The following is a 57005-nucleotide window of genomic DNA, read 5'->3' as shown; positions in this document are numbered from 1 at the left end:
CCCGTACTCCTGGCGGATTCTGGCCTGCGACGGGAGGCGGGTGTGCGGAGGGAGCTGACCGTCGACGATCTTCTTGCGGAGATCACCCGCGACGCGCAGGTACGCCGGCTGCTCACCGAATGTCACTGGCCGCTCCCATCAGGTTGTACAGACAGCAACAGCGTGGCAACCGTAGGTTGTGCGGTGCAAGCAAAGGCCAGAGAATCACTCGATGTGATGACATAGTGGCCCCGAGGGCTTTACGCAGGCACTTTCTCCCCGCTATAGCCGCCGTCACACCTGGACGTCGGAGTCCCCGCCCTCGGTCTCGCCCGGGGAGGGCGGCGCCGTCGCGAGCCCGAGGGCCTTGCGGGCGGTGACGGTCGCCGGGCCGTCGACGTACGCGTAGGCCTTGTCGTGGTGCGCGGAGTACGAGTCCGCGTCGTCCGCCTCGCTCGCCCTCACCCACTCCTCCCGGGCGTCCTCCAGGTCCTTCACCAGGCCGGCGACGGGCCGGCGGGCGGTGGACGGCCAGGAGTGGCCGCGCAGCGCCTCGATCTGCTCGCCGAGCACGTCATGCACCCGGGTGGCCCAGGCCCGGTGGCCGGCGAGGTCCTCCTCGGGGGTGTCCTCGGGCTCCTCGTACAGCGCCGCGTCGACGGCGTTGGCCGCCGACAGGAAGACGACCTGGTCGGTGTCGAGCGTGGTGGGGTCGCCGCGCAGGGAGCCGGTCAGCTCGGCCTTCGCGTCGCTGTTGCCGAAGACGCAGCTGATCGTACGGTCTCCGTACCGCCAGCTGTCCCGGGACGGCATGAGGTAGTAGACGTCGACGTCGGCCGGCATCGCCCAGGCGTCCATGGCGTACTGGTCCTGGAGCGCGTAGCACTTCTCGTCGGCGATGCCGGTGATCTCGGCGTCGCCCGGGAAGGCGCCGCCCGGCAGTGTCACGACCGCGAACACCTCGCCGCCGTGCCCGCCCGCGCAGGGCACCCGGTCGACGTCGTAGGTGTCGCCCTCCAGTCCGCCGGGCGCGTCGAAGCAGTCGCCCTTCTCCAGCGAGAGGCTCTCGTTGCCCCGCGCGCCGTCCTTGAATCCCTCCCAGGCGTCGGACAGCACACCCGTCGACAGCGTCACCGCCCACAGCGCGATCCCGACGGACGACAGCACGGCCCCGGCGACCGCCAGCCCCCGGCCGCTCTGGCCGCTCCGCCTGATCTGCCGCAGCGCGACCAGCCCCAGCACGAGCCCCGCGGCGGGCAGGAAGCAGAGCACACCGAGCACGAGCGCGGCGACGGCGAGCGCGTTGACGGAGACCGGGGCCCCGTACGGGCGCCCGGTGGGGCCATAAGGGGCATGGGGGCCGTAACCCTGCTCCCCCTGGGGCCGGTTCGCAGGCGGCGGGCCGTACGGGTCCCAGGGCTGCTGGTTCCCGGGAGGCGGGGGCATCGACACGGCTACGGTGCTCCTGGCTGAGGCGGTGGGAGACAGCGGCCGTAGGAACGGACGTACGGCTGCGCCGCATCTTGACGCGCTTCCCGGCCCGGAGTCCAGGGATTCCGGCCTGGGCCGCTGTCCTGCCGGGGGCTTCCTGCTTCCGCGTTGGGCTCCATCTGCTGCTCCTGCCGTCGTGCTCCGGGGGCGTACGCGCACCAGTTGACGCTCGGCGGGGTGACAACTCCCACCCAGCTCGGAACAGTTCGGAATCCGACTGCGTAAGACGATCAGCGACTGGGTTCAACCACAAGCACGCGCCGCGCAACCTCGACTACCTGCCCGCGGTGTCCCGGATCCTGGCCCGCTGGGCCGAGCTGCCTCCCCCCGCAGGTCGACGAGGCGCTCGCCTGGTGCCGGCGGGCCGGCGAGTCGCGCAGCCCTGGGAGGCGCGGCCGCCGGGGTGGCCGCACCGCCTCCCACCGGGAGCACGCGACGGTCAGTCGTCGAACCCGGTGGCCCGGGACCGCTTCTCCCATGTCAGGACCTCGTCGCGTACCTGGTCGAGGTGGCCGAGGACCGCGCTGACGCCGTCGTCGCCGAGGGGCAGGCGCAGCGGCGTCGAGTCGGCGTCGAGCGCGGCCAGGACGAGGGCGGCGGCCTTGGCCGGGTCGCCGGGCTGGGTCCCGTCGCCGCCGGAGACAAAGCCGCGGGTCTCGCTCACCTTGCCGTAGACACCGCTGTCCGCACTGACGCCGGCCCGCCCGGTCCCGAACAGGCCCGTGCGGAAGGCGCCCGGCTCGACGATCAGCACCTTGACGCCGAACTCCGCGACCTCGTCCGCGAGTCCCTCGGACATGCCCTCCAGGGCGAACTTCGTGGCGCTGTACGCCGAGAAGCCCGCGAAGGACATCTGCCCGCCCATGCTGCTCATCTGCACGATCGCGCCCGACCGCCGCTCGCGCATGGACGGCAGCACGGCCCGGGTGAGGGCGGCCGGGCCGAAGACGTGCACCTCGAACAGCGCCCGCAGCTCCTCCTCGGTGGTCTCCTCGAAGGCACCGACATGGGTCCGGCCCGCGTTGTTGACCAGGACGTCGATCCGCCCGTGCCGCGCCACGACGTCCCGTACGGCGGCCTCGGCGGCGCCCGTGTCGGCGACGTCCAGGCGCAGCGCCTCCACCCGGTCGGGGTGGGCGGCGACCAGGTCGTCCAGCGCCTCGGGGCGCCGGACGGCGCCGACCACCACGTCGCCGGCGGCGAGGGCCGCCTCGGCGATCGCGCGCCCGAAACCACTGCTCGCTCCCGTGATCAGCCACACCTTGTTCATGACAGCTCCCCGTCTCGTATAGTCACGGCCTCGTGTCGTCACGGCCTCGTGTCGTCACGACCTCGTGTCGTTACGCCGACCACCCTCTCGCCCGGCCCGCTGCCCGGTCCAAGACCTTTGGTGATAACCAATGGCTATGACCCTGGACGTTCATGTGCGCGACCTGCGCTACTTCGTGGCGGTGGCCGAGGAACTGCACTTCACCCGCGCCGCCGAGCGCCTGTACGTGTCACAGCCCGCGCTGAGCAAGCAGGTCCGGGCGCTGGAGCGGCAGTTGGGCATCGAACTGTTCCGGCGCGACCGGCGCGGCGTGGCCCTCACCGACGCCGGTACGGCACTGCTGCCGCACGCGCGCCGGGTGCTGGACGCGTGGCAGGAGGGCGCGGCCGCGATCGACACCGCCCGGTCGGCGCAGCGCGGCACGCTGGTCGTGGGCATGAGCACCAGCCCGGTCCGCGGCGGCCTGCTGCCCGCGATCCGCTCCCGCTTCACGGCGGCGCACCCGGAGACCCGCATCCGGCTGCGGCAGGTCAACTGGGAGGACCCGACCGCGGGCCTCGCCGACGGCGCCGCGGACGTGGCCTTCGTCTGGCTGCCCCTGCCCGGCCAGGAGCGCTACGACTGGACGGTCGTCGCCGAGGAACCGCTCATGGTCGCCCTCCCGGACACACACCCTCTCGCCGGCCGCGCCGAGGTCGACTTCAGCGAGCTGCTCGACGAGCCGTTCCTCGCGCTGCCCGAGAGCACGGGCCCGCTGCGCGACTTCTGGCTGGCCCTGGACGCCCGCGGGGGCCGCCCTCCCCGGATCGGCGCCGAGATCGCGAGCACGGAGGAGACGTACGAGGCCCTGACCGCCGGTCTCGGAGTGTGTCTCGTGGCCGCGGGCAACGTGCCCCTGCTCACCCTGGGCGGCGTGACGGCCCGCCCGGTGCGCGGGGTCACGCCCAGCCGCTACGTCCTGGCCTGGCGCCGCGAGGACGGGCGACGTCCCCTGGTCCGGGCGTACGCGCAGGCCTGCCGGCGGGTCACGGGCCGCTCGTGAACATCTCGTTGCACGCCACCCCCGTAGCCTTCCGGGCCGCTGATACCGACCGGACGTTCGAAGGGCCAGGGGAGGCGGGCCGAGGGTGGACCGGACCGTGTGGGGAGGGCTGGCCGCCGGGCTGGTGATCGCGACCGTGACCGCCCCGGTCGGCGTGTCCGGCGCGGTGTTCCCGCTCCCGGCTCATGACGGCGCCCTGCGCGGCGACCTCGCCCGGCGCCTGGTGCTGGGCACCCTGCCCGGCGTCGTCCTCGGCGCCACCGTGGGGGCCTTCGCCCTCCCCGGCCCGGACCTCTTCCGGCTCCTGGCAGCCGCCCTGCTGCTGCCGCTCGGCCTGTGGTTGTGCCTGCGCGCCCTCGCCCCGGCACGCCCCGGGGCGAGCCGGCCCCGCGCACGCTGACCGGCCTCGCGCCGGCGGTCGGCGTGGTCGGCGGCATCCACGGCATCGGCGGCGGCTCCTGCGGCACCGGCGGCCTGACCGGCGGCTACCTCGGCGCCCGACTCCAGTCCCGCCTTCCCGACCGGGCCCTGCGCCTCCTCCTCCGCGCCCTCGCCGCGGCCGTCGGCATGCTGTACGCCGTCCAGAGCCCGGCCTGACAGCGTTCAGGGGAATGCGCGTCATGAAATTGCCCGCCGCTATCCGGTCCGCATGGCGGCGGCGATCCGCTCGACGATCTCCTCGATCTGAACCAGACACTCGTGCACTTGGGGTGGTGGTGCGCCAAGAGGGTCGTTCACGTCCACGTCCCCCGTGCGTGTCGACACGGCACCACGACGAGCGGCCGCGCCCCGGACGAGGCTCACGAACCGTGCGGCCGGATCCACCACGCCTGCGGCGTCCTCCGAACGCACCAGCCGCGCGAACTCACGGAAGGTGAATGCACGGGACAACGCACGCACCGGGGACATCCGCACAGCGGCCTCACGATGCTCCGTCGCAGCGCCCAGCACCAGGTCCGCGTTTTCGACCATCTCCTTGGTCAGCCGGCAGGAGCCCATCCCGCGGGGCTGGACGCCACGTCCGAGGAGGAAGGAGGCGACGACACCCGCCATGGGCGTACCCGCGACGGCCCGGGTGCCGGCACTGCTCAGACGGATCACTTGCCGATGCTCGAGCATCTGGTGCCTGAGCAGGCACTCGGCAAGCGGAGAGCGGTAGACGTTGCCGGTGCACACCACAAGTACGCGGAACGGGGGCACACACCCTCCAGGCGGGGAAGAAGAGGAGACCAGGACGTGCGGCGCGGGGTGCCGGGTGTCGCCGCGGTTCGTGCTCGCGTCTGAATGACACACATCGGACGCCTTCGCTCCTCGCACCAGGGGACTGGCGACCAATCCAGTGAGCTGAGTACTCCATACAGCGCTTTGTCTCCTGAAAACGCTTAACAGGCACTACAAGACGCTATCTATACACATACCGTACTCGCGGGTCGGACCCTGCCGTCGCCCGATTCCATTTGAGGAGCGTGAATGCGATGACGGCCTCATCGAAGTGTCGTGCCGCCTTCGCGGCCACGGCAGCATCCGCTGTCCTGGTCGCAGTCCCAGTCGTAGGGACCCAAACTGCCCACTCCCAGCCCTACCCACCCGAGGCCCCGAGCCTGACCCTCACCGCCACCACCGTGGACGCAGGGGACGATCTCGGCTTCACAGGTACCGGATTCGACAGCAACGAGGGGGTGGACGCATTTCTCTTCTCGAAGCCGGTCAAGCTGGGCCACTTCACCGCCGACGCGAACGGCACAGTGGAGGGTACCGTCACCATCCCCAAGTGGACCGATCCGGGCAAACACATCTTCCGTCTCAAGGGACGGGAATCGAAATTGAAGCTCTCGGCCAAGATCTTCGTAAAACCACACAAGCCTCACCTCGCCGACACCGGTGAGGACCACACGCCCGTTCTGTTGGGCGGAGCCGCAGCGATGCTGGCGCTCGGGGCCGGCACGATGATGGCCGTCCGGCGGCGGAAGCAGAACTGACCACCTCAGTCCGTCAGGCAGCTGCGAAGCCCGTAGCACTACCAGCGGCCGGCAGCGGAACTTCCCACGCATGACCTCATGTCGTCGTCGGAGTATCCGCTGCCGGCCGCTGCCGCTTCGACCTCCCGAGCAAGCCCCTCCGGGAAGGCGGCGGAAGCCGAGGCGGCCGCCCCCCGGCCGCCGTGGAGTCCGTCAGTGCCGCACCGTGCCGGACTCGAGATTTTCCACGTACCAGGCGTACGTGCGGGCGATTCCTTCTCGCAGGCCGATACGAGGAGTCCAGCCGAGCGCGGTGAGCCGGGATACGTCGAGGAGCTTGCGCGGGGTGCCGTCGGGCTGTTTCGTGTCCCACTCGACGCTCCCCCGGTACCCGACGGCGTCCGCGACGAGCTCCGCCAATTCCCGGATGGTGAGGTCAGTACCGGTGCCGACGTTGACCGGACCGTCCGCGTCGTAGTGCTCGATCAGGTGCAGGCACGCCCGTGCCAGATCGTCCACATGGAGGAACTCCCGACGAGGCGTGCCGCTGCCCCAGTTCACAACCCGTCGCGCACCCGACTCCTGCGCCTCGTGGAAGCGCCGCATCAGGGACGCCAGCACGTGAGAGTGCTCGGCGTGGAAGTTGTCGCCCGGCCCGTACAGATTGGTCGGCATGGCGGAGATCCAGGGCAGACCGTACTGGCGTCGCACCGCCTGCACCTGCAGAATGCCGGCGATCTTGGCGATGGCGTAGGCGTCGTTGGTCGGCTCCAGAGGACCCGTCAGCAGCGCCACCTCGCGGATGGGCTGCTCGGCGAACTTCGGGTAGATGCAACTGGAACCCAGGAACAGCAGCCGCTCCACTCCGTGCTCCCGGGCCGCGTCCAGCACGTTCACCTGGATGCGCAGGTTGTCGGAGAGGAACTGGGCGGGCCGGGCGGCATTCGCCTTGATCCCGCCCACGCGCGCCGCGGCCAGTACCACCACGTCCGGGCGCATGACCGCGAACCAGTCGAACACCGCCTGGCGCTCACCGAGGTCCAGCTCCGCCGAGCCGGGCGCGACCACATCGGTGAACCCTTCACGCCGAAGTTCCCTGCGCACTGCCGAACCGACCAGCCCCGAACCCCCGGCCACGAACACGCGCGCCGAGCGGTCGAGGGGGCGGTGCACCCTGTCGTCCCGCACCGCGGCACGGGCGTTCACCGGCGAGGTGAACGGGACCGTGGCACCGGAATCAGTACAAGCGGCCATGGGCCTCGATGCCCTCCTTCACAGACGGCGCATCGAGAGCCACCGCCTCCGCGCAGCCCTGGGAACCGAGCGTCTGTGAGCCGAATGGAATCAGCATGTAGCCTCTGAAAACGCGACACAACGTCATGAAGCAGAGGATAGCGCCGATTTCCGTATTCTTTCCGGGGTGCCGGAAGTGCCGGAGGCGCCTGAGTTCGCGTCCCATCCTGTCCGTCCTGACGGCTCTGCCGAAAGACAAGGCGCGTGGCCGTCGAGACGGGCATCGCCGCACGACACGTGGCCAAGAGGAAGCAGCATGCTGAAGACGAAGATCGCCGATCCCACGAGGCCCGGGTCCCTTGCCCACTCGGCCCGCGCCAAGCGCTGGGACGAACTGCTGCGATGCTTTCCCGACCTGGCCGACATGCACGTTCTCGACCTCGGCGGCACCCCGAGCGCCTGGCGTGGCGCGCCTGTCCGGCCGGCGCACGTGGTGACCGTCAATCTCGACCCGGGTACCGCCCGGCACGCCGAGTCCGGGATCACGCCGGTCGTCGCGGACGCGTGCAGCCTCGCGCTGCCGGCGCACATGGTCACCCGGCGATTCGACCTCGTGTACTCGAACTCCGTCCTGGAGCACGTGGGAGGGCACTACCGGCGGCAGCAGTTCGCCGACACGGTGCACAACCACGCCGACCGCCACTGGGTACAGACTCCCTACCGCTACTTCCCCGTCGAACCCCACTGGCTGTTCCCAGGGCTGCAGTGGCTCCCGTTCCCGGCTCGCGTCGCCGTCTCCCGGCACTGGCCGCACGGACACGTCCCACGCGCGGGTCGTACGCAGGCCACCCACGATGTCCAGGGGGTCGAGCTCCTGTCCGCGGCCGAGATGCGGTCCTACTTCCCCGCTTCCACCATCTGGTTCGAACGCTTCGCCGGACTTCCCAAATCACTGGTCGCGAGGAAGTGAGCCGTGTCCGCCGCCCTCCACGCTCAGGTGCGTTGTCAGCACCACGGCCCAGCAAAAGGAGTCCGCATGACGGACAAGACCGCGCTCATCACTGGCATCACCGGCCAGGACGGCTCCTACCTCGCAGAACTGCTGCTGCAGAAGGGGTACGTGGTGCACGGAATCGTCCGCCGCGCCTCGACCTTCAACACGCAGCGCATCGACCATCTCTACCAGGATCCGCACGACCCCGAGGCGCGCCTCTTCCTGCACTACGGCGACCTGACCGACGGAACCCGGATCGCGGGACTGCTCGAACGCCTGCGGCCCGACGAGGTCTACCACCTGGCTGCCCAGTCCCATGTACGGGTGTCCTTCGACGAGCCGGAGTTCACCGGGGACACCACCGGACTGGGCACCACGCGGTTGCTCGAGGCCATCAGGACGACAGGCCTGCCCTGCCGGTTCTACCAGGCGTCCAGCTCCGAGATGTTCGGCGCCTCCCCGCCGCCTCAGCACGAGGGCACTGCGTTCCACCCGCGCTCCCCGTACGGAGTCGCCAAGGTGTACGCGTACTGGGCGACGCGCAACTACCGGGAGGCGTACGGGATGTACGCGGTCAACGGCATCCTGTTCAACCACGAGTCTCCTCGCCGCGGGCCGACCTTCGTCACCCGCAAGGTGGCAACGGCCGCCGCACGCATCAAGGCCGGCCTGGAGGACGTCGTCTACCTCGGCAATCTCGACGCCCGGCGGGACTGGGGATACGCCCCGGAATACGTCGAGGCGATGTGGCGGATGCTGCAACAGGACGAACCGGACGACTACGTGGTCGCCACCGGCGTCAGCTACAGCGTGCGCGACTTCGTCGAGCAGTGTTTCGCCCATGTCGGCCTCGACTGGCGCGACCATGTGCGGTTCGACGAGCGATACCTGAGGCCGACCGAGGTGGACGACCTCGTCGGAGACGCCTCCAAGGCCGAGCGGGTCCTGGGCTGGCGCCCGACGGTGCGCGCCCCGGAACTGGCCCGCGTCATGGTGGACGCCGAGATCGCGGCCCTGTCCCCGGCGCCGGCCGCTCCCGTCGGTGCGTCCGCCGATCCGACGGCGATGGAGCTGGTCGGGCCGTGACGCGTGCAGGGAGCCCGGCTTCCCAGAAGGCGGCTGTCCTGATGACCTGTCACAACTGCCGGGACAGCACTCTGGCAGCCCTGGCGTCATGGGACAGGCGGTTCGGACTGCTGCCCTTGATAGCCCTGACCGTGCACCTCGTCGACGCCGGAAGCACCGACGCAACCGGCGCCGCCGTGCGCGCCGACTTTCCGGGCACCGATGTGGTCAGGGCGGTTGGGCCACCGGGATCACGGTACGCACGGCCATGCGCCGGGCGACGTCGGTGCCGGTGACGAACCATCGCCTGCCCCTCTGAAGCACCCCTTCACCGCCACGGCGTGCTGTCGCAAGCCTCCGCCTCCGGCTCACCACCCCCCAGGACGGACCAACGGTGCACGACCCAGCCGTCGCCTCGGACATCGCTCAGACCCTTTTCGTGGGGCTGGCGCTCTTCGGCATCCTGTTGTGGATCTTCACACAGCACTGCAACACCGCCATCGGTCTGCTCCTGGGCGTACAGGTGTGGTCGATCGCCGCGGATGGTGAGATGCCGCTCTTCGATGTCGGCGTCAGCATCCACCCAAGTGACCTGCTGGCCGCCTGCGCCATGCTGGTGGCCGGCGCCCGGCTGCTTCGGCGGGGGGTGTCGCCCCGGGCAGAGTTGGTGCTCGTCCTGGCGGTGATGCTCCTGATCGCGTGGTCGATCCAGCGGGGAGTCGGTGCCTGGGGCCTGCCCGCCGCCGCCAATGACGCCCGCGTCTACTTCTGGCAGGTCTTCGCCTCGGCCCTGTACGTCGCGACCGCGCCCCTGCGCCCCGGCAGGGCCCGGGCCGTCGTGCGGCTGTGGCTGGCCTCGGCCGCCGCGTACGCCGCACTGAGCCTGGCCGGATGGCTGAACACCGGACTGCATTCGGTCGTCGACGTGGCCACCGTGGGAGGACAGCTGTACGACCCCAGGCCGGTGCCGGCCAGGTCGGCTCTGGTCCTCGCGCAGAGTGCGGTGCTCCTGCTGTGCCCCTGGGGCGGGGACTCGTCCGCCCCGGCCACGACCGCGGAGAACACCCCGGGAAGAAACCGGCGGGAGCGGAAGGGCCGGCCCGAGGGCGGCCGCGGCAAGATCCTGCCGGCGCTGCTCTGTCTGGTCTTGGTGGTGCTGCTGCAACACCGGACCATCTGGGCGGCCACGATCGTGATGGCGGTCGTCTGGTGGGCGCTGATTCCTGCCCGTGCAGGTCAACGCCTGGCCACCTCTGCGGCAGCCATGGCGTCGTTGTGCGTGGGCGCCCTGGCGTTCGCAGCCGGAGTGTTCGGCGGGGTCGGCGGCGTCCTCGCCGACTCCTTCGCGGAGACTCAGGACGCGAACAGCACCTTCTCATGGCGGGTTCTCGGCTGGCAGGAGCTGATGGACGGGCCCAAGACCCTGACCGAATGGCTGCTGGGCAGTCCGTTCGGCTCCGGCTACGACCGGTGGGTCGAAGGCGTGGTGATCTCCGTCTCCCCGCACGACTACTACCTGCACGTCCTCATTCGCCTGGGCGCGATCGGACTGCTCACGCTGCTGGCCTTGTACGTTCTCGTATGGCGGCGGCTCGGTCGCTGCGGGAACGGCATGCCCGCCCTGCGTCTGGTGATCGTCTCCCAGCTCGTGCTCTTCGTCTCGTACTCTCCGTTCCCCGAGCAAGGGATCCTCCTCGGGCTGTGTCTGTGGCAGCTGCGCGCCGACGCGGCAGGCCGGTTCACCGATCCGCGGAGAAAACCGCTCGTCGCCCGGCAGAGGAGTACCACAGCCAGGAAAGGGGCCACTCAGAAGCACGGTGAATACCGGTAATCGACGGAATGAACCCCGAAAATGGGACAATGACTCTCCTTCATCGCATCCGTCTCGCCGCACAGCGCATCGGCCTCGACGTGAACCGGTATCCGCAGAGTTCACTCGACTACCGCGTCGTGCAGTTGATTCACCGCAGCCGCATCGATGTGGTGCTCGACGTGGGGGCGAACCGTGGTCAGTACGGAGCGATGCTGCGGCGGTTCGGGTACCGGGGAAGGATCGTCTCCTTCGAGCCGCTCCACGAGCCCTTGCGGACGCTGAACCGCCGCGCCGCGGCGGACCCGCTGTGGAAAGTGTTTCCGTATGCCCTCGGCGACAGCGATCGCACCGTGAACGTCAACGTAGCCGGTAATGGATGTGCCAGCAGTTCCGTGCTGCCCATGCTGTCCAGGCACGCGGATGCCTGCCCGGAATCCCGCTACGTGGACGTCCAGGAAGCCGAGCAGTTTCGCCTCGACGCCGTCTGGCCGCACGTGGCCGGGCCCGAGGAGCGCGTGTTCCTGAAGCTGGACGTCCAGGGATATGAAGGAGCCGTCCTGGAAGGAGCAGCCGACCGCGTCGGTCAGTGCACCGGACTGCAGATGGAAGTCTCGTGTGTCCCGCTGTACGAGGGCGGTCTGCTCCTGGAAGACGCGCTGGGAATCGCGCAGCGCCGGTACGGGATGACCCTGGCGGCACTCGTGCCCGGCTTCAGCGACAACCGGACCGGACAGATGTTGCAGTGCGACGCGGTGTTCCTTCGTGAAGGCGCTCGGGCGGGACGACGCGGCAGCACGGATGCCGGGGCATTCGGCTGCCCCTGATCAACACGCCGGGTCGGTCGGATCCGCGGCCGCGGACGACCGGAGAGGGGAAGTGAGCGATCTCCGGCTCCGCAGCATGCCCGCGGCGACAGCAACCGTGAACACGGGAATCCAGCGGCGCAGAAGCACGCACACGAGCACGACCGGCAGTATCGCGAGCAGGCCATACCCCAGGGCCGCTGCCGCGGAACGCTCCGCGGAGCCGAGCGCGGCAGCACCGCCCAATGCCGCCCCGACGGCGAGGTGCACCCCATGCATACGCAGGGCGGCGCCGGCACGCATCAGGCCGGACCGGTGCCAGGCCGCCAACTGCGCGAGATGGCCCACCCCTTGTCCGGCGGTGGCCGCGACCGCGGCCAGCAGAAGGGCATGCGCGAACGCGGCAGCGGCAACCCCCGCCACGGTCGCCACCGCCGTGACCGTCAGGGTGCCGAGCAGGGCCCGTGGCGCGTTCCGCACCTGGTCGATCAACCCTCCGCAGTAGCACAGCAAGGTCATGGCCGCCGCCGCGGACAGAACAGGGACCAGTGCCACGGCCGGCTCCCAGCCCGGCCCCAGCAGCAGGCGGAGGACCGCCGGTCCGATGCCTGCCGTGATGCCGAAGCCGGTGAACGCCACGGCCGACGCCGCACACAGCGTTCGCTGCACGTCCTGGTCGAAACGGAGCCCTTCGGCGCGCCGCTCGGCGAGCAGCGGCGTCACGGCCCAGTTGATCCCCTGATACAGGAACGTCAGGAGCAGTCCGGTGAACAGCGACGCCCGGGAGTACGACCCCGCGGCGCCCGGACCGAGCAGCCGGCCCGAAGCCCACAGCGGGATGTTGTTGGTGATGAACTGCCCCAGGCTGTGGCTCGTCATGAATACCGAAGGGGCGAGGAGATCGCGAGCCCTGACCGGGGGCCCGGGAGGCAGCGCCCGGCGAGCGATCCAGGCCGTGCCCACGGACAGGGCCACGGCCGCCGCGACCGGCTGTGCGAGTGCCAGCGCGAAGGGGTTCCAGCCGCATACGAGAAGACCTGCCGCCGCTGCCACCCCCGCCGCCTGGCCCAGCGACTCGGCCAGCACCGCCATCGGGGCCGCACCGGCGCGACGCATGGCCGTGACGGTCACGTTGGCGCTCGGCTGAACGAGGAACACGCAGGCCAGCAGGCGCGCCATGAAGGTGACGTCGGGCATGTGGAAGAAGGAGCCGAAGACCGGGGCCACCGCTTCCACCAGCAGGAAACACACGGAGCCGGAGACGACTGCGAGACGCCGGGCGGCGCGCACGAAGGGCAGCGTCAGGCGCTCCGACCGGAGCACGCAGGCCGACAGTCCGGCGTTGGCGAAGTAACCGAAGAGCGGCACTACGGTCAGCGTGATGGCGTAGACGCCGTAGGCATGGGCATCCACGGCGCGAGCGGTGTAGGCCGTGTATCCGAGTTGGAGCAGCACGACCACCATGGAGCCGGCGATGTTCCAGCGCAGGCTGATCACTGCTGACCGTGATGCGGTTCCCGAAGGTCGATGCCGGGCGGAGGCGGTCGCACCGTGAGCCGCTGACATGTCCGGGAGTTCAGCCGTTCGCGATGCTCTGCCGGGTGAGTTCGCCCGCGCGCAGGCTGCAGAGGGAATCCACGGCCGGGGCCATCTCAGGGCTCGCCAGGACGATGCATCCGCGCTTCGCGCCGGTCTCGTCGGCCGAATCGCTCTTCGGGTAGAAGGCCTTCCAGCCAGGAAGGCCGGGGAGGTAGTTCACGTCCAACGGGATTCCGTGGTACGAGGTGAACTGATAGCCAGGGTCGCCCGGCACGCGGAAGTCGTCGATCACCACGACGGATCTGCTCCAGTGTGTCTCGATGATCTCCAGTTCCTGGTAGCGAGGTACGTCTTCCTGCCAGTGAGCATCGAGATAGAAGAGCAGCGCGGGGTTTCCTGGCCGCTTCGAGAGGATGTTCAGCATCTTCCGTGAGTCTGCGTTGTACAGGCGGATCCCCGGAATGCCACGGCATTTCACCGCAGCGTATCTGTAGAACCTCTCTTCGATCTCGGCGGAGTGGACGGGCAGGCCGGAGATTTCACTCAGGAACCTCGTCGTGGTGCCGCGGAAGGAACCGGTCTCGACGATCTCGTCGAAGCTGATCGCCGCCAGCAGTTCGCGGATGATCTCCTGTCGCCTGAGCTGCCCGTTGAACGGCCCCAGTTCGGGCATGCTCAGGCCTGGAAACAACAGATCCGTCCGGAAGGAGATCGCGGCAGGCAGGGCGGCGCTGGCCCTGATGTAGGCCCGCTGTGAAAGCTTCACCGTCCGCTCCCTGTGCTGTCGGAATGTGACTCACTGTATTCCGGGATGAAACACCGGAAGAACGCGAGACGGGGATCAGGCAACATCCGCCTCGACGATCAAGGCGAATTGGGGTCGGGACTCCAGGTTCCGGAATTCAGGGTCATCGCTCTGGCCGGGTGCGTAACGGCGGACGGCGGAGAAGCCGGCTGACCGGAGCTCTGCCTCCACCGCCTGGAAGTCCCACAGGAATCCGGCGTGATGGCCGCAGTCCTGGAAGGTCATGCGCAGCAGATCAACCGGATGCTCGGCCTGATACCCCCTGCGCCGGCACTCCTCCATCTCCCGTCGCGTGTCCTCGTCACGTGCCAGGTACAGCCGCACAGCGTGCTCGACATCGGGTGTCGACAGCCGGATGCGCCCACCAGGTGCCAGAACGCGCCGGGCTTCACGGAACATGCGGCGGGCGGGCTCGAGGCGGATGTGCTCGATCATGTTGTCGGAGTAGATGTGACTCGCCGAGCCGGAGCGGACGGGCCACGTCCTGGTGGCATCCAGATACGACCGCGTGTGCCAGCAGACATCGGTGCAGATCCAGCCGGGCCGACGGCCCCGGTAGCTCCCCACTTCGATCTTGAGGAGAGACTGTGACCTGGCTGCATGTGCGAACCGAGCCTTGGCAACGGGACGGTTGACGGCGCCGATGACCGACCTGGCAACGCTTTTCGCGACGGACACGCGAGCGACGCTACAGCGCTGCTCCGGATCGGCTTTGGTGCCACACCCGGCATGCGGCAGACGTCACCCGACCGGTCGTCCGGCACGACCCCTGGTCCGTTCACCGTCCGCTGCGGTGTGGCGGGTCGCCGTCCGGCTTCACCACCACCGCGACCATCATGTTTCCGAGCCGGTTCACCGGCCGCAGCGCTTGATAGACGGCCTTGGCCGCTGTCAGGCGCCAACGCTCCGGGAAGCGGCCCGCTACCTTGCCGACGGCGAGGTTGTGGTCCCACAGCCTGCGGAGCAGCACGACGGCCTGCGGGCACAGGAGATAGCTTCGGGTGGCCTGGTTCACAAGCGAGCGATTCCACCGGAAGACATAGTTGACGAATTCTCCTTGCCGCTCCCACTCCGTGCCGATAAGCCTTCCCACCAGGCCCATGTGCGGCTCGATCACGATGACGGCCTTCCGGGCCACCCGTAGCATCTCCGTGAAGCCCAGGACCGGGCGCGGCAAGTGGTGCAGACCGTCCTGGACCAGTACCAGGTCGTAACTGGCATCGGGGATCTCGGCCATGTTCTCCGCGTTCAGAGGCATGGTCCGAATTTTGGGTTCGAGGCTGCGGCAGACTTCGAGTGCCTCTTCGGACAGATCGCTGACCGTGACGTCAGTGAATCCGCAGCGGCTGAGGAAGACCCCTTCTCCGCCCACACCGCCGCACACGACCAGAACACTCTGTCGTGCTGGATCGAGAAGTCCCCGGACGCGCAGCATGCGTAGCGCGATCCGCAAGCGCCGATCGCGCAGAAAACGGGTCAGCGGATCGCTGGTGACGTGGAAGGACCAGTTGTCCCGGTTGCTGCAGATCTCCGCAGTCGCGGCACGCTGCATGTCAACTCCGCTCGTCACGGTTCCTCCTCCACAGCGCGTGGTCACCCACGCCGCATCACTTTTGTCATGGCTGTAAATTTCTCCGGACTGCTTCGGAACTACCTCACAAGGACCGCACTCCACTACGCATTCGGGCGAGAGCCGCACCGGCGAGGAGCCGCGCGTAGGGCGAGAGCCAGTACACCGGCCACGCGGGACCGGCGTGCCGCCGTGTGAACCGCAACCAGCTGCCCGGGGGAAGGCCCTTGGGGGCGCACGCCAGACGCATCCTCTGCCGGACGGAAAGGGCGGGGTCGGTCCAGCTCCCCGCTGTGGTGTTGCGCGCACAGGTGCCCAGCGTTCCGGGGGCGACCCAGATGGCGCATCCGAGGCGCCTGGCGCGCAGGCCGTAGTCGAAATCGGCCAGCCCGTGGCTGAAGCGCGCGTCGATCTGCCCGACGCGTTGGACCACGCGACGGGGAACCAGTACCAGGTTCCCGTTCATGGTCTCGGCCCGAACCGGGCTTTCGGCCGGGGTGACCGTGGTGAACCGCACCGGGCGCAGACGGCTGCGCCGGTGAACACCGGAGTACGTCACCGCGCCGGAGTGCGGATCACGCAGACCCCCCACGACGATCAGGTCGCCCTTGTCCGAACCGGAGAGCGCCCCGTAGGCGCGGAGCAAGTCCGACAGCGCTCCGGGGTCCAAGGTCACGTCGTCGTTGAGCCAGAGGAGGAAGTCGTAGTCGCCCGCGGCCGACGCCGCGAGTGCCATCGCCTTTGCCCAGAACAGCTTGCCGCTGCCCCTGAGCACATGGATGCCGGGCCATACCTCGCGGGCAGCGCGTGCGGTGCCGTCGGTGCTGCCGTCGTCGGTGAGCACGACACGCACGGACACCTTGGGTCCGCCCTGCCCGATCAGCGACCGCAGACACCGGACCGTGCTCTCGCGGCGGTTGTGACAGGCGATCAGCACCACCACCCGCGTCACCGGTGCCGTCGGCCACCCCGGGGCGGCCTTCGCTCCTGGTTCCTGTCTCACGGCTTGGGCACTGCGAGAGCTTCGGCGCGACGCACTTCAGGGAGCTCGGACACCTGCTGTGCGACGCCCGGGGCGGCCAGCACCACGCAACCGCGGCGACGCCCGCTCTCCATGCCGGACGGGCAGTTCGGCCAGAACGTGTCATAGGGCGCGACGGTCTCTCCCAGATACTCCATCGACAGCTGCAGGTCGCCGTAGGTGTCGAATTCGTAACCGTCGTCGTCGGGAACCTTGAAGTCGTCGACGACGATGACCGAGTCCGTCCACGCGTTCGTGATGATGTCGACTTCCTCCCGGAGGGGGAGGTCCTTTTCCCAGTGGGCGTCCAGGTAGAACAGGACCCGCGAGCGGGGAAACCGGGCGTCGTCGCGCAGCGTCCGCAGAGCATCCCGGGAATCCTCATTGAGCACCCGGACGTCTGGATTTCCGCGGAAACGTCTCTCGGCGCAACGCGCGAATCCGCGATTCTTTTCGACGGTGACCACGGGAGCGCCGGACAGATGCCACAGGAACTGTGTCGACCCTCCGCAGTAGGTACCGGATTCGAAGATCGCCCGGGGCTGGAGTTCGCGGACCAGGGAGCGGAACAGGTTCTGACGGAATCGCTGCCCGTTGAGTGCGGCGGGCCATGGCCCGTAGAGCCATGGCCGCATGGTACGGATGGGCTTGGTGATCGAGCGCCGGAACCGCGGGGGCAGGACGTCGTATGCACGCGGATTCGTCCGTCGGTCCGATGACCTTGGAGCAGTCATTTCACTGAAACCCTTCATGGAATCGGCTCGCCGGTCTGAGGAATTCATCAAGTCGGCTCACGCACTCCTGTCGAGCATATGCAGCAAGCCGTCACAGAAACGCTCCGCCATGCCGTCTGCCGTATAGCCGGCGGCGTCCTTACGGCAGGCTTCGCGTAGACGTTCCAGGCGGGAGCGGTCCTTCAGCACTTGCTGCACCGCCACCGCAAAGGCCTCCGGATCGTCTCGACTGACCACTGCGTTCCGTCCGTGCTCCAGGTATTCGAACTCGGGCGCGTGCCATGGCCAGTCGGTGGTGACGATGGGTGTCCGCAGGGCGAACGAGTCCACCGCGCACAGTCCCACTCGCCCGGGCATCAGCATGACGTCCGATACCGCTCCGAGCAGCGCGACGTCCTGTCCGGAGCGGTGGCCGAGAGCCAGGACCGGGCTGCCCGGTGCGGAGGCCACGGCTTCGACAAGGGGCTGGTCGACACCATCTCCGGCCACCAGCAGCTTGAAGCCCGGCAGGCCGGTCGCGATACGCCGCGCGCATTGGAGCAGGAAGGGGATCCGCTTCGGAGCGTCAAGTCCCCCCACGTACAGGGCTGTTCGTCCCGGTTCGAGGTGGTGGCGTTGGCGCAGCGCGGCGGCTGCGGCATGCTCGGGCGTGCCCTGGATGTCCGCGCGGTCACGCGTGGCGGTCAGCTCCGTGGTGTCCACGGAGTTGCGCAGGACGGTGATCCTTTCGCGGGGGAAGCCCCGTGAGGCGACGTGTGCGGCTCCCCCCTCGGTGTAGGCGAAGAACCAGGCGGCCTGCCGCGTGAGAACGTCCTTGGCGGCTGCTTGGAGCTGGCTCGTCTTCTTTGTGTAGGTGCGGCCGTGGCCCCAGAACGCGACCCGCGGAGGGCGCCCACCGGCCCGTCGGATCAGCTGACGCAGCAACAGCGGATAGGCCTCCAGATTTCGCAGCGCCTGTTCCAGCACCACCGCGTCGGCGGAAGCGGCCCGGTCCGTCACCTGACGCCAGAGAAGGGACCGTCCGCCAGGGGCAGGCAGCCGTCGCGAGGGTACCTGTACCGCGCAGGCGCAGGTTGCGGCGTCGCGTCGGGCCGCCTGCTGCGGTGGCACTAGCCCGTACAGCACTTCCAGGGCAACACCCGCGGAGTTCAGCCGGTCCTGCAGGTGATTGAAGAACGACGTTCGATAACCGGGGACGTAGGGCTGCACCACGACGACGCGCCGCCGGGTCTCTCGGGGTCTCGCCGGAGTGATCACCATGGCCGCACCTTAGGAACGATGTCGGGATTTTCCCGGCCCTGACCGATGAGTCGTCCCGAATTCAGGCGATCGGATGCCGCGTGCACCGCGCCGCCGTCCGCTCGTACGGGGCGAGCCGCCTGGCGCACCACCCCGTGGACGAAGCGGGCGTTGCCGAAGAGGTACCGGCGCCAGAGGCGGCGTGGTTCGCAGCCGAGCCGGAACAGCCATTCCAGCCCGTTGTGCCGCATCCAGTGCGGTGCCTGCGGCTTGTTCCCGGCGATGAAGTCGAACGCCGCGCCCACGGCCACGGTCACCACGGGCAGCGCGTCGCACAGTTCGGCGGCCCAGCGGTCCTGCTTGGGCGTGCCGAGTCCGACCCAGACGATGTCCGCCGCGGCGGAACGGATGTCCTCCACCTGCTGCCGCCGTTCGTGGACGGTCAGGGGCCTGAAGGGCGGGGAGCAGGTGCCGACGATCCGCGCCCCGGGATAGCGCTCCCGCAGCTCCCGGTGCAGCGCGTCGAGCACCTGGGGCGTGGAGCCGAGAAGGTAGTGGTTCAGTTCGGTGCGCTGACTCAGAGCGAAGACGTCCAGAAGGAGGTCGGGGCCGTAGACCCGTGTGCCCGGCAGTGCGGCGCTGCGGTGGAGCAGTCGGTTGGCCCACACGACCGGCTGCCCGTCGGGGAGGTTGAGGGAGGCCGAGCGGAGGATGCCGAGCAGCTCGGGGTCCCGGTCGGCCAGGGCGAGCGTGTAGGCGTTGGACAGGTGTACGTCACTGCCGCGCTTGATGCCCAGGGCGCCGGATCCCTCGGTGAGCCCATGGCGTGCCTCGCGCATCCGACCGGCCAGGTGTACGACATGGCGGGCCGCGCTGTCGCGGGTGTGCGCGGTGATGGGCACACCGAGGCACTCGACCACGGGAGCCGTCGTCACCGATGTCGTCCGGATGCTCGGAGGGGCGGTCATGAGCGGTCGGCTTCACAGCTCGGCGTGGCTCCGGCGGGCCGTGTGCCGCTCCCGGTGAACTCGGAGAGGGTCAGACGCCGGCGGAAGTCGGTGATGGTCTCGCACAGGCCGCGCTCCACGGGAGTCGTGGGCTCCCAGTTGAGCAGCTCGCGGGCGAGAGTGATGTCCGGACGCCGTCGCTCGGGGTCGTCCTGGGGACGGGGGGTGAGCGTGATCTCGGAGCGTGACCGGGTGAGCTTGCCGATCCACTGCGCCAGCTCCAGCATGGAGACTTCGTGGGGGTTGCCCAGGTTGACGGGTCCGCCGTGGTCGCCGGCCAGCATGCGCAGCAGGCCTTCGACCACATCGTCGACGTAGCACAGGGACCTGGTCTGGCTGCCGTCGCCGGTGACCGTGATCGGCTCCCCGAGCAGCGCCTGGCGGATGAAGGTCGGGATCGCCCGTCCGTCGTCCGGGCGCATCCGCGGCCCGAAGGTGTTGAAGATGCGCACGATCTTGGCGTCCACACCGCGGCTCCTGCGGTACGCCATCGTCAGTGCCTCGGCAAAGCGCTTCGCCTCGTCGTACACCGAACGCGGGCCCACGGGGTTCACATGTCCCCAGTAGCTCTCCGGCTGAGGATGGGTCAGGGGGTCGCCGTACGACTCGGAGGTGGAGGCCAGCAGGAAGCGGGCGCCCTTGGCGGCGGCCAGGTCCAGGGCGTGCCAGGTGCCGGCCGAGCCCACTCGGAGTGTCTCCAGTGGCAGTCTCAGGTAGTCCGCGGGCGAGGCAGGTGAAGCCAGGTGGAAGACGGCGTCCACCGGTCCCGGCTCGTCCACGCCCTGCGTGATGTCACAGTGACGGAACTGGAAGTGCCGGTCCCCCTTGAGGTGCTCGATGTTCTCGGGGCTGGAAGTAAGGAAGTTGTCCACGCAGACCACTTCGTGGTCCGCCTGAAGCAGCCGCTCGCACAGATGGGAGCCGATGAACCCGGCCCCACCCGTCACTACTGCACGCATGCAGGTCCTCTCGGCCGCCTCGCCCAGGCTGGTGGGCGAGGGAGGGCAAGCTTCGGTGTCAATGCCGGAGCTCAGATCGATGTCGTGTTTCTATTCATTAGTCAGAAATGGACCGACTGAGATGTCGTGCGGGTCGAAATGCGGCTAGTCAGCGCACGTTTCACCCGTTCTGCCGTACAAGGTGGAGGGACGCGGAATGCCGGTACCGACTGCGAAGACGGCTGTTCACCGGCCGGCTCCCCGTCGGCGGGCGCACTGGGGAGTCCGGGCGGCCAAGCGGTCCATCGACTGCGTGGGGGCCGCCGTCCTGCTCCTGTTGGTGGCGCCGGTGCTCCTCGCCGCCGCCGTCGCGGTGAAGCTCGACACTCCGGGCCCGCTGCTGTTCCGCCAGCGCCGCACCGGCTGGCGGGGCAAGGAGTTCCACGTCCTCAAGTTGCGGACCATGCATGTCGGTTCGGAGCGGTTGCGCGCGGCCATGGAGGTGCGCAACGAGGCGGACGGGCACCTCTTCAAGATTCGCGAGGACCCGCGGGTGACCGCGGTCGGGCGGTGGTTGCGCCGTTACTCCCTGGACGAGTTGCCGCAGCTGGTCAATGTGCTGCGGGGGCAGATGTCCCTGGTCGGTCCCCGTCCGCTCCCGGTCGCGGACTCGGCGTTCACCGGGGAGGCCCGCCGCCGCCTGCTCGTCCGACCCGGGATCACCGGACTGTGGCAGGTGAGCGGACGGTCCGACCTCCCCTGGGAGGACGCCCTGCGCCTGGATCTGGAGTACGTCGACACCTGGTCGATCAGACGGGACGTGGGGATCCTCTGGCGGACCCTCCCCGCCGTGCTGCGCGGTGACGGCGCCTACTGAGCCGGCGCCCGCGGTTGCGTGCCGCGTGCCGCGCGGAGGGTCGCACATCCACACCTGGCGCCACGGGGGCGTTACGCGGGGGCGGCCACGGGACCCAGCCAACGAGATCAGCCAGGGAGTGGCACCAGATGTCCGATACTCGCCGGGATACGACGCATGTGCAGGAACCCTCGCTCAGCGCCGAGCGGGCCGGACGGATTCCGCGCCGGTGGAAGGAGCGGGTCCTGCCCGCCGCCATCGCCCGTCGGCTGCGCGACCGTCGCGTGAAGCTGCCGGTGTACGCCGCGGCGGGACTGCTCCTGGCCGGTGCCGCCTGGATCGCGGTCACCGCGGTACTCGCCCGCAATGAACTGCTGGCCGCCCAGCGGAGTCTGGAGGCGCTGCGGCAGCACCTCGCGCAGCCCGCAGCGGCACCGGCCGTTGCGGCCGGCCCGCCGACGACGCGGACCGCGACAGCGCAGGCCGCGGTGCGCAGCGTCGCCGGCCATGCCGCACGGGCGCATCGCCTCACCACCGGCCCCGCCTGGTTCCCGGCGGCCCATCTGCCCGTCGCCGGCGGCCCCGTCCGTACCGTACGCGGCATCGCGGAGGCCTCCGACCGGCTGACCCGCGACGTGCTCTCCCCCATGGCGCGCACCGTCGCGGAACTCGGTTCCAGCGGGACGGACGACGGCCGGCACCTGAACCTCTCCGCGCTGCGCCGTGTGGCTCCCCTTCTCGAACAGGCCTCGCGCAGCGCGTCGGAGGTCCGTGCCGATGTCGACGACCTCCCGCACGGGACCTGGCTGCCGGCCACCGACCGGGCGCGCACTCAACTCGCCCGGCAGCTCGACCGGATCACCCCTCTCACCCACGATGCCGCCGCGGCGGCCCGGTTGCTGCCCTCGATGCTCGGAGCGGACGGACCGAGAAGGTACCTGGCGGTGTTCGAGAACACCGCGGAGGCTCGTGGCACGGGCGGACTGCCCGGAGCGTTCGCGGTGCTCAGGACGGACCGGGGCCGACTGAGCTTCGAGCACTTCGGGAACGACGTCGAACTGAGCGAGGCGTATGCGGACCTCGACCTGGGAACGGACTTCGACGGGCTCTACGGCCCCAACGCCCCGACCCGGACCTGGGTGAACTCCAACATGAGCCCGCACTTCCCGTACGCCGCGCGGATCTGGGCCGCGGCGTGGCAGCGGCACAGTGGCCAGACCGTGGACGGCGCCTTCGGCCTGGACCCCGGTGCGGTCTCCGGGCTCCTCGCCGCCTCCGGTCCTGCCCGGCTGCCCGACGGGAGCGTCGTCGCCGCCCACAACGTCGTGGATCTCAGCGAGCGCGCCAGCTACGCGCTCCACCCGGACTTCAGGCGACGCAAGGCGTATTTCCTCGACGTGGCGCGTGCTGTGGCCATCCGGCTGCTCGGTGCCTCGACCGACCCCGCGCGCCGGACCGATCTCTTCTCGGCGCTCCACCGGCAGCTGGGAGAGGGACGGATCAAGGTGTGGAGTGCCCACTCGGCGGAGCAGCGCGAACTCCTGGCGCGGTCGTTCGGCGGAGCACTGCCCGCAGGATCCGCTCCGCTGGCCGGACTGGTCGTCAACAATGCGGCGGGCACAAAGCTCGACTACTACCTCGACCGCCGACTCGTGTGGGCACCGGGCCGGTGCGTCGGCGGCCAACGCGAGGTCACCGTGACCGTCCGCCTGGCCAACCGGGCTCCGGTGTCTGGACTTCCGCCGTACGTCGTGCAGCGGGTGGACGACCCGCCCTACGACACGCGGCCAGGTGACAACCGCCTGTTGGTGTCCTACTACGCCAGCGCGGAGGCCACCCTGTCCGGTGCGACCCTGGACGGCCGCACGACTCAGGTCAGCCACGGCGCCGAGCGGGGTCACCCGGTCTTCACCCTCGATGTCGAGCTGCCCGCTCGCGGCACGCGCACCCTCGTACTCCACTTGCTGGAGCGGCCCTGGGACCGCCCTCCCGTCGTGCTGCGTCAGCCGCTGGTGCGTCCCCTGCGGGCCACGGTACTTCCGAACGGCCCGTGCGCCGGCTGATTCCCCTCCCCGGCGGCATGAACTCCGGGCCAGCAGTGCCGGAACGCACACCGCGGAAAGCCGCCATTTCTGCATGGTTTCACCGAAGATCACGGATATGATCACTAAGTTAGTGAATGTCCTGTATTGATACCTATTTGAGCACTTGGGATGGATACCTTGGATCTGTCCGACTACCTCCGATTCCTGGTCAGGCGTTGGCGCGTCATCGCGGCGCTGGGCCTGCTGGGAACAGCGGTCGGCGCGTTCGTCACCCACGCCACCACACCGCAGTACCGGGCCACCTCGACGCTGTTCGTGTCTCTTCAGGACTGGGACGACACGGTCAAGCTCAATCAGGGCAACGCCTTCGCCCAGGCTCGCGTCCGCTCCTACGCGGAAGTGGTGACCAGCCCCTACGTGACCAAGCCGGTCGCCAAGTTTCTGCGCCTGGACATGACGCCCTCACAACTGGCCCGGAAGATCACCACGGAGGTACCCCTCGAAACGGTACTTCTCAAGATCACCGTCACGGACACCCAGCCGTCCCGGGCCGCCCGGATCAGCAACGCGGTCGCCCACCGCTTCGCCGAGATCATCACCGAGATCGAGCGACCGGAGGGCGCCCGGCTCTCGCCCGTCCGGCTGAGCGTCACCGAGCCCGCCCACAGGCCGAACACGCCGGCCTCTCCGAACATGGTGCTCAACCTCGCGCTCGGTCTGGTGGCCGGCCTGACCATCGGTACCGGCCTGGCGGCCGCGCGGGAGTCGCTGGACACCTCGGTGCGCAGCCGCAGCGACCTGACCCGGTGTCTTGCCGCCTCCGGCGGACCCGCCGTACTCGGCAGCGTCGTCCTCGACCAGCGCGTCTCCCGGCACCCGGTGGCCACGGACGACGACACCTTCGGTCAGCGGGCGGAGGACTTCAGACGGCTGCGCACCAGCCTCCGATTCGTGGACATCGACGCCCCGCCCAAGGTCATCGCGGTCACCAGTGCGGTGCCCTGCGAGGGAAAGACGAGCATCTCGATCAACCTGGCGTCCGCCCTGGCAGAGTTCGGCTCCTCGGTCTGCCTGGTCGACGCGGACCTGCGGCGCCCCAGCGTGGCCCATACGCTCGGCCTGGTACAGGACGCCGGACTGACCACCGTGATGATCGGCCAGGCGGACGCCGGGGACATGATGCAGTCGGCGGGCTCCTTCTCGGTGCTGGCCAGCGGGGTGCTGCCGCCCAACCCGGCGGAGATGCTGGGCTCGGCGCAGTTCCGCACCGTGGTGCGCTCGCTCGCCGAGAGGTTCGACCACGTGGTGATCGACACCGCGCCGGTACTCCCGGTGGCGGACACACCGGCGATGGCCTCGGCGGTCGACGGCTACCTGCTGGTGGCCCGGTACGCGAAGAGCACCCGGGGCCAGCTCACCGACGCGCTGCGCGCCCTGCAAGACGTCGGGGCGACTGTGCTCGGCAGCGTCCTCAACATGATCCCCGCCAAGCGTGACGGCGAGCAGTACGGCTACGGGTACGAGTACCGGCCCCGGACGTCGGGACGCCGAGACTGGCTCAGGCTCAGGCTCAGGCTCCGCCGCCGCGGCAGGCCCGCGAAGATCGGTGCCTTCCCCGCGCCGACCGCGCCGGCGGGGAAGGACACCGCCCCGGCGATTGCCACGGAAGGCGGAGAGCATCACTGAGCGAACCGTGAATGCCACGGACGCCGATGACCGTATGGCCGACCCGGCCGTCGGCGTCCGCCAGGCATCACGCCGCCGTTCGGGCGTCCACAAGCGCCGTCGGTCCAGAGCGGCGGTTCGCGCCTCCCGGCCGGTGGCCTGGTACGCGCGGATGCGTGCGCTCCTGGCGCTCCCGCCCATCGCGGCCGCGGCCCTGGCGGGCGCGATGCTGCTTACCGAGTGTGAGGCCGACGGCCGCTCACCGGAACGAGCGCAGGCCGCTGCCGGGTCTGCCGCGGGGCGGGTCGAGCAACTCGGGGTCAAGGTCCTCGACGTCCTGCCCCACGATCCGAAGGCCTACACGCAGGGCCTCGAGATGGCCGGGCGAACGCTCTACGAGGGGACGGGCAGGGCCGGCGAGTCGTCGATCCGCCTGGGTCCGCCCGGCCGGCCTCCCACCGTCCGTGCCGACCTGCGGGCACCGCTGTTCGGGGAGGGGATCACCGTCCTCGGACCGACGCTGTGGCAGTTGACCTGGCGGGACCACATCGCGATCGAACGGGATGCCGGAACCCTGGCCGAGCTGCGTCGTCTCCCCTACACGCAGGAGGGGTGGGGGGTATGCCACCAGCCGGGGCGCGGGCGGCTGGTCACCAGTGACGGTTCCGCCCGGCTGACCTTCCGGGAGCCACAGACGCTGGCCCCGCTCGGGGAACTCGTCGTCACCCTCCACGGCCGTCCGGTGCCGCGGCTCAACGAGCTGGAATGCGTGGGCGACAGTGTGTACGCCAATGTCTGGCCCTCCAACGGGATCGTGCGCGTCGACGCGGACACCGGCGCGGTGACCGCTCAGATCGATGCCTCAGGTCTGTTGACCCCGACCGAGCGGCAGCACGCCGAGGTGCTGAACGGCATCGCCGCCGTCCCCGGCACCGACGAGTTCCTGATCACGGGCAAATGGTGGCCGAAGATGTTCCGAGTGGTCTTCGTCGCCAGGTGATCGGGTGTCTGGTCAGCCTGTTAGACGTTGAACCGGAACTCCACGACATCCCCGTCCTGCATCACATAGTCCTTGCCCTCCATGCGGGCCTTGCCCTTCGCGCGGGCCTCCGCCACCGAGCCCGACTCCACCAGGTCGTCGAAGGAGATGACCTCCGCCTTGATGAAGCCCTTCTGGAAGTCGGTGTGGATGACGCCGGCGGCCTCGGGGGCCGTGGCGCCCTTCTTGATGGTCCAGGCGCGGGACTCCTTGGGGCCTGCCGTCAGGTAGGTCTGGAGGCCGAGGGTGCGGAAGCCGACGTGGGCCAGGGTCGCGAGGCCGGGTTCCTCCTGGCCGACGGACTGGAGGAGTTCGAGGGCCTCGTCATCGTCGAGCTCGGCGAGGTCCGCCTCCAGCTTGGCGTTGAGGAAGATGGCCTCGGCGGGGGCGACCAGGGCGCGCTGCTCGTTCTTGAAGTCCTCGTCGGTCAGCTCGTCCTCGTCGACGTTGAAGACGTAGAGGAAGGGCTTGGTCGTGAGCAGGTGCAGGTCGTGCAGGAGCTCGGCGCGCTCGCCGCCCTGGACGATGCCGTGCGCGAAGAGCGTGTCGCCCTTCTCCAGGATCTCCTTGGCCTCCTCGACCGCCTTGACCTTGGGCTGGATGTCCTTCTTGATCCGCGATTCCTTCTGGAGACGCGGCAGGACCTTCTCGATGGTCTGGAGGTCGGCGAGGATCAGCTCGGTGTTGATCGTCTCGATGTCGTCCTTGGGCGAGACCTTGCCGTCGACATGCACGACGTTCTCGTCCTTGAAGGCGCGGATGACCTGGCAGATCGCGTCGGACTCACGGATGTTCGCGAGGAACTTGTTGCCCAGGCCCTCGCCCTCGGACGCGCCGCGCACGATGCCCGCGATGTCGACGAAGTCGACCGTGGCCGGGAGGATCCGCTCCGACTTGAAGATCTCGGCCAGCTTGCCGAGCCGCGGGTCGGGGACGCCGACGACGCCGACGTTCGGCTCGATCGTGGCGAACGGGTAGTTGGCCGCCAGCACGTCGTTCTTGGTCAGGGCGTTGAACAGGGTCGACTTGCCGACATTCGGCAGACCGACGATTCCGATCGTGAGCGACACGTTGCGACTTCCCGTGAGTGGAGAGGGCAGGGGGCCGGGAGACCGGCCGATCCACCAGTCTACGGCGTACCCGGAACCACCCCGGCGGCGTATCGAACGCTTGGCCAAGCCCCGGCCCACGGCGTGTCAGAAGGCCTATTCGGCATATTGAACGACCTAAGTTGGTGCAGTGGAGCAATACAGGACGCGACCTGCCCAGTACGGACCGCGACGTGACCGGCCGAGATCGTCCCTGCCGCCGCAGGCGGGACGAGGAGCGGGCGGTGGTGCGGTGCGAGCGGTCCGGCAGCCGGGACCGCAACGCCGCCCCTCGGCGGGACCGCAGCGCCGTACCCCGCCCGTGCGACGGCCCGCCCCCGCTCCGGCACCCGCCGCGGCGAGGTTTCCGAACCCCCGGCTGACCGGGCTGGGCAGCGGGTTGTTCTGCGCGCTGGTGATGTTCCTGCTCGGCGGACTGTGCGCCGTGCTGTTCGGGGCATCGCTGACGGCGTACGGGGTGCTGTTCCTGCCGGTGTGTGCGCTGACCGCCGTCTGGGTGCGCCGCGGGGATCTGATGACCGCGCCTGTCGTCGTGCCGATCGCGTTCGCCGTGGGGCTGGTGCCGGTGGCGGACGGCGACGGTGGGGCCGGCGGCAAGCTGATGGGTCTGGTCACGGCGCTCGCCACGCAGGCCGGGTGGCTGTACGGCGGCACGCTCATCACCGGGCTGATCGTGATCGTCCGGCGCGTTCGGCTGGTGCACCGGCGACGGGCGGCGGCCCGTCCCCCGGTGTGACGCCCGAGTCCTAATGCCCTGCCGCCCGCATCGCCGCCCCCACGATCCCCGCGTTGTTCTGCAGCTGCGCCGGGACGATCTCCGCCTTGATGCCCTCGATGTGCGGCAGGAACTTCTGTGACTTGCGGCTGACGCCGCCGCCGATGATGAACAGCTCCGGCGAGAACAGCATCTCGACGTGGGCGAGGTACGTGCGCACGCGGTGCACCGCCCAGTGCTCCCACGTCATGTCGTGGTCCTCCCGGGCCTTGCTGGAGGCCCGCTTCTCCGCGTCGTGCCCGTCGAGCTCCAGATGGCCCAGCTCGGTGTTGGGGACCAGGACGCCGTCGACGAAGACCGCGCTGCCGATGCCCGTGCCGAACGTGAGCATGATCACCGTGCCCCGGCGGTCGCGCCCGGCGCCGAAGTGCATCTCGGCGACGCCCGCCGCGTCCGCGTCGTTCACCACCGTCACCGGCAGTCCGCCCAGCCGCTCGCCGAGCAGCACGCGCGCGTCGGTGTCGATCCAGCTGTCGTCGACGTTCGCCGCGGTCCGGATCGTCGCTCCGTCGGTGACCACGCCCGGGAACGTGACCCCGACCGGGCCCGTCCAGCCGAAGTGGTCGACGACCTGCTTGACGCCGTCGGCCACCCCGTCGGGCGTGGCCGGCTGCGGGGTGAGGACCTTGTGGCGCTCCTGCGCCAGGTCTCCCTTGTCCAGGTCCACCGGGGCACCCTTGATCCCGGAACCGCCGATGTCCACGCCGAAGATCTGCATGGCCCTACGTTACGACGGGGGACTGACAGTCACCGGCCGGATGGCGAACCCCACCGGCGACTCCCCCATCACTCCCCGATCACTCCCCGGAATCCTCACCGGTTCCGGCGCCGCGGCGCTCGGCGACCAGCGCCGCCGCCTCCTCGCGCAGGTCGCGGCGCAGCTCCTTGGGGAGCGAGAAGGTGATGGACTCCTCGGCCGCCCTGACGATCTCGACGTCCTCGAAACCGCGCTGGGAGAGCCACTCCAGGACCTGCTCGACCAGGACTTCCGGGACGGAGGCGCCCGAGGTGACGCCGACCGTGGAGACGCCCTCCAGCCAGGCCTCGTCGATCTCGTCGGCGAAGTCCACCAGGTAGGCCGCGCGTGCGCCGGCGAGCTTGGCGACCTCCACGAGCCGCTTGGAGTTGGAGGAGTTGCGGGAGCCGACCACGATCACCAGGTCCGACTCGGCGCCCATCTGCTTCACGGCCAGCTGGCGGTTCTGCGTGGCGTAGCAGATGTCGTCGCTCGGCGGGGAGATGAGCTGAGGGAACTTCTCCTTCAGGGCGTCGACCGTCTCCATGGTCTCGTCGACGGACAGCGTGGTCTGGGAGAGCCAGACGACCTTGGACGGGTCACGGACCTCGACCTTCTGCACATCGCCCGGCCCGTCGACGAGCTGGATGTGCTCGGGGGCCTCACCGGAGGTGCCGATGACCTCCTCGTGTCCCTCGTGGCCGATCAGGAGGATGTCGTAGTCCTCCTGGGCGAAGCGGACGGCTTCCTTGTGGACCTTGGTGACCAGCGGGCAGGTGGCGTCGATGGTGGCGAGGCGGCCGCGCTCGGCCTCCTCGTGGACGACCGGGGCCACGCCGTGCGCCGAGAACATGACGATGTTCCCCGCGGGCACCTCCTCCGTCTGCTCGACGAAGATCGCACCCTTCTTCTCCAGGGTCTGCACGACGTACTTGTTGTGGACGATCTCGTGCCGGACGTAGACCGGAGCGCCGTACTGCTCCAGAGCTTTCTCGACGGCGATCACGGCGCGGTCCACACCCGCGCAGTAGCCACGGGGGGCGGCGAGCAGGACACGGCGGCCAGGCGAAGCAGACATGCGTCCCATCGTAAGGCCGCGTTCGGCGCGTCGAAGATCGCATCCGTGTGGAGTCCCCGGGAAGGCTGAGAGGGAGCGATGTGCGTGACGCCCGGGTGGTGCGGGCGGTCCCCGGGACAGGCGGGGGGCTTCGTCGTGCCGGCGCCTGTCCCGCGTGCTGTCCTGCACGGACACCGGGGGGCTGCGGGTGGCGCTGCTGTAATCAGCCGTCGTGGCACCGGCCACGGTGGTGTGAACGGCGCGGCGGGCCGGCGGGACGCACCGCTGGTCGTGGTGCGCGGGCGGGGATGTCCGGTGAGCTGGTGGCGGCACGCGCTGGTACCGGTGGCGGGAGCGGCGATCGGGCGTTGCGGCGATCGCGGAGGCGTCGGCGACAGCGCAGCCGGTGGGAGTCGCGTGGCCGGCGCCGGGGTCGGCGGTGCCGGCGGGCAGGGCAGTCGCGAGCCGGCGTCGTGAGCGCCCAGGCGCTGCGATCACGCCGGCCGCGGAAGCGGCGTGACCGGCTGCGTCGGCCGGTGTCGTGGGGCGGGCCCGGCGGCCGGGAAACGGAGTCGCCCCCGTCACGGCCCAGGGGTGGTGCGCCCCTGGGTGCCGGGCGCCTGCCCGCCTCGCCGGGTGGGTGAGGTGCGATGTCAGCGGCGGCCACTACTCTCGCGGCATGGCTGTGAACACGTCTCCGGAATCCCCGCTCCCCGTCGGTGAGGTGTCGCGGCTGATCGGAGGGTGGATCGACCGGCTCGGGGCGGTGTGGGTCGAGGGGCAGATCACCCAGTTGTCGCGCCGGCCGGGTGCCGGTGTGGTGTTCCTGACGCTGCGGGACCCCTCGTACGACATCTCGGTCAGCGTCACCTGCTATCGGCAGGTGTTCGACGCCGTCGCGGACGTGGTGAGCGAGGGCGCCCGGGTCGTGGTCCTCGCCAAGCCCGAGTGGTACGCCCCGCGGGGGCAGCTGTCGTTGCGGGCGGCCGAGATAAGGCCCGTCGGGGTCGGTGAGCTGCTCGCGCGTCTGGAGCAGTTGAAGAAGGCCCTGGCGCGCGAGGGCCTGTTCGCGCCGGAGCGGAAGAAGCCGCTGCCTTTCCTGCCGCAGCTCGTCGGGCTGGTCTGCGGACGGGCTTCGGCCGCCGAGCGGGACGTACTGGAGAACGCCCGGCACCGCTGGCCGGCCGTGCGCTTCGAGGTGCGCAATGTCGCCGTGCAGGGCGTGCACGCCGTGCCGCAGGTCGTGCAGGCCGTGAAGGAGCTCGACGCGATCGACGACGTGGACGTGATCATCGTCGCGCGCGGTGGCGGCAGCGTGGAGGATCTGCTGCCGTTCTCCGACGAGCAGCTGATCCGGACGGTGGCGCAGTGCCGTACGCCCGTGGTGTCCGCGATCGGGCACGAGCCCGACAACCCGCTCCTCGATCATGTCGCCGACCTGCGCGCCTCCACCCCGACCGATGCCGCCAAGAAGGTCGTGCCGGACGTCGGCGAGGAGTATGAGCGCGTGCGGCTGCTGCGGGACCGGGCGCGGCGGTGCGTGGCGGCCCTGCTGGAGCGGGAGGAGCGCGGCCTGGCCCACGCGCTGGCGAGGCCGTCGATTCAGGACCCGCACCGGATGATCGACGAGCGCGCCGACCAGGTGGCGGACCTGCTCGACCGGGGCCGGCGCTGTCTGCGGCACCAGCTCGACCGGGCCGACTCGGAGCTGACGCACACGCACGCGCGCGTGGTGGCCCTCTCCCCCGCGGCGACCTTGAAACGCGGGTACGCCGTGCTGCAGAAGGCGGACGGGCACGCGGTCCGCGACCCGGGCGAGGTGGCGGCCGGCGAGGCCCTGCGCGCGCGGGTCTCCGAGGGTGAGTTCTCCGTACGAGTGGACACATAGGGTGGGTGCATGACCAGCGAGGTTGATGAGACACCGGGCATGAGCGAGGCGCTCGGGTACGAGCAGGCGCGGGACGAGCTGATCGAGGTCGTCCGCCGTCTGGAGGCGGGCGGTACGACGCTGGAGGAGTCCATCGCGCTGTGGGAGCGCGGCGAGGAGCTGGCCAAGGTGTGCCGGCGCTGGCTGGACGGGGCGCGGGCGCGGCTGGACGCGGCGCTGGCGGAGGAGACCTCGGACGAGGCGGACGCGGAGTAGCGAGGCGGGCGCGGAGCGGCACGGGCGGTTCACTGTGAGGTGTGACACGACGTCCCAGAGTTGATTGAACGTTGAACTTCACTGTCGTACGGTCGGGGACATCCGACGTACCCGCTCGAGAAGGTTCAAAGGTTCATCCATGTCTCTCGCCCTTGACCCAGCCGCGCAGGACCTGCTGTTCCGCGAGGCCCGCACCGCCAACACCTTCACCGACGAGCCGGTGACCGACGAGCAGGTGCAGGCGATCTACGACCTGGTCAAGTACGGCCCGACCGCCTTCAACCAGACCCCGCTGCGCATCACCCTGGTCCGCTCCCCCGAGGCCCGCGAGCGCCTGGTGCGGCACATGGCCGAGGGCAACCAGCCCAAGACGGCCGCCGCCCCGCTGGTCGCGATCCTCTCCGCGGACAACGAGTTCCACGAGGAGCTGCCGCACCTGTTCCCGGCCATGCCGCAGGTGAAGGACCTCTTCTTCGCCGAGCGCCCGGTCCGTGAGAACGCCGCCACGCTGAACGCCGCCCTCCAGGCCGCGTACTTCATCGTCGGCGTCCGCGCCGCCGGTCTCGCCGCCGGCCCGATGACCGGCTTCGACTTCGAGGGCGTGCGCAAGGAATTCCTGGACGACGACCACACCCCGCTGATGGTCGTCAACATCGGCCGTCCGGGCCCGGACGCCTGGTACCCGCGCTCCCCGCGCCTGGAGTTCGACCAGGTCGTCACGACCGTCTGACCGACGGACACGAGAAACGGACACGAGAAAGGCCCCCGGTATGCGCCGGGGGCCTTCTCCATGCGTACCGAGCCCGTGGCCCGGGGACGGGGTCTCACTCCGTCTTCAGCGCGTCCGCCATCTTCGTCAGCTGCGCGAACGAGGCGGTGCCCGTCACGACCGTCGTCGAGCCCTTGGTGCCCTCCAGGACCAGCGCGTCGTACCGGCCGCCCTCGTAGCGGGTCCAGGTCCGGCCGTCGATCTTCTCGGTCCTGCCGGTCTCCCGCGCCCCCTGGGTCGCCTCGTCGATGAAGACCGGGCGCCGCTGAGTGGACTGCTCGACGGCCACGTACTCCCCGTCGGGGTCGTGGAAGCCGAGGTGCCAGGCGTCGAACTCGTCGCCCTGGTAACGGACGGAGGTGGCCTTCCATGCGTCGGGCAGGCCCTGGGGCGCGGCGATGGGGTACGAGGCCGCGCGGCGTGCCGTGAGCAGCTCCACCCGGTAGTCGACGCGCTTGAGGTCGGGCGGGCTGTCGTCGTGCGGGATGAAGAGGTAGATGACGCCCGCCACGAGGACGATGACTCCCAGGGAGAGGATCATGTCCCGCGCCGTCTTCTGCTTGCCGTTCGTGCCTGCCACGCCCCCTATCGTCGCAGGTCTCCGGCGCGCTCATCCGTGGGGGCCCCTGCTCATTTTGCGGTCTCGGCGATAGAGTCAGGCATTAACACCCTCATCCGGCCGTCGTCGTACAGAAAGGTGCGCTCCGATGACCGAGCATCATCACTTGCCGTCCGAACTCGATGTGCCCTCCGAGGCCCCCGACCGCAACCTCGCCCTGGAACTGGTCCGGGTCACCGAGGCAGCGGCGATGGCCGCAGGCCGCTGGGTCGGGCGGGGTGACAAGAACGGCGCCGACGGTGCCGCGGTGCGCGCCATGCGGACCCTCGTCTCCACCGTCTCGATGAACGGTGTCGTCGTCATCGGCGAGGGCGAGAAGGACGAAGCCCCGATGCTGTTCAACGGGGAGCGGGTGGGCGACGGCACGGGACCCGAGTGCGATATCGCCGTCGACCCGATCGACGGCACCACACTGACCGCGAAGGGCATGACGAACGCGATCGCGGTGCTGGCCGCCGCCGAGCGCGGGTCCATGTTCGACCCGTCCGCCGTCTTCTACATGGACAAGCTCGTCACCGGGCCCGAGGCGGCCGACTTCGTCGACATCAACGCGCCGGTGTCGGTGAACATCCGCCGGGTCGCCAAGGCCAAGCGGTCCGCGCCCGAGGACGTGACGGTGGTGATCCTGGACCGGCCACGGCACGAGGGCATCATCAAGGAGATCCGGGACACCGGCGCGCGCATCAAGCTGATCTCCGACGGCGACGTGGCCGGCTCGATCCTGGCGCTGCGCGAGGGCACCGGCGTCGACCTGCTGCTCGGCATCGGCGGTACGCCGGAGGGCATCATCTCGGCCTGTGCGGTGAAGTGCCTGGGCGGCACGATCCAGGGCAAGCTGTGGCCCAAGGACGACGAGGAGCGTCAGCGGGCGATCGACGCGGGGCATGATCTCGACCGGGTGCTGATGACGGAGGACCTGGTCACCGGGGAGAACGTGTTCTTCGTGGCGACCGGGATCACCGACGGGGAACTGCTGCGGGGCGTGCGGTACCGGGCGGAGACCGCCACGACCGACTCGATCGTGATGCGGTCGCGGTCGGGGACGGTGCGCAGGATCGATTCCGAGCACCGGCTGAGCAAGCTGCGGGCGTACAGCGCGATCGACTTCGACAAGGGGAAGTAGCGCGGGCAGGGGCGGGGCTCGGGCAGCTCACCCCGCGAGCAAAAGGCGCCCCCGGTGCGGTGGGGGCGCCTTTCGTCGTGTCTGTCGGTCAGCCTGCCGCGGCTATCGTGCTCGCCGGGCGGGCCGCCTTCTTCAACTCCAAGTCCCGGCGGCGGCGTCGGGCCAGGACCACGCGGCGTTCGGCGGCGGTGAGGCCGCCCCAGACGCCGTAGGGCTCGGGCTGGAGCAGGGCGTGCTCGCGGCATTCGACCATCACCGGGCAGCGGGCGCAGACCCGCTTGGCCGCCTCCTCCCGGGAGAGCCGGGCGGCGGTCGGCTCCTTGGAGGGGGCGAAGAACAGGCCCGCCTCGTCACGCCGGCACACCGCCTCGGTGTGCCACGGGGCGTCTTGGTCCCTGTCTCGCGCTGGCACCCGCGGGGCCGGAACGGCAGCTACCAGGGACGAATGCGGCGGTTGCAGCACGGTCTACTCCTGACGACGGCTTCGCGAGCGAGAGACGATGCAGCAAGGCCTACCCGCTGTGCGCGCGCCTATGCACTGAGTTCCGAAGCGCTGGATTCGCCCCCGTTTCCGGGTTCCGTCGGGCGGCGTCACCGGTGGACCGATTTGCCCCGGACCCCGACGGATTCGCGACTGTCAATGATTCAGATGCTTGCGCAAACCCTTGTCGACCTTGCGCTGCACCCGGTCGAGGATGTCCGCGACGACCTTGCCGCGCCGGGGCCGCGCCTCGACGCTCCCCAGGACGGCCCAGCCGTCGACGTAGACGACGGGGGCCTGCGGGTCGCCCGAGTCGAGCGTGTCCACCTCGAAGCTGCCGAGCACGCCGCCGCCCATGCCGCGCAGCGACACGTTCTCCGGGACGCGGATCTCGACGCTGCCGAAGACCGAGAACGCCCTGATCATGACCTGCTGGTGATCGAAGAGCGCCTCGCTGAGGTCTATCTCGACACTGCCGAAGACCGCGTACGCGTGGATACGGCGGCCCGTGCGCCAACGGCCCTTGCGGACGACGCTGCTGAAGATCGCGACCACGTTGTCGTCCGGGTCGATCGGGATGGCGCCGGCCGTGGGGCGATACGGGGCCGGGGCCGGCGAAGGGCCGGGGCCCTGGCGGTGGGCAGCCGGCAGATCCCGTATGAAGACGTCCAGTTCGCCGACCGTCTTGGCGCGCAGCACCCCCTCGACGCGCTCGGCGTGCTCGTCCGCGGTGAGACGGCCCTCGGCCAGGGCGTCGCGCAGGATGTCGGCGATGCGGTCCCGCTCGGCGTCGGAGGCACGGAGCTCGGAGACGGCGGGCGCGGTCTGCTTCTGAAGGTCCACGGCAGCAGCGTACCCAAACACGATAGATCGCGACACCCCCCGTGGCGCCTGTAAGTCGCGGCCGAGTGTGACGAACTGAGCCTTACCTCGGGGCTCCGGTGCCGGAGGCAGGTTCTAGTCTGGTGGGCGCTCGCCAAAGGAGGCGGGCCGCCGTCCGTCGAGTGAGGAATGGGCTGAGATGCCTGAGTTCGCGTACACCGATCTGCTTCCCCAAGGGGAGGACACCACGCCGTACCGGCTGGTGACCTCCGAGGGCGTCTCCACGGTCGAGGGGCCGGACGGGCGGACCTTCCTCAAGGTGGAGCCGGAGGCGCTGCGCAAGCTCGCCGAGGAGGCCGTCCACGACATCCAGCACTACCTGCGCCCGGCCCACCTCGCGCAGCTGCGCCGCATCATCGACGACCCCGAGGCGTCGGGCAACGACAAGTTCGTGGCGCTGGACCTGCTGAAGAACGCGAACATCGCGGCGGCGGGCGTGCTGCCGATGTGCCAGGACACGGGCACGGCGATCGTGATGGGCAAGCGCGGCCAGAACGTGCTGACGGCGGGCCGCGACGAGGAGGCCCTGTCCCGCGGCATCTACGACGCGTACCAGAACCTCAACCTGCGCTACTCGCAGATGGCTCCGCTCACCATGTGGGAGGAGAAGAACACCGGCTCCAACCTGCCCGCGCAGATCGAGCTGTACGCGACCGACGGCGGCGCCTACAAGTTCCTGTTCATGGCGAAGGGCGGCGGCTCCGCCAACAAGTCGTTCCTCTACCAGGAGACGAAGGCCGTCCTGAACGAGGCCTCCATGATGAAGTTCCTGGAGGAGAAGATCCGCTCGCTGGGTACGGCGGCCTGCCCGCCCTACCACCTGGCGATCGTGGTCGGCGGCACGAGCGCCGAGTACGCGCTGAAGACCGCGAAGTACGCCTCCGCGCACTACCTGGACGAGATCCCGGCGGAGGGTTCGGAGCTCGGGCACGGCTTCCGGGACAAGGAGCTGGAGCAGAAGGTCTTCGAGCTGACGCAGCGGATCGGGATCGGGGCGCAGTTCGGCGGGAAGTACTTCTGCCACGACGTGCGCGTGGTCCGGCTGCCGCGGCACGGCGCCTCCTGCCCCGTCGCCATCGCCGTGTCCTGCTCCGCGGACCGCCAGGCCGTCGCGAAGATCACGGCCGAGGGCGTCTTCCTGGAGCAGCTGGAGACGGACCCGGCGCGGTTCCTGCCGGAGACCACGGACGAGCAGCTCGACGAGGCCGGTGACGTGGTCGAGATCGACCTCAACCAGCCGATGGACACGATCCTGGCCGAGCTGACGAAGTACCCGGTCAAGACCCGGCTCTCGCTGACCGGTCCGCTGGTCGTCGCCCGTGACATCGCGCACGCCAAGATCAAGGAGCGGCTGGACGCGGGCGAGGAGATGCCGCAGTACCTGAAAGACCACCCGGTGTACTACGCGGGCCCGGCCAAGACGCCCGAGGGCTACGCGTCCGGCTCCTTCGGCCCGACGACGGCCGGCCGGATGGACAGCTACGTCGAGCAGTTCCAGGCGGCGGGCGGCTCGAAGGTGATGCTGGCGAAGGGCAACCGCAGCAAGCAGGTCACGGACGCGTGCGCGTCGCACGGCGGCTTCTACCTGGGCTCCATCGGCGGTCCGGCGGCCCGGCTCGCCCAGGACTGCATCAAGAAGGTCGAGGTCGTCGAGTACGAGGAGCTCGGCATGGAGGCCGTCTGGAAGATCGAGGTCGAGGACTTCCCGGCGTTCATCGTCGTCGACGACAAGGGCAACGACTTCTTCCAGGACCCGGCGCCGGCGCCGACGTTCACGAGCATTCCGGTGCGGGGGCCGGGGCTGGCGTAGTGCCCCGGGGTGCGGCGGGGGTGGTTTTCGCCCCCGCCGCCCCTACCCGTCCCGTCCCCAGGGGCTCCGCCCCTTCGACCCCGCCAGGGGGCTGCGCCCCCTGGACCCCCGGCCTTCGCCCACCCACCACCCGACACGGCCGGACAAGAGCCCCGGGCCCACCGCGGGGACTACGTCCCCTGCACCCCTAAGGGCATCGGACCCCGGCCCCTTCAAGAGCCTCAGCCCTCCGGCACCTCATGGGGGCATCGGCCCCGGGCCCCTTCATGAACGTCGGCCCCCGGCCTCTCATGAGCCTCGGCCCCCGGCCCATTCAAGAGCCTCAGCCCCGGCCCCTCACGAGCCTCGGCCCCCGGCCCGTTCATGAGCCTCGGCCCCCTGCCCCTCACGAGCCTCAGCCCCCGGCCCCTCACGGGCATCAGCCCTCCGGCATCTCATAGGCCTCGGGCCCTGGCCCCTCTGATTGCCTCGGGCCCCGGCCCCCCGTGTCCTCAGCCCCCCATTCGCCCCGTCCAGGAACATCACCGCCGCCTCGATCGCTGTAGCCGGTATGAGCGACGAATACCGCATCGAGCACGACTCCATGGGTGAAGTACGTGTCCCGGCCGACGCCAAGTGGCGGGCTCAGACGCAGCGTGCTGTCGAGAACTTCCCGGTTTCCGGGCAGCGCATCGAGCGCGCGCACATCGAGGCGCTGGCCCGGATCAAAGGGGCGGCGGCCAAGGTCAACGCCGAGCTGGGGGTCCTGGACGAGGACGTCGCCGGTGCGATCCAGGAGGCCGCCGGGGAGGTGGCCGAGGGGACGTGGGACGCGCACTTCCCCGTCGATGTGTTCCAGACCGGGTCCGGGACCTCGTCCAACATGAACACCAACGAGGTCATCGCCACCCTCGCGACCGAGCGGCTGGGCAAGAGCGTGCACCCCAACGACCACGTCAACGCCTCCCAGTCGTCCAACGACGTGTTCCCGTCCTCGATCCACATCGCCGCCACCGCCGCCGTCACACGCGATCTGATCCCCGCCCTGGACCATCTCGCCGCCTCCCTGGAGCGCAAGGCCGAGGAGTTCTCCGATGTCGTGAAGTCGGGGCGGACCCATCTCATGGACGCCACGCCCGTGACGCTGGGGCAGGAGTTCGGCGGGTACGCCGCCCAGGTGCGGTACGGGATCGAGCGGCTTCAGGCGTCCCTCCCCCGGCTCGCCGAACTTCCCCTCGGCGGTACGGCCGTCGGCACCGGCATCAACACCCCGCCCGGTTTCTCCGCCGCCGTGATCGAGGAGGTCGCCCGGACCACCGGGCTGCCCCTCACCGAGGCCCGGGACCACTTCGAGGCGCAGGGCGCCCGGGACGGCATCGTCGAGACCAGCGGGCAGCTGCGAACCATCGCGGTCGGACTGACGAAGATCGCCAACGACCTGCGGTGGATGTCCTCCGGGCCGCGCACGGGCCTCGCCGAGATCGCCCTGCCCGACCTCCAGCCCGGCTCCTCGATCATGCCCGGCAAGGTCAATCCGGTCATTCCGGAGGCCGTGCTGATGGTCGCCGCGCAGGTCGTGGGCAACGACGCCACCGTCGCCACCGCGGGCGCCGCCGGGAACTTCGAGCTCAACGTGATGCTGCCCGTCATCGCGAAGAACGTCCTGGAGTCGATCCGGCTGCTCGCGCGCGCCACGCGCCTGCTCGCCGACCGGACCGTCGACGGCATCACCGCCCACCGCGAGCGGGCGCGGGAGTACGCCGAGTCCTCACCGTCCGTCGTCACGCCGCTCAACAAGTACATCGGCTACGAGGAGGCCGCCAAGGTCGCCAAGAAGGCGCTGGCCGAGCGGAAGACCATCCGTCAGGTCGTCCTGGACAGCGGGTACGTGGAGCGCGGGGACCTGACGCTGGAGCAGCTCGACGAGGCGCTGGACGTCCTGCGGATGACACACCCGTGACGGTTCGTCGGCCGGCGCGCCCGGCGCGTGAACCGTGACACGCGCCGCAGCGTCGTATGCCCAGGGCACCTAATATCTGTGCATGGCAGACGGTGGAGCGGTGAGACGCGTGGAAACGGGTGGTGCGGCAGGCTTCTGGGAGCCCGGGAGCGAGATCCTGTGGCGGTACCGGGAGAACGGCGGCGCGCGCTTCCACATCGCGCGCCCGGTCACCGTCGTACGGGACGACGCGGAGCTGCTCGCCGTCTGGCTGGCCCCCGGCACGGAGTGCGTGCGGCCCGTGCTCGCCGACGGCACCCCCGTGCACCTGGAGCCGCTGGAGTCCCGCTACACCAAGCCGCGGACCGTGCAGCGCGACCGCTGGTTCGGCACGGGCGTGCTGAAGCTGGCCCGGCCGGGTGAGCCCTGGTCGGTGTGGCTGTTCTGGGAGCCGGGCTGGCGGTTCAAGAACTGGTACGTGAACCTGGAGGAGCCGCTGGCCCGTTGGGAGGGCGGGGTGGACTCCGTCGACCACTTCCTGGACATCTCCGTGCACCCGGACCGCACCTGGCACTGGCGCGACGAGGACGAGTTCGCCCAGGCCCTGCGGGACGGGCTGATGGACGATCAGCAGGCCGAGAAGGTCCGGGCGGCCGGGCGGGCCGCCGTGGAAATGATCCGCGCCTGGGGGCCGCCGTTCTCGGAAGGCTGGCAGCACTGGCGCCCGGATCCGTCCTGGACGGTACCGTCACTGCCGGAGGACTGGGACCGTACGCCCGCGCATGTGTCCTCATGAGACCCTTGATGCGCCCCCGGGCAAGAAACGTAGGATCGTCCTCCGCAAGGGCGCGCGGCGGCAACTGACGGAGCACGCGCTGGGCTTGACCGATCGTCACCGAGGGGCGGCAGGACGTGAGCGAGGGGTACGAGGGCAACACCGGCAGGGCCCCTGAGGGCCGCAGACGGTCCGCCGGTGGCACAGGAACAACCTCTGACCACGCAGGAATTCCGTTCCAGGGGCATGTCTTCCGGGTATCGGAGTTTCGGCGGGACCACCTGCACCTGTGGCGTGCAGCCCCGGACGGATGGATGCGACACGCGTGACGGAGCAGCCGACCTCCTTCGAACGCCCACAACCGGGCGTCGACCCCGCGGACCCCCGCGGGGCGCTCCTGCATACCCCGACACCGGCGCGTGCGCCCGGTGCGGGCGCCTTACCGGTACAGGGCCGCTGCGGCGGCGACGTCACCGCTCCGCTCACGACGGCGCACACCACGCCGGGCACGTCGGAGCCGGGCACCTCCACGCCGTTCGGCAAGGGCAAGGACACCGTGAGCGACCCCGCCTCCGAGCACTCCCAGCCGGGTACCGAGCAGACCGCCGAGCGCGACACCCCTCGGCCGCGGCCCGCCCCCGAGGGCATTCCGGTCCAGCCGGCCGACGAACAGGACCGGCCGGCGCCCGGCCCCGACGGGCAGGAACGCCGCAGCGGCCAGAGCCTGCCGCCCGGCCGGCCCACTCCGATGCGGCGGGACGGCGACCGGCTGCGCTTCGTGGGCGCCGCCACCCGGCGGATCGCCCGCGGCATCGATCTCGACGAGATCGTGATGGGGCTGTGCCGGGCCACCGTGCCCACGTTCTCGGACGCGATCCTGGTCTATCTGCGCGACCCGCTGCCCGTCGGCGACGAACGGCCCACCGGCCCGCTGGTGCTGCGGCTGCGCCGCACCGACCGGATACCGGCCGAGCGCGACACGGAGAACGGCTTCCTGCCGGCCGCGCAGCCCGAGCCCAACGAGCTGGACACGGTCGGCGCCGAGCTGTGCGAGGTGCGGCCCGGCAGCGCGCTCGCCGAGGTGCTGCGGGGCGTGCGTCCGGTGTTCACGGACGCTCCGGCGGCCCGCGCCGCGCTGCCCGAACTGCTCGGGGACGGCGGCGAGTTCGCCGTGCCGGACGGACAGCGCGCGATCCTCGCCCCGCTGCGCGGCCGGCGCCGGGTCATCGGTGCGGCCCTGTTCCTGCGCCGTCCCGAACGCATCGCCTTCGAGCCGGACGACCTGCTGGTGGCCGCACAGCTCGCCACGCACAGCGCCCTGGGCATCGACAAGGCCGTGCTGTACGGCCGCGAGGCCTACATCGCGGACGAGCTCCAGCGCACCATGCTGCCCGAGACGCTGCCCCGCCCCACGGGCGTGCGGCTCGCCTCGCGTTACCTGCCGGCCGCGGAGACCGCCCGGGTCGGCGGCGACTGGTACGACGCGATCCCGCTGCCGGGCAGCCGGGTCGCGCTGGTCGTCGGCGACGTCATGGGCCACTCCATGACCTCGGCCGCCATCATGGGCCAGCTGCGCACCACCGCCCAGACCCTCGCCGGTCTCGACCTGCCGCCGCAGGAGGTCCTGCACCACCTCGACGAACAGGCCCAGCGCCTCGGCGTGGACCGCATGGCGACCTGCCTGTACGCGGTCTACGACCCGGTATCGCACCGCATCACCATCGCCAACGCCGGTCACCCGCCGCCCGTCCTGCTCCACCTGGGCGGCCGTGCCGAGGTGCTGCGCGTCCCGGCCGGTGCCCCCATCGGCGTCGGCGGCGTCGACTTCGAGGCCGTGGAGCTGGACGCGCCCGCCGGCGCGACCCTGCTGCTGTACACCGACGGCCTGGTCGAGTCCCGGCTGCGCGATGTGTGGACGGGCATCGAGCAGCTGCGCGAGAAGCTCGCCGCGACCGCGCAGCTCACCGGGCCGGACCACCCGCCGCCCCTGGAAGCCCTGTGCGACGAGGTGCTCGACATGCTCGGCCCGGGCGACCGGGACGACGACATCGCGCTGCTCGCCGCCCGCTTCGACGGCATCGCGCCCAGCGATGTGGCGTACTGGTTCCTGGAGCCGGAGGACGCCGCCCCCGGCCGGGCCCGCCGCCTGGCCCGGCGCGCGCTGCAGCGCTGGGGCCTGGAGGAGCTCAGCGACTCGGTGGAGCTGCTGGTCAGCGAGGTCGTGACGAACGCCGTGCGATACGCGTCCCGGCCGGTCACGCTCCGGCTGCTGCGCACGGACGTCCTGCGCTGCGAAGTGGGCGACGACGTCCCGCAACTGCCGCGCCTGCGGCAGGCCCGCGCCACGGACGAGGGCGGACGCGGACTGTACCTGGTGAACCGGCTGGCCCGGCGCTGGGGCGCGACCCGGCTGAGCACGGGCAAGGTCGTGTGGTTCGAGCTCAACCGCAACTGAGAGGCCGTGGGAACGAGCCGAGGGGCGCCCGGTGTCCGCCGGGCGCCCCTCGCCGTGTCTCCTGCTACGGGTTCTGTCCGCTGCCCGGCTTGACCGGGTCGAACGGGTCGCCGCCGCCGTCGTTCGGCGGTGTCGTCTCCGGGGCCGTCGGCGGGGTGACGGTGGACGGTGTCGTCGACGGACTCGGCGGCGGGGAGGTGCTCGGCTCCTGAGTCGTCGGCGGCGGTGACGACGACGGCTCCTCGGTCGTCGGCTCCTGCGTGGGCTCCTGGGTCGGCTCACGCGTGGGCGTCGGCGTCCACGTCGGCTGGACGGCCGCGCCCTGCTCGGTGTCCAGGTCGAACTTGCTGACGTCGCCCATCACGCCGAAGGTGTACGACGCCCAGATCTCCGCGGGGAAGCCGCCGCCGTTGACCCGGGGCTCGCCGCCCGCCTTGTACATCGGGACCTGGGCGTGGGTCTTGGCGTCCTCGCCGAACAGGCCGACGGAGGTGACCAGCTTCGGCGTGTAGCCGGTGAACCAGGCCGACTTGTTGTTGTCGGACGTACCCGTCTTGCCCGCGACCTGCTGGCCGTCGCGCTGGGGGTTGTTCCGCACGGACTGCTGCGCCGTACCGTCGTCGACCACGCCGGTCAGCACCGAGGTCACGGAGTCGGCGGCCTCGCGGCTGACGGCCTGGTCGCCGACCGGGTCGGGCATGGTGACCGTCTGGTTCAGGTGCTCCGCGGACTTCACGAGGGCCGGGGTGACCTTCTTGCCGTGGTTGGCGAGGGTGGCGTAGACACCCGCCATCTCCAGGGGGCTCGCTCCCATGCTGCCCAGGGTCTGGGCGGGCACGGCCTCCATGTTCTTGGTGTCCATGCCGAGTTTGCCGGCGACGTCGACCACGTTGGTCATGCCGACGTCGACGCCCATCTGCGCGAAGACGGAGTTGACGGACTTGTTCATCGCCGTCTGGACGGTGATCTTCCCGTAGTTCTCGTCGTCCTCGTTCTCGGGGGCGAAGCCGACCTTGGTGCCGTCGTCCACGACCTGACGCTTGCTCGTGCCGTCGTAGATCGTGTTCGCGGTGATCGGCTTGCCGTCCTGCGTCTTGGCCTGCTCGTCCAGGGCCGCGGCGAGGATGACCGGCTTGAAGGTGGAGGCGGGCTGGTAGTCGGTGCGGGTGGCGTTGTTGGTGTAGTGCTTGAAGTAGTCCACGCCGCCGTACATCGCGACCACGGCGCCGGTCTTCGGGTTCACGGACGCGGCACCGGCCTGGACGTCCCCGTCGACCTTGCGCTTCTTGGGGTCGAGTTTGCTGGTCAGCTGCTGCTTGACGGACTTCTCCAGGGCCGCCTGCTTCTTCTTGTCGATGTTGAGCGTGATGGTCCAGCCACCGGCGCTGACCATCGCCTCGGCTTCCTTGGCGTTGCTCGCGGTGCCCTCGGCGACGAGCTGCTTCTCCAGTGCCGCGTTGGCCGCGTTGACCAGGTAGCCCTTCTGGCCCTCCATGCCGGGGGCGGGCCTGGGCTCCTTCGGCACCGGGAACTTCATGCCGGCGCGCTCGGACTGGCTCAGCCAGCCCTCGTCGACCATGTTGTCCAGGACGTAGTTCCAGCGGGCCTTCACCAGCTTCTTACCCGCCGGGGAGGCGACCGCCCAGTCGTACTGGCTCGGGGCCTGGAGCAGCGCGGCGAGGTAGGCGCCCTGGGCGACCGTGAGCTTCTCGGCGTCCTCGCGGTAGTAGGCCTGGGCGGCGGCCTGGATACCGTAGGCGTTGCGGCCGTAGTAGCTGGTGTTGATGTAGCCGGCGAGGATGTAGTCCTTGGACTTCTCCCGGTCCAGCTTCAGGGAGATGACCAGTTCCTTCAGCTTGCGGGAGACGGTCTGTTCCTGCGTCAGGTAGTAGTTCTTGACGTACTGCTGGGTGATCGTCGAACCGCCCTGCGCGCCCCTGCCCGAGAGTGTGTTGAACAGGCCGCGGGCGGTGCCCTTGATGTCGACGCCGGCGTCCTTGTAGAAGGTCTTGTTCTCGGCCGCGACGAAGGTGAGCCGCACGCCCTTGGGGACCCGGGACAGATCGACGACCTCGCGGTTGACCTTGCCGTCGCGGGCCATCATCGCGCCGTCGCTGTACTTGTAGATGTTGCTCTGCCGCTTGGCGTCGGCGTTCCCCTCGGGGATGCCGATCATCATGTACAGCACGATGAAGGCACCCATACCGAGCAGGCACAGGCCGAAGAAGGTGCCGAGGAGCTTCTTCCAGGTGAAGAGCCTGCGTATGCCGCTCTTCCCGGCCGCGGCCGACGAACGGCGGCGCTTGGGTGCCGCCCGGCGCCCACCGCGCTGTCTGGCGCGTCTTTCTTCCGCTCGTCCCATGGGTCCGATCCGCTCCGCTTCGTCCGTCTGTGCTCACACGTCACACAGGTTCGCCGCTCAGGTCAGCTCAGAAAGCTAACACCGGGAGATAAGAGGGAGGGCTGCCGATCCGGCCCTTTACGGACGTGACAATCAGCACCCATCCCAACGGAACCGACGTTCGAGACACGCACAGGGTTGCCAGGAGGCGAAAAAGTGATAACACTTAGATAGATGGAAGCTATGCAGGAGTGGCTTCCCGGGAGGAACGGGGGATCACCCATGTCCACACACCAGCCGCAGGTCGGCGCCGACGTGCCCGAGATGCCGGCGCCCCGCGTGCGGGAGTTCGCCGCGCACAGCATCGGCGGCGGGCTCGCCCTGCTGCTCGGCCTGGTCGGTCTGCTGGCCGGCGCCGGCCTGATCGCGGCCGCCACGTCGGTCGACGGGGGCGGGGCCAAGGCGGCCCTGATCATCAGCGGCATCCTGGTCGCGCTCGCGGCGTTCCTGGCCATGTGCGGGCTGAACATGGTGGCGCCCGGCGAGGCCCGGGTCGTCCAGCTCTTCGGCCGCTACCGCGGGACGATCCGGCAGGACGGCCTGCGCTGGGTGAACCCGCTCACCTCACGCACCAAGATCTCGACGCGCGTCCGCAACCACGAGACGGCCGTCCTGAAGGTCAACGACGCCTACGGCAACCCGATCGAGCTCGCCGCGGTCGTGGTGTGGCGGGTCGAGGACACCGCCCAGGCCGTCTTCGAGGTGGACGACTACGTCGAGTTCGTCTCCACGCAGACCGAGGCGGCCGTGCGGCACATCGCCATCGAGTACCCCTACGACGCCCACGAGGAGGACGGCCTCTCGCTGCGCGGCAACGCCGAGGAGATCACCGAGAAGCTCGCCGTCGAACTGCACGCGCGCGTGGAGGCGGCCGGGGTGCAGATCATCGAGTCGCGGTTCACGCACCTCGCCTACGCCCCCGAGATCGCCTCGGCGATGCTCCAGCGGCAGCAGGCCGGGGCGGTCGTCGCGGCCCGGCGGCAGATCGTCGACGGTGCGGTGGGCATGGTGGAGGCCGCGATCGCCCGGATCACCGAGCGGGACATCGTGGAGCTGGACTCCGAGCGGAAGGCGACGATGGTCTCCAACCTGATGGTGGTGCTGTGCGGGGACCGCGCCGCGCAGCCGGTCCTCAACACCGGGTCGCTGTACCAGTGACGGAGCCGCCCGAGGGTCCGGGTTCCCGGCGCCGGCCGCAGCAGCAGCGCAAGCAGGTGCTGCTGCGGCTGGACCCGGCGGTGTACGAGGCGCTGGTGCGGTGGGCCGGGGACGAACTGCGGTCGGCCAACGCGCAGATCGAGTTCCTGCTGCGGAAGGCGCTGGCCGAGGCGGGGCGGCTGCCGCGGGATGCCGGGCCGCTGCCCCGGCGTGGCAGACCGCCCGGGGACTCGAAGCAATAGCGTGTTGCACAACCGTGACAACACCCGCCGACCAGCGCCTCCATACCGCCCGCCAGGAGCTGCACACTCCGCGTATACATCCGGCGTATACACGGTGTGTAGAGTGCTCGGCATGTCCATCGGTCACACTCTCCTGGGGCTCCTGGAGTCCGGCCCGCGCCACGGTTACGACCTGAAGCGGGCCTTCGACGAGAAGTTCGGTCACGACCGGCCGCTGCATTACGGCCAGGTCTACTCGACGATGTCCCGGCTGCTGAAGAACGGGCTCGTCGAGGTCGACGGCATCGAGGCCGGCGGCGGTCCCGAGCGCAAGCGGTACGCGATCACCGAGGCCGGCATCACCGACGTCGAGCGGTGGCTCGCGACACCGGAGAAGCCGGAGCCGTACCTCCAGTCGGCCCTCTACACCAAGGTCGTCCTCGCGCTGCTCACCCACCGCGACGCAGGCGACATCCTCGACACGCAGCGCTCGGAGCACCTGCGCAGCATGCGCATCCTCACCGACCGCAAGCGCAAGGGCGATCTGGCCGACCAGCTGATCTGCGACCACGCCCTGTTCCACCTGGAGGCGGACCTGCGCTGGCTGGAACTGACCGCGGCCCGGCTGGACAAGCTCCGTGAGGCGGTGGCCCGGTGACCCCTCCCGCCGGTTCGCTGCTCACCGCCCAGGACCTGCGCAAGGCGTACGGGCCGACCACCGCGCTCGACGGTGCCGAGTTCTCCATCCACCCGGGCGAGGTCGTCGCCGTGATGGGGCCGTCCGGGTCGGGCAAGTCGACGCTGCTGCACTGCCTCGCCGGGATCGTCATGCCCGACTCGGGCTCGATCACCTACAACGGCCGTGAGGTGACGGCGATGAGCGACGCCGAGCGCAGTGCGCTCAGGCGCTCGGAGTTCGGGTTCGTGTTCCAGTTCGGGCAGCTCGTGCCCGAACTCACCTGTGTGGAGAACGTGGCGCTCCCGCTGCGGCTGAGCGGGTCGTCCCGCAAGGAGGCCGAGCGGACGGCGCTGGCGTGGATGGAGCGGCTGGAGGTCGACGAGCTGCGCAAGAAACGGCCCGGCGAGGTGTCCGGCGGTCAGGGCCAGCGGGTCGCCGTCGCACGGGCGCTGGTGACGAACCCGCGTGTGGTGTTCGCCGACGAGCCGACCGGCGCGCTCGACTCCTTCAACGGCGAGCGCGTGATGGAGCTGCTCACGGACGCCGCCCGGTCCGCCAGCACGGCCGTGGTGCTCGTGACGCACGAGGCCCGGGTGGCCGCGTACTCCGACCGCGAGATCGTCGTACGCGACGGCAGGTCCCGGGACATGGAGCGCGTCGTATGAGTGCACGGCAGTGGGCCGCGGATCTGTCCATGGGGGTCCGGTTCGCCTTCGCGGGCGGACGCGAGGGGTGGATCCGGGCGCTGCTGACGGCCGTCGGCGTCGGGCTCGGCGTGGCGCTGCTGCTCCTCACCACCGCCCTCCCGAACGCGCTGGCGGAACGGGACCGGCGCGAGGAGGCGCGCAGCGACCACACCTTCAGCCAGCAGGAGATACCGAAGGCCGACGACACCCTGGTCGTCCTGGACTCGGACACCGTGTTCCACGACCAGGACGTGCGCGGGCGCATGCTGGAGCCGGAGGGCCCGCGGGCTCCGCTGCCGCCGGGGGTCGCGAAGTTCCCGGCGGCGGGCGAGATGGTCGTCTCCCCCGCGCTGAAGGAGCTACTCGCCTCCGACGACGGCAAGCTGCTGCGGGAGCGGCTGGACTACCGGATCACGGGCACCATCGGCGAACAGGGGCTCGTCGGCTCGCAGGAACTCGCCTACTTCGCGGGCGGCAAGGGGCTGGCGAAGCTGCTGGAGGGCCCCGCGAGCGGGGCCCGGATCGACAGCTTCGGCAACGACGATCTCGGGTCCTCCGATCCCTGGGACCCGGTGCTGCTCCTGCTGGTCCTGGTCGTCTTCGTGGTGCTGCTGATGCCGGTCGCCGTGTTCATCGCCGCGGCCGTGCGGTTCGGCGGCGAGCGGCGCGACCGCAGGCTCGCGGCCCTGCGGCTGGTCGGCTCCGACAGCGCGATGACCCGGCGGATCGCCGCCGGCGAGGCGCTCGCCGGCTCCGTGCTGGGGCTCGTCCTGGGCACCGGGTTCTTCCTGCTCGGACGCCAACTGGCGGCCTCCTTCGAGGTGTTCCACGTCAGCGTGTTCCCCAGCTATCTGAACCCCTCCCCCCTGCTGGCGGCCCTGGTCGCGGTGGCGGTCCCGACGGCCGCGGTGCTGGTGACGCTCCTCGCGCTGCGCGGGGTGGTCATCGAGCCGCTCGGCGTGGTGCGTACGGCCAAGCCCGCGCGGCGCCGGCTGTGGTGGCGGCTGCTGCTGCCGCTGGGCGGGCTCGCGCTGCTCTTCCCGATGGTCGGGCAGGGCAACGACGGCGGGACCTTCAACCAGTACCTCGTCGTGGGCGGCGTCATGCTCCTGCTCGTCGGCGTCACCGCGCTGCTGCCCTGGATCGTGGAGCGGGTCGTCGCCCGGCTCGGCTCCGGCGGGATCGCCTGGCAACTGGCGGTGCGCAGGCTCCAGTCGACCAGTGGCGCGGCGGCCCGCATGGTCAACGGCATCGCGGTGGCGGTGGCCGGGGCCATCGCGCTGCAGATGCTGTTCGCCGGAGTGGACGGCAACTACACCGCCGCGTCGCGGCACGACGTGTCCCGGGCCCAGATGAGCGTGGACGTGACGAGCAGCGCCGACATCGCGTCCACGGTCAGGGAGTACCGCGGCACCGAGGGCGTCCGCAAGGTCTCCGCACTGTCCGCAGTCCATCTCGGCGACCGGCGCGGCGAGGCGGAATCCTATGTTCAGGTCACCGTGGCCGACTGCGTGTCGCTGCGCGAGGTGGCCACGCTCCCCTCCTGCCGCGACGGTGACGTCTTCGCGGTCAGGGGCTCCGCATACGACAGCGGGAGCGACCACCTGACCAAGCCCGGAACGACCCTGTGGGCCGACCCGGCCGATACCCCGCGCTCCGGCGACCGCTGGGTCTCCTGGAACGTGCCGCAGGGCATCCGGCAGGCACAGCCCCGCGAGGACCCCACCGGGTACGAACGCGGCGGCATTCTGGTCACCCCCGGCGCGCTGCCCGGGAAGCTCGCGGCGGCCACCACCGCACGTCTCTTCCTGAGCGTGGACCGCTCAGTGCCGGACGCGTACGAGTACGTGCGCAACACGGCCGCGCGGCTCAACCCGGCGGCGCAGCCGATGACCTGGAACAGCACCGAGAGCAACACACGCTACGCCACCATCCGCACCGGCCTGTCCGTCGGCGCCGCGTGTGTGCTGGCCCTGATCGGCGCGAGTCTGCTGGTCTCGCAGCTGGAGCAGTTGCGCGAACGCCGCAAGCTGCTGTCGTCCCTGGTCGCCTTCGGCACCCGGCGCCGCACCCTCAGCCTGTCGGTGCTGTGGCAGACGGCCATCCCGATCGGGCTCGGCCTGCTGCTCGCCGCGACGGTGGGCATGGCCCTGGGCGCGGTCCTGCTGCGGATGGTGAACCAGTCCGTCCGGGTGGACTGGCCGAGCGTGCTGTCGATGACCGGCATCGGCGCGGGCGTCGTCCTGGTCGTGACGCTGCTGAGCCTGCCGCCGCTGCTGAGGATGATGCGGCCGGACGGGCTGCGCACGGAGTAGCCGCCCGGGATCTTTGCGCCGGGCCGTCAGGCGTCCTGGTCGAGGACCCGTACGGGCAGCGGCCGGAGCGCCTGCCGCAGAGCCGCCGCCAGCTCCTCGTACTCCGCGCCCCGCGCGGCCCCCGCCCGCATCGCCAAGGCGACCCTGCGGGTGGGGGCCGGGTCGGTGAAGTACCCGGTGAGGAGCCGGCTGCTGCGCGAGATCTCGACCTTGAGGGCGGTGCGCGGCAGCAGCGTGACGCCGAGCCCGCCCGCGACGAGCTGCACCAGGGTGGACAGCCCGGCGGCGGTCGTGGTCACCGGCGCGTCCTCGCGGCCGGCCTCCCGGCAGATGTCGAGGGCCTGGTCGCGCAGGCAGTGCCCCTCGTCCAGCAGCAGCAGCTTCAGCTCCCGCAGCGCCTCGCGCGGGATGCCCTCACCTCCGCCGAGCGGGTGGTCGAGCGGGGTGACGAGCACGAAGTCCTCGTCGAACAGCGGCAGTTCGGCGACGCCCGGCACGCCCAGCGGCACGGCGAGCAGCAGCAGGTCGAGCCGCCCGCTGGTGAGTCCGTCGAGCAGGCTGGCGGTCTGCTCCTCGTGCACCTGGAGGTCGAGGTGCGGATACCGTTCGTGGACGAGCCGCAGGACGGTGGGCAGCAGATACGGCGCCACGGTCGGGATGACCCCCAGCCGCAGCACGCCCGTGAACGGGGCCCGCACCGCCTCGGCCTCCTCCATGAGCGCACCCACCTCGGCCAGCACCGCCTTGGCCCGTACGGCGATCCGCTCGCCCTCGGGTGAGAGCAGCACCTTGCGCGTCGTACGCTCGAGGAGCGTCACTCCGAGTGACTCCTCCAGCGCCGAGACGGCGCCCGAGAGGGCGGGCTGGCTCATGCCGATGGCCCCCGCCGCGTCCCGGAAGTGCAGGTGCTCGGCGACGGCTGCGAAGGCCCGCAGCTGGGCGAGGCTGGGCTGCCTGCGCTTATTACCCACAGTCACTGATAACTACCTCCGATCAACCCGACCGAGTGTAGCTATTTCCGTAATCAATCAGCCCTGTGCCAACATCAATAACGTCCAACCCATGGGAAACACCCGCAATCCGGGTGTTTCTTCGCTGCAAGGAGAGCGTGTGCTCACTGTCGGTGACAAGTTCCCCGAGTTCGATCTGACCGCCTGCGTCTCGCTGGAGAAGGGCAAGGAGTTCCAGCAGATCAACCACAAGACCTACGAGGGTCAGTGGAAGGTCGTCTTCGCGTGGCCCAAGGACTTCACCTTCGTGTGCCCGACCGAGATCGCCGCCTTCGGCAAGCTGAACGACGAGTTCGCCGACCGCGACGCCCAGGTCCTCGGCTTCTCCGGCGACTCCGAGTTCGTCCACCACGCCTGGCGCAAGGACCACGACGACCTGCGTGACCTGCCGTTCCCGATGATGGCCGACTCCAAGCACGAGCTGATGCGCGACCTCGGCATCGAGGACGAGGACGGCTTCGCCAAGCGCGCGGTGTTCATCGTGGACCAGAACAACGAGATCCAGTTCTCGATGGTGACCGCGGGTTCGGTCGGCCGTAACCCGAAGGAGGTCCTGCGGGTCCTGGACGCCCTCCAGACGGACGAGCTGTGCCCCTGCAACTGGTCGAAGGGCGACGAGACCCTCGACCCGGTCGCGCTGCTCGCCGGAGAGTGATCTGACATGTCCCTCGACGCACTCAAGTCCGCCGTACCGGACTACGCCAAGGACCTGAAGCTCAACCTGGGCTCGGTCATCGGCAACTCGGACCTGCCGGCCCAGCAGCTGTGGGGCACGGTCCTCGCGACCGCGATCGCCTCGCGCTCCCCGATCGTGCTGCGCGAGCTGGAGCCGGAGGCGAAGGCCAACCTGTCGCCCGAGGCGTACACGGCCGCCAAGTCCGCCGCCGCGGTGATGGCGATGAACAACGTCTTCTACCGCACGCGGCACCTGCTGTCGGACCACGAGTACGGCAACCTGCGCGCGGGCCTGCGGATGAACGTCATCGGCAACCCGGGCGTCGACAAGGTCGACTTCGAGCTGTGGTCCTTCGCGGTCTCCGCCATCAACGGCTGCGGCATGTGCCTGGACTCCCACGAGCAGGTCCTGCGCAAGGCCGGCCTCGACCGCGAGGTCGTCCAGGAGGCGTTCAAGATCGCGTCCGTGATCCAGGCGGTCGGCGTGACGCTGGACGCCGAGGCGGTACTGGCCGAGTAACCCCCGGCCGTACGCCCCGCATCGCAGGGCCCCGCCCACCTGACCGGTGGGCGGGGCCCTGTTGCCGTGCGAGGCAGGCCGGTCGGGAACCCGGACTACTCCGCCGCAGCCTGCCGTTCGGGCTCCGCGCTCATCGGCGTAGAGCCCCGCGGGCGGACCGAATGCCGCAGCGCCGACTTCCGGGAGTACGCCCGCAGATACCCGACGACCGTGTTCGTCACGGCCACCAACGGCACGGCCACCACCGCACCCCCGATCCCGGCGACCATCCCCCCGCACGCCACGGACAGCACCACGGCCAGCGGATGCACCCGCACCGCCCGCCCCAGGATGAACGGCTGCAGGATGTGGCCCTCGATCTGCTGCACCGCCAGCACCACCACCAGCGTCATGACGGCCGTGAACACCCCCTGGGTGACCAGCGCGACCACCACCGCCAGCGCCCCGGACACCACCGCGCCCACCAGCGGGATGAACGCGAACAGGAAGATGAACACCGCCAGCGGCACGGCCATCGGCACATCGAGGAAGTAGATCCCCAGCCCGATGAAGATCGCGTCGATCAGCGCGACGATCACCGTGCCGCGCACATACGCCGTCAGCGTCCGCCACGCCGCCGGCCCGGCCCCCGCCACGCCCGGCCGCGCCGCCGCCGGCACCAGCTTCAGCGTCCACTCCCAGATCCGCTTGCCGTCGTAGAGCAGGAACAGCGTCGAGAAGACCGCCAGCAGAATCCCCGTCAGCGACTCGACGACGACCGTCACGCCCTCCAGTCCCGCCGAGGTGATCTGGTCGGTGTTCGCGCCGACCGCCTCCCGCAGGTTCGTGGCGATCTCGTTGATCTGCTTGTCCGTGACGTGGAAGGGGCTGTTCAGCAGCCAGTTCCGCAACTCGTCGATGCCGTCCTGAATCTGGCCCGAGAGGTCGTCGATGTTCTCCATCACCTGCCAGGTCACGAACCAGCCGATCAGCCCCATGACGACGAAGCCGAGGATCGCGGTCATCGCCGTGGCGGGACCGCGCGGCACCCCGAGCCGGCGCAGCCGCGCCACGGTCGGCTGGAGGATCGCGGTGATGAGCAGCGCGCTCACGAACGCCAGCACCACCAGCTGGACGGCGCTGATGATCCGCATCAGCACCCACAGCGTGCCCGCGACGACGAGCAGCCGCCAGCCGGCCTCCGCCGCGACCCGCACCCCCCACGGCACGGCCAGCGCGGGATCGGGCCGGGCGGGCACGTCGGGCGCGTAGTCCGGGGGCGGCGGCACGTGTTCGTCGGACGAGGTACCGGACTCGGTCTCGTCCCGCTCCCGTTCGGCCTCGGCGCGGCGTTCGTTCCACCGCTCGCTCATCTCGGTCAGTCCGGCACCGAGCCGGCCGAGCCACGCTGGCACTCGCGACATGATCCGTCCTTCTCCCCCGGTCTCTCCGCACCACTCCCCCCTGGAGAGTCGTCCGTCAAGACCGTACATGCCGCAAGCCCCTCACCCGTACGACGGTGAGGGGCTCGCGCTGAGGATGGCTGCGGCTCAGGGCCGCGGGCTCAGTACCAGTTGTTGGCCTGCCAGAACGACCAGGCGTCACACGGGCTGCCGTAGCGGTCGTTCATGTAGTTCAGGCCCCACTTGATCTGGGTGGCCGGGTTGGTCCGCCAGTCGGCACCGACGGACGACATCTTGGAACCGGGCAGCGCCTGGAACATGCCGTAGGCCCCGGAAGAAGGGTTGACCGCCTTGTAGTTCCAGTCGGACTCGTGGTCCACGATGTTGCTGAAGCACTGGAACTGACCCGCGGGCACCAACTGCCGCGCCATCGCCTGGATCTGCGCGATGGAGTAGGAGGTCGCGACGGGGAAGTCGGAGATGTCCTTGGAGCGGCTGGCCGCTGCCTTGGCCTCCGCGCGCTCCTTGGCTGCCTTGGCGGCGGCCTTCTCGGCGGCTTCCTTCTTGGCGATGGCCGTATCGGCGGCGGCCTTGCGGGCGGCCTCCTCGGCGTCCTTCTTCGCGCTCGCGTCGGCGGCGATGGCCTGTGCGTCGGCCTGCTGCGTCAGCGACGCGGTCTGCACCTGGGCCTGCTGGCCCGCGGGGATGTCCGCGAGCAGCGTGGTGCCGCTTGCCGTCGCTTCGGCGTCGTTGTTCTGCGCGGTGCTGCCCGAGGCAACGCCGACGACGCTTCCGACAGCGGTGACCGCCGTGGCCGAGGCCACTGCGAATCCCCGGACCGAGATCCGGCTCACACGGTTTCCTTCCAGCATCGCCCGCTTCGGTGACCCTCGCGGACGCAATCGTGCCCCTGACGCTGGCCTCCCCAACTGCGGGGTCACGGGAGGCACGGGCCCGGTGGGCAACTCCCTCACGGGAGTGCCGCGTGGTGCGCGGGCGGCATACGACATCGCTATGCAGTTGACGCTGTGCTGTGAGTGGTGCCGTACCGCTGGGGGTACAGGTGTGTCGTATGCGGGGCCTGACAGGAGTGAGACTCTGCCGCAACTTGACGGGGCAAGGCAATTCCGAGTTGCGTGTGAAAGCTCACATCCCGTTTGACGCGGGAGATTCACAGGAAAGCCCACACGCGAAGGCGCCGTCCGGCTAGGCTCTTCGCCTTTCCGGACGGCGCCAACTACTGCGTAACCGCCCCCGTTTAGGGCAGGACGGTCAGATGTGTCCGTCTTCGAGCATTTCGGTCACAAGAGCAGCGATCTGCGACCTCTCGGACCGGGTCAGGGTCACATGTGCGAAAAGCGGATGCCCCTTCAGCTTCTCGACGACGGCGACCACTCCGTCGTACCGGCCGACCCGCAGATTGTCCCGCTGGGCCACGTCGTGCGTGAGAACCACGCGTGAATTGGCTCCGATACGGGACAGAACGGTGAGAAGTACGTTCCGTTCCAGCGACTGCGCCTCGTCGACGATCACGAACGCGTCGTGCAGCGAGCGGCCGCGGATGTGGGTGAGCGGCAGCACCTCCAGCATCCCGCGGGCGGTGACCTCCTCGATGACCTCCCGGCTGGTGACCGCCGACAGCGTGTCGAACACCGCCTGCGCCCAGGGGCTCATCTTCTCCGCCTCGGAGCCGGGCAGATAGCCGAGCTCCTGCCCGCCCACCGCGTACAGCGGACGGAAGACCATCACCTTCTGGTGCTGACGGCGCTCCAGCACCGCCTCCAGACCCGCGCACAGCGCCAGCGCCGACTTTCCGGTGCCGGCCCGGCCGCCCATCGACACGATCCCGACGTCCGGGTCGAGCAGCAGGTCCAGCGCGATCCGCTGCTCGGCGCTGCGGCCCTTGATGCCGAACGCCTCACGGTCCCCGCGTACGACACGGACGTTGCCCTCGGCCGTGACCCGCCCGAGCGCCTTGCCGCGCTCCGACTGGATCATCAGGCCCGTGTGCACCGGCAGGTCGGCGGCCTCGGGGACATGGAGGTGCCCCTCCTCGAAGAGGATGTCCACCTGTTCGCCGGTCAGGGTCAGCTCGGACATGCCGGTCCAGCCGGAGGAGTCCGTGATGGCGAGTTCCGCGCGGTACTCCTCGGCGAGGAGCCCGACGGAGGACGCCTTGATCCTGAGCGGGAGGTCCTTGGACACGACGGTGACGTCGAACCCCTCGGCCTGGAGGTTGCGGGCGACCGCGAGGATCCGGGAGTCGTTGTCCCCCAGGCGGTAGCCGCTGGGCAGCACGCTGGGGTCCGAGTGGTTGAGCTCGACACGGACGGTTCCGCCGAGGTCCCCGGTCGGGATGGGGGCATCGAGGCGGCCGTACCGCACCCGGTAGTCGTCGAGCAGACGCAGGGCCTGCCGGGCGAAGTAGCCGAGTTCGGGATGGTTCCGCTTGGCCTCCAGTTCCGTCACCACGACGATGGGAAGCACGACCTCGTGCTCGTCGAAGCGGCTCAGGGCGCTCGGGTCGGCCAGCAGGACGCTGGTGTCGAGAACATAGGTGCGCCGGTCGGGCTTGTGGCGCTTTGTGCTGGTCACCACGGAAGGACGTACCCCCTCGGATGAGGTCGGGGAGCGACGGAGTGGAGCTGGACCGGTCGTCGGCCGCCCTGCGCGGGCCGAGAACCGGCCCTCCGCCTCTTCGTCCGTGCTGTGACCGCACGATCGGGCTGGTGCAAAGGGCCTCCCGGGCGGACGGCCCCGTGCCGTCCGCTGAGATCCGACACCCGGGGTTCGGGCATCGACCTGACTGGCTTATGCCCTCGAACGGGCGTCGCCATGCCACGGCATATGACGGCGGGCAGGTGAATTCCGTGTTACGGGCACCTTCGGAGGGGTACCGGGAAGGGTTGCGACATGTGGTGACCGCGGTACCGGGGGGCCGGCGGGACACCGCGAAGTCCCACGCCCGGCGGCGTACGCGGGAGCGCGATCCAGCCGTCGCCGGCGCCGTCGGGGCCGCCGGGGGCGGGGCGTGGCGCGGTTCAGGCGCCGTGGCCGGCGGGCGGGGGAACGCGGCTCAGGCGCCGTGGCCGCCGGGCGGGGAGCGCGGCTCAGGCGCCGTGGCCGCCGGGCGGGGAGCGCGGCTCAGGCGCCGTGGCCGCCGGGCGGGGAGCGCGGCTCAGGCGCCGTGGCCGCCGGGG

General features: G+C 70.1%; 51 protein-coding genes and 1 pseudogene (1 of these 52 running past the window's edge). 27 read left to right on the top strand and 25 right to left on the bottom strand.

Features of this window, described 5'->3' with window-relative positions; translation table 11 throughout:
- The 3 genes from ACFZDA_RS22985 to ACFZDA_RS22975 all read right to left on the bottom strand — a co-directional run.
- A protein-coding gene (locus ACFZDA_RS22985; RefSeq protein ID WP_391084467.1) for a GntR family transcriptional regulator crosses the window boundary here: on the bottom strand, positions 1–126 show its 5' end (the start). Its footprint begins 627 nt before the window's first position; the window shows 126 of its 753 coding nt (coding positions 1–126); the start codon lies at positions 124–126; the stop codon falls past the left edge of the window.
- Between the two features lie 147 nt (positions 127–273).
- On the bottom strand, positions 274–1431 hold the full coding sequence (locus tag ACFZDA_RS22980; RefSeq protein WP_391084464.1) for a DUF4190 domain-containing protein: 1158 nt from the start codon (positions 1429–1431) through the stop codon (positions 274–276).
- 478 nt (positions 1432–1909) lie between these two features.
- Positions 1910–2740 (bottom strand): oxidoreductase, encoded by an 831-nt coding sequence (locus ACFZDA_RS22975; RefSeq protein ID WP_391084461.1) that lies wholly within the window; start codon positions 2738–2740, stop codon positions 1910–1912.
- Positions 2741–2876: 136 nt separating this feature from the next.
- Between ACFZDA_RS22975 and ACFZDA_RS22970 the strand changes: the two genes are divergently transcribed.
- Together ACFZDA_RS22970 and ACFZDA_RS22965 are read left to right on the top strand one after the other, a co-directional pair.
- Complete coding sequence (locus tag ACFZDA_RS22970) at positions 2877–3782, top strand: LysR substrate-binding domain-containing protein (RefSeq protein WP_391084458.1); 906 nt, start codon at positions 2877–2879, stop codon at positions 3780–3782.
- Between the two features lie 85 nt (positions 3783–3867).
- Positions 3868–4379: pseudogene (locus ACFZDA_RS22965) on the top strand (hypothetical protein).
- A gap of 39 nt (positions 4380–4418) precedes the next feature.
- On the opposite strand, the gene ACFZDA_RS22960 reads toward ACFZDA_RS22965, so the two are convergent.
- On the bottom strand, positions 4419–4958 hold the full coding sequence (locus tag ACFZDA_RS22960; protein ID WP_391084634.1) for a low molecular weight phosphatase family protein: 540 nt from the start codon (positions 4956–4958) through the stop codon (positions 4419–4421).
- 446 nt (positions 4959–5404) lie between these two features.
- Here ACFZDA_RS22960 and ACFZDA_RS22955 point away from each other — a divergent pair, with 446 nt between their 5' ends.
- On the top strand, positions 5405–5761 hold the full coding sequence (locus ACFZDA_RS22955) for an LAETG motif-containing sortase-dependent surface protein (RefSeq protein ID WP_391084455.1): 357 nt from the start codon (positions 5405–5407) through the stop codon (positions 5759–5761).
- Between the two features lie 192 nt (positions 5762–5953).
- Here the strand turns inward: ACFZDA_RS22955 and ACFZDA_RS22950 are convergent, their stop codons facing one another.
- A complete protein-coding gene (locus ACFZDA_RS22950) occupies positions 5954–6994 on the bottom strand; it encodes an NAD-dependent epimerase/dehydratase family protein (protein ID WP_391084452.1) in 1041 nt (346 codons plus the stop codon).
- Positions 6995–7289: 295 nt separating this feature from the next.
- Here ACFZDA_RS22950 and ACFZDA_RS22945 point away from each other — a divergent pair, with 295 nt between their 5' ends.
- From ACFZDA_RS22945 to ACFZDA_RS22930, 4 genes are all read left to right on the top strand, one after another.
- A complete protein-coding gene (locus tag ACFZDA_RS22945) occupies positions 7290–7943 on the top strand; it encodes a class I SAM-dependent methyltransferase (RefSeq protein ID WP_391084449.1) in 654 nt (217 codons plus the stop codon).
- A gap of 66 nt (positions 7944–8009) precedes the next feature.
- The gene (gmd, locus tag ACFZDA_RS22940) at positions 8010–9053 is read left to right on the top strand and encodes a GDP-mannose 4,6-dehydratase (RefSeq protein WP_391084446.1); all 1044 of its coding nucleotides are present in this window, start codon (positions 8010–8012) and stop codon (positions 9051–9053) included.
- Between the two features lie 373 nt (positions 9054–9426).
- Positions 9427–10863 carry a hypothetical protein gene (locus ACFZDA_RS22935; RefSeq protein ID WP_391084444.1) on the top strand — a complete coding sequence of 479 codons (1437 nt, stop codon included), beginning with the start codon at positions 9427–9429 and terminating at the stop codon, positions 10861–10863.
- Between the two features lie 29 nt (positions 10864–10892).
- A complete protein-coding gene (locus tag ACFZDA_RS22930) occupies positions 10893–11669 on the top strand; it encodes an FkbM family methyltransferase (protein ID WP_391084441.1) in 777 nt (258 codons plus the stop codon).
- Here ACFZDA_RS22930 and ACFZDA_RS22925 read toward each other — a convergent pair whose 3' ends face one another.
- The 9 genes from ACFZDA_RS22925 to ACFZDA_RS22885 all read right to left on the bottom strand — a co-directional run bounded on the left by ACFZDA_RS22925 (position 11670) and on the right by ACFZDA_RS22885 (position 20522).
- Positions 11670–13145 carry an oligosaccharide flippase family protein gene (locus ACFZDA_RS22925; protein ID WP_391084438.1) on the bottom strand — a complete coding sequence of 492 codons (1476 nt, stop codon included), beginning with the start codon at positions 13143–13145 and terminating at the stop codon, positions 11670–11672. It lies immediately after the preceding gene.
- Positions 13146–13224: 79 nt separating this feature from the next.
- Positions 13225–13953 carry a hypothetical protein gene (locus tag ACFZDA_RS22920; RefSeq protein ID WP_391084435.1) on the bottom strand — a complete coding sequence of 243 codons (729 nt, stop codon included), beginning with the start codon at positions 13951–13953 and terminating at the stop codon, positions 13225–13227.
- A 75-nt stretch (positions 13954–14028) separates the two neighbouring features.
- Positions 14029–14670 carry a methyltransferase domain-containing protein gene (locus tag ACFZDA_RS22915; RefSeq protein ID WP_391084432.1) on the bottom strand — a complete coding sequence of 214 codons (642 nt, stop codon included), beginning with the start codon at positions 14668–14670 and terminating at the stop codon, positions 14029–14031.
- 100 nt (positions 14671–14770) lie between these two features.
- Entirely contained in the window at positions 14771–15562 is a 792-nt protein-coding gene (locus tag ACFZDA_RS22910) for a methyltransferase domain-containing protein (protein ID WP_391084429.1), read from the bottom strand.
- Between the two features lie 85 nt (positions 15563–15647).
- Complete coding sequence (locus tag ACFZDA_RS22905) at positions 15648–16565, bottom strand: glycosyltransferase (RefSeq protein ID WP_391084426.1); 918 nt, start codon at positions 16563–16565, stop codon at positions 15648–15650.
- On the bottom strand, positions 16562–17218 hold the full coding sequence (locus ACFZDA_RS22900) for a hypothetical protein (protein WP_391084424.1): 657 nt from the start codon (positions 17216–17218) through the stop codon (positions 16562–16564). The genes ACFZDA_RS22905 and ACFZDA_RS22900 overlap by 4 nt, the downstream gene beginning before the upstream one ends.
- 156 nt (positions 17219–17374) lie before the next feature.
- Positions 17375–18577: a glycosyltransferase gene (locus ACFZDA_RS22895; RefSeq protein ID WP_391084421.1), complete on the bottom strand. Its 1203-nt coding sequence runs from the start codon at positions 18575–18577 to the stop codon at positions 17375–17377.
- Complete coding sequence (locus tag ACFZDA_RS22890) at positions 18571–19524, bottom strand: WecB/TagA/CpsF family glycosyltransferase (protein ID WP_391084418.1); 954 nt, start codon at positions 19522–19524, stop codon at positions 18571–18573. The genes ACFZDA_RS22895 and ACFZDA_RS22890 overlap by 7 nt, the downstream gene beginning before the upstream one ends.
- On the bottom strand, positions 19521–20522 hold the full coding sequence (locus ACFZDA_RS22885) for an NAD-dependent epimerase/dehydratase family protein (protein ID WP_391084414.1): 1002 nt from the start codon (positions 20520–20522) through the stop codon (positions 19521–19523). Before ACFZDA_RS22885 ends, ACFZDA_RS22890 begins: the two co-directional genes overlap by 4 nt.
- Before the next feature lie 196 nt (positions 20523–20718).
- On the opposite strand from ACFZDA_RS22885, the gene ACFZDA_RS22880 reads away from it, so the two are divergent.
- From ACFZDA_RS22880 to ACFZDA_RS22865, 4 genes are all read left to right on the top strand, one after another.
- Entirely contained in the window at positions 20719–21378 is a 660-nt protein-coding gene (locus tag ACFZDA_RS22880; RefSeq protein ID WP_391084411.1) for a sugar transferase, read from the top strand.
- A 128-nt stretch (positions 21379–21506) separates the two neighbouring features.
- Entirely contained in the window at positions 21507–23420 is a 1914-nt protein-coding gene (locus tag ACFZDA_RS22875; protein ID WP_391084408.1) for a DUF4012 domain-containing protein, read from the top strand.
- 150 nt (positions 23421–23570) lie between these two features.
- Positions 23571–25088: a polysaccharide biosynthesis tyrosine autokinase gene (locus tag ACFZDA_RS22870; protein ID WP_391084405.1), complete on the top strand. Its 1518-nt coding sequence runs from the start codon at positions 23571–23573 to the stop codon at positions 25086–25088.
- 7 nt (positions 25089–25095) lie between these two features.
- Entirely contained in the window at positions 25096–26067 is a 972-nt protein-coding gene (locus ACFZDA_RS22865) for a glutaminyl-peptide cyclotransferase (RefSeq protein WP_391084402.1), read from the top strand.
- A 20-nt stretch (positions 26068–26087) separates the two neighbouring features.
- Here the strand turns inward: ACFZDA_RS22865 and ychF are convergent, their stop codons facing one another.
- The gene (gene ychF / locus ACFZDA_RS22860; protein WP_391084399.1) at positions 26088–27176 is read right to left on the bottom strand and encodes a redox-regulated ATPase YchF; all 1089 of its coding nucleotides are present in this window, start codon (positions 27174–27176) and stop codon (positions 26088–26090) included.
- A 169-nt stretch (positions 27177–27345) separates the two neighbouring features.
- Between ychF and ACFZDA_RS22855 the strand changes: the two genes are divergently transcribed.
- Complete coding sequence (locus ACFZDA_RS22855) at positions 27346–27951, top strand: DUF6542 domain-containing protein (RefSeq protein WP_391084396.1); 606 nt, start codon at positions 27346–27348, stop codon at positions 27949–27951.
- 10 nt (positions 27952–27961) lie between these two features.
- Here the strand turns inward: ACFZDA_RS22855 and ppgK are convergent, their stop codons facing one another.
- On the bottom strand, positions 27962–28708 hold the full coding sequence (gene ppgK / locus ACFZDA_RS22850; protein WP_391084393.1) for a polyphosphate--glucose phosphotransferase: 747 nt from the start codon (positions 28706–28708) through the stop codon (positions 27962–27964).
- Between the two features lie 79 nt (positions 28709–28787).
- Entirely contained in the window at positions 28788–29813 is a 1026-nt protein-coding gene (locus tag ACFZDA_RS22845; protein ID WP_391084390.1) for a 4-hydroxy-3-methylbut-2-enyl diphosphate reductase, read from the bottom strand.
- A gap of 649 nt (positions 29814–30462) precedes the next feature.
- On the opposite strand from ACFZDA_RS22845, the gene xseA reads away from it, so the two are divergent.
- From xseA to ACFZDA_RS22830, 3 genes are all read left to right on the top strand, one after another.
- Complete coding sequence (xseA, locus tag ACFZDA_RS22840; protein ID WP_391084387.1) at positions 30463–31671, top strand: exodeoxyribonuclease VII large subunit; 1209 nt, start codon at positions 30463–30465, stop codon at positions 31669–31671.
- A 9-nt stretch (positions 31672–31680) separates the two neighbouring features.
- The gene (locus ACFZDA_RS22835) at positions 31681–31926 is read left to right on the top strand and encodes an exodeoxyribonuclease VII small subunit (protein WP_391084384.1); all 246 of its coding nucleotides are present in this window, start codon (positions 31681–31683) and stop codon (positions 31924–31926) included.
- Positions 31927–32065: 139 nt separating this feature from the next.
- A complete protein-coding gene (locus ACFZDA_RS22830) occupies positions 32066–32656 on the top strand; it encodes a malonic semialdehyde reductase (protein ID WP_020275875.1) in 591 nt (196 codons plus the stop codon).
- Positions 32657–32750: 94 nt separating this feature from the next.
- On the opposite strand, the gene ACFZDA_RS22825 is transcribed toward ACFZDA_RS22830, so the two are convergent.
- Positions 32751–33275: a DUF4245 family protein gene (locus ACFZDA_RS22825; protein ID WP_391084381.1), complete on the bottom strand. Its 525-nt coding sequence runs from the start codon at positions 33273–33275 to the stop codon at positions 32751–32753.
- 127 nt (positions 33276–33402) lie between these two features.
- On the opposite strand from ACFZDA_RS22825, the gene glpX reads away from it, so the two are divergent.
- Positions 33403–34437 (top strand): class II fructose-bisphosphatase, encoded by a 1035-nt coding sequence (gene glpX, locus ACFZDA_RS22820; protein ID WP_020275873.1) that lies wholly within the window; start codon positions 33403–33405, stop codon positions 34435–34437.
- Positions 34438–34525: 88 nt separating this feature from the next.
- Here the strand turns inward: glpX and ACFZDA_RS22815 are convergent, their stop codons facing one another.
- Together ACFZDA_RS22815 and ACFZDA_RS22810 are read right to left on the bottom strand one after the other, a co-directional pair.
- Complete coding sequence (locus tag ACFZDA_RS22815) at positions 34526–34900, bottom strand: WhiB family transcriptional regulator (RefSeq protein ID WP_086844991.1); 375 nt, start codon at positions 34898–34900, stop codon at positions 34526–34528.
- A gap of 174 nt (positions 34901–35074) precedes the next feature.
- Entirely contained in the window at positions 35075–35761 is a 687-nt protein-coding gene (locus tag ACFZDA_RS22810) for a DUF1707 domain-containing protein (protein WP_391084376.1), read from the bottom strand.
- A 178-nt stretch (positions 35762–35939) separates the two neighbouring features.
- Here ACFZDA_RS22810 and ACFZDA_RS22805 point away from each other — a divergent pair, with 178 nt between their 5' ends.
- From ACFZDA_RS22805 to ACFZDA_RS22790, 4 genes are all read left to right on the top strand, one after another.
- Positions 35940–37610, top strand: a complete 1671-nt coding sequence (locus tag ACFZDA_RS22805; protein ID WP_391084373.1) for a FumA C-terminus/TtdB family hydratase beta subunit — start codon at positions 35940–35942, stop codon at positions 37608–37610.
- A 550-nt stretch (positions 37611–38160) separates the two neighbouring features.
- Positions 38161–39549 carry an aspartate ammonia-lyase gene (locus ACFZDA_RS22800; RefSeq protein ID WP_391084370.1) on the top strand — a complete coding sequence of 463 codons (1389 nt, stop codon included), beginning with the start codon at positions 38161–38163 and terminating at the stop codon, positions 39547–39549.
- An 82-nt stretch (positions 39550–39631) separates the two neighbouring features.
- Complete coding sequence (locus tag ACFZDA_RS22795; RefSeq protein ID WP_391084367.1) at positions 39632–40324, top strand: DUF402 domain-containing protein; 693 nt, start codon at positions 39632–39634, stop codon at positions 40322–40324.
- 289 nt (positions 40325–40613) lie between these two features.
- On the top strand, positions 40614–42758 hold the full coding sequence (locus ACFZDA_RS22790) for a SpoIIE family protein phosphatase (protein ID WP_391084364.1): 2145 nt from the start codon (positions 40614–40616) through the stop codon (positions 42756–42758).
- 64 nt (positions 42759–42822) lie between these two features.
- Here ACFZDA_RS22790 and ACFZDA_RS22785 read toward each other — a convergent pair whose 3' ends face one another.
- Positions 42823–45120, bottom strand: coding sequence for a transglycosylase domain-containing protein (locus ACFZDA_RS22785; protein ID WP_391084361.1), 2298 nt, complete (start codon positions 45118–45120; stop codon positions 42823–42825).
- 261 nt (positions 45121–45381) lie between these two features.
- Here ACFZDA_RS22785 and ACFZDA_RS22780 point away from each other — a divergent pair, with 261 nt between their 5' ends.
- The 5 genes from ACFZDA_RS22780 to ACFZDA_RS22760 all read left to right on the top strand — a co-directional run bounded on the left by ACFZDA_RS22780 (position 45382) and on the right by ACFZDA_RS22760 (position 50218).
- Positions 45382–46317 (top strand): SPFH domain-containing protein, encoded by a 936-nt coding sequence (locus ACFZDA_RS22780; protein ID WP_391084358.1) that lies wholly within the window; start codon positions 45382–45384, stop codon positions 46315–46317.
- Positions 46314–46559 carry a hypothetical protein gene (locus ACFZDA_RS22775; protein WP_391084355.1) on the top strand — a complete coding sequence of 82 codons (246 nt, stop codon included), beginning with the start codon at positions 46314–46316 and terminating at the stop codon, positions 46557–46559. Before ACFZDA_RS22780 ends, ACFZDA_RS22775 begins: the two co-directional genes overlap by 4 nt.
- Positions 46560–46671: 112 nt before the next feature.
- Positions 46672–47196 (top strand): helix-turn-helix transcriptional regulator, encoded by a 525-nt coding sequence (locus ACFZDA_RS22770; RefSeq protein WP_391084353.1) that lies wholly within the window; start codon positions 46672–46674, stop codon positions 47194–47196.
- Complete coding sequence (locus tag ACFZDA_RS22765) at positions 47193–47882, top strand: ATP-binding cassette domain-containing protein (RefSeq protein ID WP_391084350.1); 690 nt, start codon at positions 47193–47195, stop codon at positions 47880–47882. The genes ACFZDA_RS22770 and ACFZDA_RS22765 overlap by 4 nt, the downstream gene beginning before the upstream one ends.
- The gene (locus ACFZDA_RS22760; RefSeq protein WP_391084347.1) at positions 47879–50218 is read left to right on the top strand and encodes an FtsX-like permease family protein; all 2340 of its coding nucleotides are present in this window, start codon (positions 47879–47881) and stop codon (positions 50216–50218) included. The genes ACFZDA_RS22765 and ACFZDA_RS22760 overlap by 4 nt, the downstream gene beginning before the upstream one ends.
- A 26-nt stretch (positions 50219–50244) precedes the next feature.
- On the opposite strand, the gene ACFZDA_RS22755 is transcribed toward ACFZDA_RS22760, so the two are convergent.
- Positions 50245–51189: a LysR substrate-binding domain-containing protein gene (locus tag ACFZDA_RS22755; protein ID WP_391084631.1), complete on the bottom strand. Its 945-nt coding sequence runs from the start codon at positions 51187–51189 to the stop codon at positions 50245–50247.
- 139 nt (positions 51190–51328) lie between these two features.
- Between ACFZDA_RS22755 and ACFZDA_RS22750 the strand changes: the two genes are divergently transcribed.
- Both ACFZDA_RS22750 and ACFZDA_RS22745 read left to right on the top strand, forming a co-directional pair.
- Complete coding sequence (locus ACFZDA_RS22750; protein ID WP_391084344.1) at positions 51329–51883, top strand: redoxin domain-containing protein; 555 nt, start codon at positions 51329–51331, stop codon at positions 51881–51883.
- Positions 51884–51889: 6 nt separating this feature from the next.
- Entirely contained in the window at positions 51890–52423 is a 534-nt protein-coding gene (locus tag ACFZDA_RS22745) for a carboxymuconolactone decarboxylase family protein (protein ID WP_391084341.1), read from the top strand.
- Positions 52424–52518: 95 nt separating this feature from the next.
- Here the strand turns inward: ACFZDA_RS22745 and ACFZDA_RS22740 are convergent, their stop codons facing one another.
- The 3 genes from ACFZDA_RS22740 to ACFZDA_RS22730 all read right to left on the bottom strand — a co-directional run bounded on the left by ACFZDA_RS22740 (position 52519) and on the right by ACFZDA_RS22730 (position 56403).
- Positions 52519–53826, bottom strand: coding sequence for an AI-2E family transporter (locus tag ACFZDA_RS22740; protein WP_391084338.1), 1308 nt, complete (start codon positions 53824–53826; stop codon positions 52519–52521).
- Positions 53827–53966: 140 nt separating this feature from the next.
- Positions 53967–54677 carry a transglycosylase SLT domain-containing protein gene (locus ACFZDA_RS22735; RefSeq protein ID WP_391084335.1) on the bottom strand — a complete coding sequence of 237 codons (711 nt, stop codon included), beginning with the start codon at positions 54675–54677 and terminating at the stop codon, positions 53967–53969.
- A gap of 400 nt (positions 54678–55077) precedes the next feature.
- Positions 55078–56403 carry a PhoH family protein gene (locus tag ACFZDA_RS22730; RefSeq protein ID WP_391084332.1) on the bottom strand — a complete coding sequence of 442 codons (1326 nt, stop codon included), beginning with the start codon at positions 56401–56403 and terminating at the stop codon, positions 55078–55080.
- Between the last annotated feature and the right edge of the window lie 602 nt (positions 56404–57005).

Source organism: Streptomyces sp. NPDC007991 (assembly GCF_042958445.1).
GTDB lineage: Bacteria > Actinomycetota > Actinomycetes > Streptomycetales > Streptomycetaceae > Streptomyces.
The sequence above is the reverse complement of the archived record's forward strand: the minus strand, read 5'-3'. Positions and strand labels throughout refer to the sequence as shown.

Bases quoted from the DNA above. Each gene is read 5' to 3' on its own strand.
- ACFZDA_RS22970 (WP_391084458.1), top strand. From the start codon at position 2,877: ATGACCCTGGACGTTCATGTGCGCGACCTGCGCTACTTCGTGGCGGTG.
- ACFZDA_RS22875 (WP_391084408.1), top strand. From the start codon at position 21,507: ATGTCCGATACTCGCCGGGATACGACGCATGTGCAGGAACCCTCGCTC.
- ACFZDA_RS22795 (WP_391084367.1), top strand. From the start codon at position 39,632: ATGGCAGACGGTGGAGCGGTGAGACGCGTGGAAACGGGTGGTGCGGCA.
- ACFZDA_RS22805 (WP_391084373.1), top strand. From the start codon at position 35,940: ATGCCTGAGTTCGCGTACACCGATCTGCTTCCCCAAGGGGAGGACACC.
- ACFZDA_RS22770 (WP_391084353.1), top strand. From the start codon at position 46,672: ATGTCCATCGGTCACACTCTCCTGGGGCTCCTGGAGTCCGGCCCGCGC.
- ACFZDA_RS22790 (WP_391084364.1), top strand. From the start codon at position 40,614: ATGGATGCGACACGCGTGACGGAGCAGCCGACCTCCTTCGAACGCCCA.
- ACFZDA_RS22735 (WP_391084335.1), bottom strand. From the start codon at position 54,677: ATGCTGGAAGGAAACCGTGTGAGCCGGATCTCGGTCCGGGGATTCGCA.
- glpX (WP_020275873.1), top strand. From the start codon at position 33,403: ATGACCGAGCATCATCACTTGCCGTCCGAACTCGATGTGCCCTCCGAG.
- ACFZDA_RS22835 (WP_391084384.1), top strand. From the start codon at position 31,681: ATGACCAGCGAGGTTGATGAGACACCGGGCATGAGCGAGGCGCTCGGG.
- ACFZDA_RS22785 (WP_391084361.1), bottom strand. From the start codon at position 45,120: ATGGGACGAGCGGAAGAAAGACGCGCCAGACAGCGCGGTGGGCGCCGG.
- ACFZDA_RS22740 (WP_391084338.1), bottom strand. From the start codon at position 53,826: ATGTCGCGAGTGCCAGCGTGGCTCGGCCGGCTCGGTGCCGGACTGACC.
- ACFZDA_RS22975 (WP_391084461.1), bottom strand. From the start codon at position 2,740: ATGAACAAGGTGTGGCTGATCACGGGAGCGAGCAGTGGTTTCGGGCGC.
- ACFZDA_RS22845 (WP_391084390.1), bottom strand. From the start codon at position 29,813: ATGGGACGCATGTCTGCTTCGCCTGGCCGCCGTGTCCTGCTCGCCGCC.
- ACFZDA_RS22870 (WP_391084405.1), top strand. From the start codon at position 23,571: ATGGATACCTTGGATCTGTCCGACTACCTCCGATTCCTGGTCAGGCGT.
- ACFZDA_RS22780 (WP_391084358.1), top strand. From the start codon at position 45,382: ATGTCCACACACCAGCCGCAGGTCGGCGCCGACGTGCCCGAGATGCCG.
- ACFZDA_RS22830 (WP_020275875.1), top strand. From the start codon at position 32,066: ATGTCTCTCGCCCTTGACCCAGCCGCGCAGGACCTGCTGTTCCGCGAG.
- ACFZDA_RS22950 (WP_391084452.1), bottom strand. From the start codon at position 6,994: ATGGCCGCTTGTACTGATTCCGGTGCCACGGTCCCGTTCACCTCGCCG.
- ACFZDA_RS22760 (WP_391084347.1), top strand. From the start codon at position 47,879: ATGAGTGCACGGCAGTGGGCCGCGGATCTGTCCATGGGGGTCCGGTTC.
- gmd (WP_391084446.1), top strand. From the start codon at position 8,010: ATGACGGACAAGACCGCGCTCATCACTGGCATCACCGGCCAGGACGGC.
- ACFZDA_RS22890 (WP_391084418.1), bottom strand. From the start codon at position 19,524: ATGACCGCCCCTCCGAGCATCCGGACGACATCGGTGACGACGGCTCCC.
- ACFZDA_RS22745 (WP_391084341.1), top strand. From the start codon at position 51,890: ATGTCCCTCGACGCACTCAAGTCCGCCGTACCGGACTACGCCAAGGAC.
- ACFZDA_RS22945 (WP_391084449.1), top strand. From the start codon at position 7,290: ATGCTGAAGACGAAGATCGCCGATCCCACGAGGCCCGGGTCCCTTGCC.
- ppgK (WP_391084393.1), bottom strand. From the start codon at position 28,708: ATGCAGATCTTCGGCGTGGACATCGGCGGTTCCGGGATCAAGGGTGCC.
- ACFZDA_RS22880 (WP_391084411.1), top strand. From the start codon at position 20,719: ATGCCGGTACCGACTGCGAAGACGGCTGTTCACCGGCCGGCTCCCCGT.
- xseA (WP_391084387.1), top strand. From the start codon at position 30,463: ATGGCTGTGAACACGTCTCCGGAATCCCCGCTCCCCGTCGGTGAGGTG.
- ACFZDA_RS22900 (WP_391084424.1), bottom strand. From the start codon at position 17,218: ATGCGGCCATGGCTCTACGGGCCATGGCCCGCCGCACTCAACGGGCAG.
- ACFZDA_RS22895 (WP_391084421.1), bottom strand. From the start codon at position 18,577: ATGGTGATCACTCCGGCGAGACCCCGAGAGACCCGGCGGCGCGTCGTC.
- ACFZDA_RS22800 (WP_391084370.1), top strand. From the start codon at position 38,161: ATGAGCGACGAATACCGCATCGAGCACGACTCCATGGGTGAAGTACGT.
- ACFZDA_RS22930 (WP_391084441.1), top strand. From the start codon at position 10,893: ATGACTCTCCTTCATCGCATCCGTCTCGCCGCACAGCGCATCGGCCTC.
- ACFZDA_RS22885 (WP_391084414.1), bottom strand. From the start codon at position 20,522: ATGCGTGCAGTAGTGACGGGTGGGGCCGGGTTCATCGGCTCCCATCTG.